The 54,767-nt window shown below is 67.7% G+C and carries 62 protein-coding genes (1 of these 62 running past the window's edge); 11 read left to right on the top strand and 51 right to left on the bottom strand.

Going from position 1 to position 54,767, the window contains the following annotated elements:
- Window positions 1–218: 218 nt before the first annotated feature.
- The 26 genes from rplO to ACWGIC_RS25400 form a co-directional block, all read right to left on the bottom strand.
- Window positions 219–665 carry a 50S ribosomal protein L15 gene (rplO, locus tag ACWGIC_RS25275; RefSeq protein WP_009072329.1) on the bottom strand — a complete coding sequence of 149 codons (447 nt, stop codon included), beginning with the start codon at window positions 663–665 and terminating at the stop codon, window positions 219–221.
- The gene (gene rpmD, locus ACWGIC_RS25280) at window positions 662–847 is read right to left on the bottom strand and encodes a 50S ribosomal protein L30 (RefSeq protein ID WP_004558875.1); all 186 of its coding nucleotides are present in this window, start codon (window positions 845–847) and stop codon (window positions 662–664) included. Before rpmD ends, rplO begins: the two co-directional genes overlap by 4 nt.
- Window position 848: 1 nt before the next feature.
- On the bottom strand, window positions 849–1,490 hold the full coding sequence (gene rpsE / locus ACWGIC_RS25285; protein ID WP_009072328.1) for a 30S ribosomal protein S5: 642 nt from the start codon (window positions 1,488–1,490) through the stop codon (window positions 849–851).
- Between the two features lie 31 nt (window positions 1,491–1,521).
- A complete protein-coding gene (gene rplR, locus ACWGIC_RS25290; RefSeq protein WP_037816260.1) occupies window positions 1,522–1,923 on the bottom strand; it encodes a 50S ribosomal protein L18 in 402 nt (133 codons plus the stop codon).
- Window positions 1,923–2,462, bottom strand: a complete 540-nt coding sequence (rplF, locus tag ACWGIC_RS25295) for a 50S ribosomal protein L6 (RefSeq protein WP_452078429.1) — start codon at window positions 2,460–2,462, stop codon at window positions 1,923–1,925. The genes rplR and rplF overlap by 1 nt, the downstream gene beginning before the upstream one ends.
- Before the next feature lie 16 nt (window positions 2,463–2,478).
- Window positions 2,479–2,877, bottom strand: a complete 399-nt coding sequence (gene rpsH, locus ACWGIC_RS25300; protein WP_020662789.1) for a 30S ribosomal protein S8 — start codon at window positions 2,875–2,877, stop codon at window positions 2,479–2,481.
- A gap of 106 nt (window positions 2,878–2,983) precedes the next feature.
- Window positions 2,984–3,169, bottom strand: coding sequence for a type Z 30S ribosomal protein S14 (locus ACWGIC_RS25305; RefSeq protein WP_020662790.1), 186 nt, complete (start codon window positions 3,167–3,169; stop codon window positions 2,984–2,986).
- Between the two features lie 4 nt (window positions 3,170–3,173).
- Complete coding sequence (gene rplE / locus ACWGIC_RS25310) at window positions 3,174–3,737, bottom strand: 50S ribosomal protein L5 (RefSeq protein WP_037816262.1); 564 nt, start codon at window positions 3,735–3,737, stop codon at window positions 3,174–3,176.
- A gap of 1 nt (window position 3,738) precedes the next feature.
- The gene (gene rplX / locus ACWGIC_RS25315; protein WP_009072317.1) at window positions 3,739–4,053 is read right to left on the bottom strand and encodes a 50S ribosomal protein L24; all 315 of its coding nucleotides are present in this window, start codon (window positions 4,051–4,053) and stop codon (window positions 3,739–3,741) included.
- A complete protein-coding gene (gene rplN, locus ACWGIC_RS25320; RefSeq protein ID WP_004558867.1) occupies window positions 4,053–4,421 on the bottom strand; it encodes a 50S ribosomal protein L14 in 369 nt (122 codons plus the stop codon). The genes rplX and rplN overlap by 1 nt, the downstream gene beginning before the upstream one ends.
- Before the next feature lie 91 nt (window positions 4,422–4,512).
- The gene (gene rpsQ, locus ACWGIC_RS25325) at window positions 4,513–4,791 is read right to left on the bottom strand and encodes a 30S ribosomal protein S17 (RefSeq protein ID WP_037816263.1); all 279 of its coding nucleotides are present in this window, start codon (window positions 4,789–4,791) and stop codon (window positions 4,513–4,515) included.
- Window positions 4,788–5,033 carry a 50S ribosomal protein L29 gene (gene rpmC / locus ACWGIC_RS25330; RefSeq protein WP_009072314.1) on the bottom strand — a complete coding sequence of 82 codons (246 nt, stop codon included), beginning with the start codon at window positions 5,031–5,033 and terminating at the stop codon, window positions 4,788–4,790. The genes rpsQ and rpmC overlap by 4 nt, the downstream gene beginning before the upstream one ends.
- A complete protein-coding gene (gene rplP / locus ACWGIC_RS25335; protein ID WP_009072313.1) occupies window positions 5,033–5,449 on the bottom strand; it encodes a 50S ribosomal protein L16 in 417 nt (138 codons plus the stop codon). Before rplP ends, rpmC begins: the two co-directional genes overlap by 1 nt.
- A 3-nt stretch (window positions 5,450–5,452) precedes the next feature.
- The gene (gene rpsC / locus ACWGIC_RS25340; RefSeq protein WP_452078430.1) at window positions 5,453–6,295 is read right to left on the bottom strand and encodes a 30S ribosomal protein S3; all 843 of its coding nucleotides are present in this window, start codon (window positions 6,293–6,295) and stop codon (window positions 5,453–5,455) included.
- Window positions 6,295–6,708 carry a 50S ribosomal protein L22 gene (gene rplV / locus ACWGIC_RS25345; RefSeq protein WP_116204580.1) on the bottom strand — a complete coding sequence of 138 codons (414 nt, stop codon included), beginning with the start codon at window positions 6,706–6,708 and terminating at the stop codon, window positions 6,295–6,297. The genes rpsC and rplV overlap by 1 nt, the downstream gene beginning before the upstream one ends.
- A gap of 28 nt (window positions 6,709–6,736) precedes the next feature.
- Entirely contained in the window at window positions 6,737–7,018 is a 282-nt protein-coding gene (rpsS, locus tag ACWGIC_RS25350; RefSeq protein ID WP_003102083.1) for a 30S ribosomal protein S19, read from the bottom strand.
- Window positions 7,019–7,036: 18 nt separating this feature from the next.
- Window positions 7,037–7,870 carry a 50S ribosomal protein L2 gene (gene rplB, locus ACWGIC_RS25355; protein WP_009072306.1) on the bottom strand — a complete coding sequence of 278 codons (834 nt, stop codon included), beginning with the start codon at window positions 7,868–7,870 and terminating at the stop codon, window positions 7,037–7,039.
- 15 nt (window positions 7,871–7,885) lie between these two features.
- Window positions 7,886–8,197: a 50S ribosomal protein L23 gene (rplW, locus tag ACWGIC_RS25360; RefSeq protein ID WP_009072304.1), complete on the bottom strand. Its 312-nt coding sequence runs from the start codon at window positions 8,195–8,197 to the stop codon at window positions 7,886–7,888.
- Window positions 8,194–8,883 (bottom strand): 50S ribosomal protein L4, encoded by a 690-nt coding sequence (rplD, locus tag ACWGIC_RS25365; protein WP_037816268.1) that lies wholly within the window; start codon window positions 8,881–8,883, stop codon window positions 8,194–8,196. The genes rplW and rplD overlap by 4 nt, the downstream gene beginning before the upstream one ends.
- Before the next feature lie 2 nt (window positions 8,884–8,885).
- Window positions 8,886–9,536 carry a 50S ribosomal protein L3 gene (gene rplC / locus ACWGIC_RS25370; RefSeq protein ID WP_452078431.1) on the bottom strand — a complete coding sequence of 217 codons (651 nt, stop codon included), beginning with the start codon at window positions 9,534–9,536 and terminating at the stop codon, window positions 8,886–8,888.
- A gap of 30 nt (window positions 9,537–9,566) precedes the next feature.
- Window positions 9,567–9,872, bottom strand: coding sequence for a 30S ribosomal protein S10 (gene rpsJ / locus ACWGIC_RS25375; RefSeq protein ID WP_003102098.1), 306 nt, complete (start codon window positions 9,870–9,872; stop codon window positions 9,567–9,569).
- A gap of 402 nt (window positions 9,873–10,274) precedes the next feature.
- Complete coding sequence (gene tuf / locus ACWGIC_RS25380) at window positions 10,275–11,468, bottom strand: elongation factor Tu (protein WP_452078432.1); 1,194 nt, start codon at window positions 11,466–11,468, stop codon at window positions 10,275–10,277.
- 127 nt (window positions 11,469–11,595) lie between these two features.
- Window positions 11,596–13,695: an elongation factor G gene (fusA, locus tag ACWGIC_RS25385; protein ID WP_452078433.1), complete on the bottom strand. Its 2,100-nt coding sequence runs from the start codon at window positions 13,693–13,695 to the stop codon at window positions 11,596–11,598.
- A gap of 63 nt (window positions 13,696–13,758) precedes the next feature.
- Window positions 13,759–14,229 (bottom strand): 30S ribosomal protein S7, encoded by a 471-nt coding sequence (gene rpsG / locus ACWGIC_RS25390; protein ID WP_009072291.1) that lies wholly within the window; start codon window positions 14,227–14,229, stop codon window positions 13,759–13,761.
- Window positions 14,229–14,603 carry a 30S ribosomal protein S12 gene (rpsL, locus tag ACWGIC_RS25395; RefSeq protein WP_003102113.1) on the bottom strand — a complete coding sequence of 125 codons (375 nt, stop codon included), beginning with the start codon at window positions 14,601–14,603 and terminating at the stop codon, window positions 14,229–14,231. The genes rpsG and rpsL overlap by 1 nt, the downstream gene beginning before the upstream one ends.
- 724 nt (window positions 14,604–15,327) lie before the next feature.
- Window positions 15,328–15,480, bottom strand: coding sequence for a hypothetical protein (locus ACWGIC_RS25400; protein ID WP_101436018.1), 153 nt, complete (start codon window positions 15,478–15,480; stop codon window positions 15,328–15,330).
- Window positions 15,481–15,563: 83 nt separating this feature from the next.
- Between ACWGIC_RS25400 and ACWGIC_RS25405 the strand changes: the two genes are divergently transcribed.
- On the top strand, window positions 15,564–16,043 hold the full coding sequence (locus tag ACWGIC_RS25405; protein WP_452078434.1) for a GNAT family N-acetyltransferase: 480 nt from the start codon (window positions 15,564–15,566) through the stop codon (window positions 16,041–16,043).
- On the opposite strand, the gene ACWGIC_RS25410 is transcribed toward ACWGIC_RS25405, so the two are convergent.
- The 5 genes from ACWGIC_RS25410 to ACWGIC_RS25430 form a co-directional block, all read right to left on the bottom strand.
- Complete coding sequence (locus tag ACWGIC_RS25410; RefSeq protein ID WP_452078435.1) at window positions 16,036–16,521, bottom strand: MmpS family transport accessory protein; 486 nt, start codon at window positions 16,519–16,521, stop codon at window positions 16,036–16,038. The genes ACWGIC_RS25405 and ACWGIC_RS25410 overlap by 8 nt on opposite strands.
- Before the next feature lie 65 nt (window positions 16,522–16,586).
- On the bottom strand, window positions 16,587–16,820 hold the full coding sequence (locus tag ACWGIC_RS25415; protein WP_452078436.1) for a hypothetical protein: 234 nt from the start codon (window positions 16,818–16,820) through the stop codon (window positions 16,587–16,589).
- An 18-nt stretch (window positions 16,821–16,838) separates the two neighbouring features.
- On the bottom strand, window positions 16,839–17,252 hold the full coding sequence (locus ACWGIC_RS25420; RefSeq protein WP_452078437.1) for a hypothetical protein: 414 nt from the start codon (window positions 17,250–17,252) through the stop codon (window positions 16,839–16,841).
- 41 nt (window positions 17,253–17,293) lie between these two features.
- Window positions 17,294–19,054, bottom strand: a complete 1,761-nt coding sequence (locus ACWGIC_RS25425) for a hypothetical protein (protein ID WP_452078438.1) — start codon at window positions 19,052–19,054, stop codon at window positions 17,294–17,296.
- A gap of 99 nt (window positions 19,055–19,153) precedes the next feature.
- The gene (locus tag ACWGIC_RS25430; protein ID WP_452078439.1) at window positions 19,154–21,016 is read right to left on the bottom strand and encodes a hypothetical protein; all 1,863 of its coding nucleotides are present in this window, start codon (window positions 21,014–21,016) and stop codon (window positions 19,154–19,156) included.
- A gap of 571 nt (window positions 21,017–21,587) precedes the next feature.
- Here ACWGIC_RS25430 and ACWGIC_RS25435 point away from each other — a divergent pair.
- From ACWGIC_RS25435 to ACWGIC_RS25450, 4 genes are all read left to right on the top strand, one after another.
- Complete coding sequence (locus tag ACWGIC_RS25435) at window positions 21,588–23,123, top strand: hypothetical protein (RefSeq protein WP_452078440.1); 1,536 nt, start codon at window positions 21,588–21,590, stop codon at window positions 23,121–23,123.
- 121 nt (window positions 23,124–23,244) lie between these two features.
- Window positions 23,245–23,826, top strand: a complete 582-nt coding sequence (locus tag ACWGIC_RS25440; protein WP_452078441.1) for a YbaB/EbfC family nucleoid-associated protein — start codon at window positions 23,245–23,247, stop codon at window positions 23,824–23,826.
- Window positions 23,823–24,143: a hypothetical protein gene (locus tag ACWGIC_RS25445; RefSeq protein WP_452078442.1), complete on the top strand. Its 321-nt coding sequence runs from the start codon at window positions 23,823–23,825 to the stop codon at window positions 24,141–24,143. The genes ACWGIC_RS25440 and ACWGIC_RS25445 overlap by 4 nt, the downstream gene beginning before the upstream one ends.
- Before the next feature lie 13 nt (window positions 24,144–24,156).
- Entirely contained in the window at window positions 24,157–25,305 is a 1,149-nt protein-coding gene (locus ACWGIC_RS25450) for a hypothetical protein (RefSeq protein ID WP_452078443.1), read from the top strand.
- A gap of 40 nt (window positions 25,306–25,345) precedes the next feature.
- On the opposite strand, the gene ACWGIC_RS25455 is transcribed toward ACWGIC_RS25450, so the two are convergent.
- A complete protein-coding gene (locus ACWGIC_RS25455; RefSeq protein ID WP_452078444.1) occupies window positions 25,346–25,984 on the bottom strand; it encodes a double zinc ribbon domain-containing protein in 639 nt (212 codons plus the stop codon).
- 194 nt (window positions 25,985–26,178) lie between these two features.
- Here ACWGIC_RS25455 and ACWGIC_RS25460 point away from each other — a divergent pair, with 194 nt between their 5' ends.
- Genes ACWGIC_RS25460 through ACWGIC_RS25475 form a run of 4 tightly spaced genes read left to right on the top strand, consistent with a single transcriptional unit; the run spans window position 26,179 to window position 28,981 of the window.
- Window positions 26,179–26,757: a YbaB/EbfC family nucleoid-associated protein gene (locus ACWGIC_RS25460; RefSeq protein ID WP_452078445.1), complete on the top strand. Its 579-nt coding sequence runs from the start codon at window positions 26,179–26,181 to the stop codon at window positions 26,755–26,757.
- The gene (locus ACWGIC_RS25465; RefSeq protein ID WP_452078446.1) at window positions 26,757–27,092 is read left to right on the top strand and encodes a hypothetical protein; all 336 of its coding nucleotides are present in this window, start codon (window positions 26,757–26,759) and stop codon (window positions 27,090–27,092) included. Before ACWGIC_RS25460 ends, ACWGIC_RS25465 begins: the two co-directional genes overlap by 1 nt.
- 8 nt (window positions 27,093–27,100) lie before the next feature.
- The gene (locus ACWGIC_RS25470) at window positions 27,101–28,162 is read left to right on the top strand and encodes a hypothetical protein (RefSeq protein WP_452078447.1); all 1,062 of its coding nucleotides are present in this window, start codon (window positions 27,101–27,103) and stop codon (window positions 28,160–28,162) included.
- Window positions 28,163–28,165: 3 nt separating this feature from the next.
- Window positions 28,166–28,981, top strand: a complete 816-nt coding sequence (locus tag ACWGIC_RS25475; protein WP_452078448.1) for a hypothetical protein — start codon at window positions 28,166–28,168, stop codon at window positions 28,979–28,981.
- Window positions 28,982–29,042: 61 nt separating this feature from the next.
- Here the strand turns inward: ACWGIC_RS25475 and ACWGIC_RS25480 are convergent, their stop codons facing one another.
- Window positions 29,043–32,954, bottom strand: coding sequence for a DNA-directed RNA polymerase subunit beta' (locus tag ACWGIC_RS25480; protein WP_452078449.1), 3,912 nt, complete (start codon window positions 32,952–32,954; stop codon window positions 29,043–29,045).
- 89 nt (window positions 32,955–33,043) lie between these two features.
- Window positions 33,044–36,547: a DNA-directed RNA polymerase subunit beta gene (gene rpoB, locus ACWGIC_RS25485; RefSeq protein ID WP_452078450.1), complete on the bottom strand. Its 3,504-nt coding sequence runs from the start codon at window positions 36,545–36,547 to the stop codon at window positions 33,044–33,046.
- Window positions 36,548–37,245: 698 nt separating this feature from the next.
- Here rpoB and aroQ point away from each other — a divergent pair.
- On the top strand, window positions 37,246–37,701 hold the full coding sequence (gene aroQ / locus ACWGIC_RS25490; protein ID WP_452078451.1) for a gamma subclass chorismate mutase AroQ: 456 nt from the start codon (window positions 37,246–37,248) through the stop codon (window positions 37,699–37,701).
- 270 nt (window positions 37,702–37,971) lie between these two features.
- Here aroQ and ACWGIC_RS25495 read toward each other — a convergent pair whose 3' ends face one another.
- The 13 genes from ACWGIC_RS25495 to rplJ all read right to left on the bottom strand — a co-directional run bounded on the left by ACWGIC_RS25495 (window position 37,972) and on the right by rplJ (window position 51,005).
- The gene (locus ACWGIC_RS25495) at window positions 37,972–39,057 is read right to left on the bottom strand and encodes a hypothetical protein (protein WP_452078452.1); all 1,086 of its coding nucleotides are present in this window, start codon (window positions 39,055–39,057) and stop codon (window positions 37,972–37,974) included.
- Between the two features lie 26 nt (window positions 39,058–39,083).
- Window positions 39,084–39,692 (bottom strand): hypothetical protein, encoded by a 609-nt coding sequence (locus ACWGIC_RS25500; protein WP_452078453.1) that lies wholly within the window; start codon window positions 39,690–39,692, stop codon window positions 39,084–39,086.
- 36 nt (window positions 39,693–39,728) lie between these two features.
- Entirely contained in the window at window positions 39,729–40,991 is a 1,263-nt protein-coding gene (locus ACWGIC_RS25505) for an MCE family protein (protein ID WP_452078454.1), read from the bottom strand.
- Complete coding sequence (locus ACWGIC_RS25510; protein WP_452078455.1) at window positions 40,991–42,226, bottom strand: MCE family protein; 1,236 nt, start codon at window positions 42,224–42,226, stop codon at window positions 40,991–40,993. The genes ACWGIC_RS25505 and ACWGIC_RS25510 overlap by 1 nt, the downstream gene beginning before the upstream one ends.
- Before the next feature lies 1 nt (window position 42,227).
- Window positions 42,228–43,409 carry an MCE family protein gene (locus ACWGIC_RS25515; protein WP_452078456.1) on the bottom strand — a complete coding sequence of 394 codons (1,182 nt, stop codon included), beginning with the start codon at window positions 43,407–43,409 and terminating at the stop codon, window positions 42,228–42,230.
- The gene (locus tag ACWGIC_RS25520) at window positions 43,406–44,392 is read right to left on the bottom strand and encodes an MCE family protein (RefSeq protein WP_452078457.1); all 987 of its coding nucleotides are present in this window, start codon (window positions 44,390–44,392) and stop codon (window positions 43,406–43,408) included. The genes ACWGIC_RS25515 and ACWGIC_RS25520 overlap by 4 nt, the downstream gene beginning before the upstream one ends.
- Entirely contained in the window at window positions 44,389–45,417 is a 1,029-nt protein-coding gene (locus tag ACWGIC_RS25525; protein ID WP_452078458.1) for an MCE family protein, read from the bottom strand. Before ACWGIC_RS25525 ends, ACWGIC_RS25520 begins: the two co-directional genes overlap by 4 nt.
- Window positions 45,414–46,745 (bottom strand): MCE family protein, encoded by a 1,332-nt coding sequence (locus ACWGIC_RS25530; RefSeq protein ID WP_452078459.1) that lies wholly within the window; start codon window positions 46,743–46,745, stop codon window positions 45,414–45,416. The genes ACWGIC_RS25525 and ACWGIC_RS25530 overlap by 4 nt, the downstream gene beginning before the upstream one ends.
- Window positions 46,742–47,578: an MlaE family ABC transporter permease gene (locus ACWGIC_RS25535; RefSeq protein ID WP_037360186.1), complete on the bottom strand. Its 837-nt coding sequence runs from the start codon at window positions 47,576–47,578 to the stop codon at window positions 46,742–46,744. Before ACWGIC_RS25535 ends, ACWGIC_RS25530 begins: the two co-directional genes overlap by 4 nt.
- Window positions 47,579–47,580: 2 nt before the next feature.
- Window positions 47,581–48,333, bottom strand: coding sequence for an MlaE family ABC transporter permease (locus ACWGIC_RS25540; RefSeq protein ID WP_051165981.1), 753 nt, complete (start codon window positions 48,331–48,333; stop codon window positions 47,581–47,583).
- A gap of 32 nt (window positions 48,334–48,365) precedes the next feature.
- Window positions 48,366–49,550, bottom strand: a complete 1,185-nt coding sequence (locus ACWGIC_RS25545) for an ABC transporter ATP-binding protein (protein WP_452078460.1) — start codon at window positions 49,548–49,550, stop codon at window positions 48,366–48,368.
- Between the two features lie 458 nt (window positions 49,551–50,008).
- Window positions 50,009–50,401 carry a 50S ribosomal protein L7/L12 gene (gene rplL, locus ACWGIC_RS25550; RefSeq protein WP_452078461.1) on the bottom strand — a complete coding sequence of 131 codons (393 nt, stop codon included), beginning with the start codon at window positions 50,399–50,401 and terminating at the stop codon, window positions 50,009–50,011.
- 49 nt (window positions 50,402–50,450) lie between these two features.
- Window positions 50,451–51,005 (bottom strand): 50S ribosomal protein L10, encoded by a 555-nt coding sequence (gene rplJ / locus ACWGIC_RS25555; RefSeq protein ID WP_452078462.1) that lies wholly within the window; start codon window positions 51,003–51,005, stop codon window positions 50,451–50,453.
- A gap of 319 nt (window positions 51,006–51,324) precedes the next feature.
- On the opposite strand from rplJ, the gene ACWGIC_RS25560 reads away from it, so the two are divergent.
- Window positions 51,325–52,311, top strand: a complete 987-nt coding sequence (locus ACWGIC_RS25560; protein WP_452078463.1) for a hypothetical protein — start codon at window positions 51,325–51,327, stop codon at window positions 52,309–52,311.
- A 6-nt stretch (window positions 52,312–52,317) separates the two neighbouring features.
- Here the strand turns inward: ACWGIC_RS25560 and ACWGIC_RS25565 are convergent, their stop codons facing one another.
- The 4 genes from ACWGIC_RS25565 to nusG form a co-directional block, all read right to left on the bottom strand.
- Window positions 52,318–53,127, bottom strand: a complete 810-nt coding sequence (locus ACWGIC_RS25565; RefSeq protein WP_452078464.1) for an alpha/beta fold hydrolase — start codon at window positions 53,125–53,127, stop codon at window positions 52,318–52,320.
- A 69-nt stretch (window positions 53,128–53,196) separates the two neighbouring features.
- On the bottom strand, window positions 53,197–53,916 hold the full coding sequence (gene rplA, locus ACWGIC_RS25570) for a 50S ribosomal protein L1 (RefSeq protein WP_037816302.1): 720 nt from the start codon (window positions 53,914–53,916) through the stop codon (window positions 53,197–53,199).
- A 196-nt stretch (window positions 53,917–54,112) separates the two neighbouring features.
- Window positions 54,113–54,544 (bottom strand): 50S ribosomal protein L11, encoded by a 432-nt coding sequence (rplK, locus tag ACWGIC_RS25575; protein ID WP_037360170.1) that lies wholly within the window; start codon window positions 54,542–54,544, stop codon window positions 54,113–54,115.
- Between the two features lie 82 nt (window positions 54,545–54,626).
- Window positions 54,627–54,767, bottom strand: the end of a protein-coding gene (nusG, locus tag ACWGIC_RS25580; RefSeq protein ID WP_452078465.1) for a transcription termination/antitermination protein NusG. 696 nt of this gene lie beyond the right edge of the window; 141 of the gene's 837 nt are visible here — the last part of the coding sequence; its start codon lies beyond the right edge, outside the window; it ends in the stop codon at window positions 54,627–54,629.

Consider the following 54,767-nt stretch of genomic DNA (forward strand, 5'->3'; position numbering starts at 1 on the left):
CCTATCCGACCCCTACCGGGGGTTGGGGGGTTGTTTGACAAGCATTGTTCCCCTCCTCTAAACGCACCCCCGAACCGTCAGCACACTTGGCTTCGGGGTGCCCCACGCCAACCCCACAGCAATGTCGCCGCCAGGCGACGAGCCGAAACCCATCCCACACAACAAAAACGGGCCCGTCCGGCAAAAGCCGGACGGGCCCGTTCTAAAACAAACGCGGATCAGCTAACGGTGGCCGAACCACCAGCAGCCTCGATCTTCTCCTTGGCAGAACCGGAGAACGCGTGCGCGGTCAGCTCGAGCTTGACCCCGTTCAGGTCCCCGTTGCCGAGAACCTTCACAAGCTTGCCCTTGCGAACGAGACCGTTCGCGGCCAGCTCCTCCGGCCCGACCTTGCCACCGTCGGCGAAGACGCGGGCGATGTCGCCCACGTTCACCGGCTGGTACTCGGTGCGGAACCGGTTCTTGAACCCACGCAGCTTCGGCAGCCGCATGTGGATGGGCATCTGCCCACCCTCGAACCCGGCGGGCACGTTCTTCCGGGCCTTGGTGCCCTTCGTGCCGCGACCCGCCGTCTTGCCCTTCGAACCCTCACCACGGCCGACGCGGATCTTGTCGCGCTTGGCGCCAGGAGCCGGACGAAGGTGGTGGATCTTGATGGCGGTCATGCCTGGACCTCCTCGACCTCCACCAGGTGGCGGACGGTGTGGATCAGGCCGCGCACCTGGGGGGTGTCCTCACGCACGACGCTCTGGCGGATCTTGCGCAGCCCGAGGGTGCGCAGCGACTCGCGGTGAGCGTGCTTCGTGCCGATCTTGCTCTTGACCTGAGTGACCTTGAGCTGAGCCATGTCAGACCCCCTGGCCGGCACGCTGGCGCAGCATCCGGGCCGGGGCGACGTCCTCGAGCGGCAGACCGCGGCGAGCGGCCACCTCCTCCGGACGCTGCAGACCCTTCAGGGCCGCCACCGTCGCGTGCACGATGTTGATGGCGTTGTCGGAGCCGAGCGACTTCGACAGCACGTCGTGGACGCCCGCGCACTCCAGCACCGCGCGCACCGGGCCGCCGGCGATGACACCGGTACCAGCGGAGGCGGGACGGAGCAGCACGACACCGGCGGCTTCCTCACCCTGGATCGGGTGCGGAATGGTGCCGGCGACGCGCGGAACGCGGAAGAAGTTCTTCTTCGCTTCCTCGACGCCCTTGGCGATGGCCGCGGGAACTTCCTTGGCCTTGCCGTAGCCGACGCCGACCTGACCGTCGCCGTCGCCGACGACCACCAGAGCGGTGAAGCTGAAGCGACGACCGCCCTTGACGACCTTGGCGACGCGGTTGATCGTCACGACCTTCTCAAGGTGCGGGGTCTTGTCCTGGGCCGCCCCGCCACGGCCGCCGTCGCGCCGGTCGCGACGGTCCCGACGGTCACCGCGGTCGTTGCCGCCCTGACCCGGTCCGCCCTGGCCGCCGCCGAATTGCCGTGTACGTCCCGGCATCAGGCTTTCCTTCCATTCACGAGCATGTGCATCAGAACTTCAACCCCGCCTCGCGGGCGGCGTCGGCGAGCGCGGCGATGCGGCCGTGGTAGGCGTTGCCGCCACGGTCGAACACCACGGCTTCGATGCCGGCGTCCTTGGCGCGCGAAGCGACCAGTTCGCCGACCTTGGCCGCCTTGGCCTTCTTGTCGCCCTCGAAGGACCGCAGGTCCGACTCGAGGGTGGACGCCGACGCCAGCGTGTGGCCGGCGAGGTCGTCGATCACCTGCACGGTGATGTGCCGCGAGGACCGCTTGACGACCATGCGCGGACGCACCGGCGTCCCGCTGATCTTCTTGCGGAGGCGGAAGTGCCGACGGGTCTTGGCGACGCGGCGGCGGGTCGAGATGTCCTTGCCGACCGGCTTGCGCTTCGTGGTAGTCGTGTCGCTCATCACTTACCCGTCTTTCCGACCTTGCGGCGGATCTTCTCACCCTCGTAGCGCAGGCCCTTGCCCTTGTACGGGTCCGGGCGGCGCAGCTTGCGGATGACCGCGGCGGTCTGGCCGACCTTCTGCTTGTCGATGCCGGACACCGAGAACCGGGTCGGCGACTCCACCTTGAAGGTGATGCCTTCCGGCGCCTCGATCTTGACCGGGTGGCTGTAGCCGAGCGCGAACTCGAGGTCCGATCCCTTGGCCTGCACGCGGTAACCGACGCCGTGGATTTCGAGCTTCTTCTCGTAGCCCTCGGTCACGCCCACCACGAGGTTGTTCACCAGCGTGCGGGTGAGACCGTGCAGAGCCCGGCTCGTGCGCTCGTCGTCCGGACGCTTCACCAGCAGCGTGCCGTCCTCGTCGCGCTCGACGAAGATCGGCTCGGCGACGGTGTGCTCCAGGGTGCCCTTCGGCCCCTTGACCTTGACGTTCTGGCCGTCGATGGTCACCTCGACCCCGGAGGGGACGGCGACCGGCAGCTTTCCGATGCGTGACATGTCTGTGCCCCCTTCCTTACCAGACGTAGGCGAGGACTTCGCCGCCCACGTTGTTGCGCTTGGCCTGCCGGTCGGTCTGCAGGCCGCCGGACGTCGAGATGATCGCGACGCCGAGGCCGCCGAGAACGGACGGCAGTTCGGTCGATTTTGCGTAGACCCGCAGACCCGGCTTGGAGACGCGGCGAAGGCCGGCGATGCTCCGCTCGCGGTTGGGGCCGTACTTCAGCTCGACGACCAGGTTCTTGTGCTTCTCGCCCGGCTCGTCGCGGTAGCTCGCGATGTAGCCCTCGCGCTTGAGGATCTCGGCGATGTTCGCCTTGATCTTCGAGTGCGGAAGCACGACCTCGTCGTGGTAAGCCGAGTTCGCGTTGCGCAGACGGGTCAAGAAGTCTGCGATGGGGTCGGTCATCGTCATGGTGACCTGTCAACCTTTCTCGCCTGGTTCCCCGCCTCGCCCGGCCGGAGCGGTCTCCGGCCGGGTCGGCGGGGCCTGTGGCGAACTGGGAATAGAGTTTCGAGCCTTACCAGCTGGACTTGTGGACACCGGGCAGTTCGCCCGCGTGCGCCATCTCCCGGAGGCAGATCCGGCACAGGCCGAACTTGCGGTAGACCGAGTGCGGACGCCCGCACCGGTTGCAACGGGTGTAGGCGCGCACCGCGAACTTCGGCTTCTTCGAAGCCTTGCTGACTAGCGCTTTCTTGGCCATCGGCTCAGTTCTCCTTGAACGGGAAACCGAGCTTGCGCAGCAACGCCCGGCCCTCGTCGTCGGTGGTGGCGGTCGTGACGACGGTGACGTCCATGCCGCGAGGGCGGTCGATGTCGTCCGGGTTGATCTCGTGGAACATCGACTGCTCGTTGAGACCGAACGTGTAGTTGCCGTTGCCGTCGAACTGCTTGGGCGAAAGCCCGCGGAAGTCGCGGATACGGGGCAGCGCGATGGTCAGCAGCCGGTCGAGGAACTCCCACATCCGGTCGCCGCGCAGCGTGACGCGCGCGCCGATCGGCTGGCCCTCGCGCAGCTTGAACTGCGCGATGGACTTGCGAGCCTTGCGGATCTCCGGCTTCTGCCCGGTGATCAGGGCGAGGTCGCGGACCGCGCCGTCGATCAGCTTGCTGTCCCGGGCGGCGTCCCCGACACCCATGTTCACGACGATCTTCACGACGCCGGGAATCTGGTGCACGTTGGGGATGGAGAACTCCTTCTGGAGCTCGCCCTTGATCTCTTCGCGGTACCGGGTCTTCAGACGCGGCACGATCTTCTCTGCGGTGGTCATGTCAGATGTCCTTGCCGTTCCGGCGCGAGACCCGGACCTTCTTGCCGTCCTCGCCGATGCGGTAGCCCACCCGGGTCGGCTTGCCGTCCGAGTCCACGACCATCACGTTCGAGACGTGGATGGGCGCTTCCTGGGTCACGATGCCGCCGGACTGCGCCCCGCGCTGGGTCTGGGTGATCCGGGTGTGCTTCTTGATCCGGTTGACACCCTCGACCAGAACGCGCTCGCGGTCCGGGTAGGCCTGGATGACCTTGCCCTTGGCGCCCTTGTCCTTGCCGGCGATGACGACGACCGTGTCGCCCTTCTTCACCTTCATCACAGCACCTCCGGCGCGAGCGAAATGATCTTCATGAACTTTCGGTCGCGCAGCTCGCGGCCCACCGGGCCGAAGATGCGGGTGCCCCGGGGCTCGTTGTCGTTCTTGATGAGCACGGCGGCGTTCTCGTCGAACCGGATGTAGGAACCGTCCGGACGACGGCGCTCCTTAACCGTGCGGACGATGACAGCCTTGACGACATCGCCCTTCTTCACCCCGGCAGCCGGGATGGCGTCCTTCACGGTGGCGACGATGATGTCGCCGATGCCGGCGTAGCGCCGCCCGGAGCCGCCGAGCACGCGGATGCAAAGGATTTCCTTTGCCCCGGTGTTGTCGGCAACCCGAAGCCGCGACTCCTGCTGGATCACGTCAACTCCTGTATGTCGCGCTGGTTCTCGCCCAGTAGTGAGATGTCACAGTGGCGAGCCTTGCGGAACCAAGGACTCCGTAGAGCCCTGCTTACTTGGCCTTCTCCACGACCTGCACCAGACGCCAGCGCTTGGTCGCCGACAGCGGCCGGGTCTCCATCAGGGTGACCCGGTCGCCCACGCCCGCCTCGTTGTTCTCGTCGTGCACCTTCACCTTGGAGGTGGTGCGGACGACCTTCGAGTAGCGCGGGTGCTTCTTGCGGTCCTCGAGCTCGACCACGATCGTCTTGTCCATCTTGTCCGAGACGACGTAACCCTCGCGGACCTTGCGGTAGTTCCGGGCGGTCTTCTCGGTGGCAGCCTCGCTCATGCGGCACCTTCACTTTCGGCGTCGGGAGCCACGGACAGGCCGAGCTCGCGCTCGCGCATGACCGTGTAGATCCGCGCGATGTCCGTGCGGACGGTGCGCAGCCGACGGTTGTTGTCCAGCTGCCCGGTCGCCATCTGGAAGCGGAGGTTGAACAGCTCCTCCTTGTATTCCTTCAGACGCAGCACGAGCTCTTCGGCGGTGAGCTCACGCAGCTCGGATGCCTGTGCGGCTCCGTTAGCCATCAGAACTCACCTTCCCGGGTCACGATGCGGCACTTCATGGGGAGCTTGTGGATCGCGCGGCGGAGCGCCTCGCGGGCGGTCTCCTCGTTCGGGAAGCTGATCTCGAACATCACGCGACCCGGCTTCACGTTGGCGATCCACCACTCGGGCGAACCCTTACCGGAACCCATGCGGGTTTCCGCCGGCTTCTTGGTCAGCGGACGGTCCGGGTAGATCGTGGTCCACACCTTGCCGCCACGCTTGATGTGACGGGTCATGGCGATACGAGCGGACTCGATCTGCCGGTTCGTCACGTAGCTGTGCTCAAGCGCCTGGATGCCGTACTCGCCGAAGTTGACCTTGGTACCGCCCTTGGCGGCGCCGTGGCGCTTCGGGGAGTGCTGCTTGCGGTGCTTGACCCTGCGCGGGATGAGCACGTCTCAGCCCTCCGTCTTTTCTGCGGTCTCGGTGGCCGGGGCCGCCTCGGTCGCGTTGTCGCTCTTCGCAGCGGCAGCGGCGCGTCCGGCCTCGGTCGAGGTCGGGGTCGTGCCCGAAGCGCCGGAACGGCGCGGACGGGACGGCCGGTCGCCACGGTCGCGGCGGGGGGCCCGCTCGGCAGCCGCGGCGGCGTCGCGCGCCTCGCGGGCCTTCAGGCCGCCGACCAGCTCGCCCTTGTAGATCCACACCTTCACGCCGATGCGGCCGAACGTCGTCTTGGCCTCGAAGAAGCCGTAGTCGATGTCGGCGCGCAGCGTGTGCAGCGGGACCCGGCCGTCGCGGTAGTGCTCGGAACGGGACATCTCGGCACCGCCGAGACGACCGCCGCACTGCACGCGAATGCCCTTGACCTGCGGCGAGCGCATGGAGGTCTGGATCGCCTTGCGCATCGCGCGGCGGAACGCCACGCGGTTGCTCAGCTGCTCCGCGACACCCTGGGCGACCAGCTGCGCGTCGGCCTCGGGGTTCTTCACCTCGAGGATGTTCAGCTGGACCTGCTTCTTGGTCAGCTTCTCCAGCGCGCCGCGGATCCGGTCGGCCTCCGCGCCGCGGCGGCCGATGACGATGCCCGGCCGGGCGGTGTGGATGTCGACGCGAACCCGGTCACGGGTGCGCTCGATCTCGACCTTGGAGATGCCGGCGCGCTCCATGCCGGTGGAGAGCAGCTTGCGGATCTTGACGTCCTCGGCCACGTACTCCGCGTACTGCTTGTCGGCGTACCAGCGCGACTTCCAGTCAGTGGTGATACCCAGGCGGAAGCCGTGCGGGTTGATCTTCTGGCCCACTACCGGCCACCTGCCTTCTTGTTGCTCTTCTTCTCCGCAGGCCGCGACTCGACCACCACGGTGATGTGGCTGGTGCGCTTGCGGATCCGGTACGCACGGCCCTGGGCCCGCGGACGGATGCGCTTGAGGGTCGGGCCCTCGTCGGCGGTCGCGGACTTGATCCAGAGCGTCTCCGGGTCCAGCTGGAGGTTGTTCTCGGCGTTGGCCGCCGCGCTGGCGATGACCTTCGCGAGCTGCTCGCTCGCAGCCTGCGGCGCGAACCGGAGCACGGCCAAGGCCTCGCTGACGCTACGACCCTTGACGAGCTCGATCACCCGGCGCACCTTCATCGGCGCGTCCCGGACGAAACGAGCCCGCGCGACGGCCGTGGGCAGCTCTTCTGCCGTGGCCGTGGCGTTTGACTGGGCGTTCATCTGCTTCCCTTAACTTTCTCTGGCCCGCTCAGCGGCGGCGCGACTTGCGGTCGTCCTTGATGTGGCCCTTGAAGGTCCGCGTCGGGGCGAACTCGCCCAGCTTGTGACCCACCATCGCCTCGGTGACGAACACCGGGACGTGCTTGCGGCCGTCGTGCACCGCGATCGTGTGACCCAGGAAATCCGGGATGATCGTGGAGCGCCGCGACCAAGTCTTGATCACGGTCTTCTTGCCCGATTCGTTGAGAGCGTCCACCTTCTTGAGCAGGTGGTCGTCCACGAACGGGCCCTTCTTAAGGCTGCGTGGCATGTGCTTCTACCTCCCTGCTCAGCGCTTCTTGCCGGTACGCCGGCGGCGGACGATCAATTTGTCGGACGGCTTGCTCTTGCGAGTGCGGCCTTCGGGCTTGCCGTTCGGGTTCACCGGGTGACGGCCACCGGAGGTCTTGCCCTCGCCACCGCCGTGCGGGTGGTCGACCGGGTTCATCACGACACCACGGACAGTCGGGCGCTTGCCGCGCCAGCGGTTGCGGCCCGCCTTGCCCCAGTTGATGTTCGAGTGCTCCGAGTTGCCGACCTCGCCGACGGTCGCGCGGTTGCGCACGTCCACGTTGCGGATCTCGCCCGAGGGGAGACGCAGCTGGGCGTAAGGACCGTCCTTGGCGACGAGCTGCACGCGGGCGCCGGCGGACCGGGCCATCTTCGCGCCGCCGCCGGGGCGGAGCTCGATCGCGTGGATCACGGTGCCGACCGGGATGTTGCGCAGCGGCAGGTTGTTGCCCGGCTTGATGTCGGCGCGCGGGCCGTTCTCGACGGTGTCGCCCTGCTTCAGCTTGTCCGGCGCGATGATGTAGCGCTTCTCGCCGTCGGCGTAGTGCAGCAGCGCGATGCGCGCGGTGCGGTTCGGGTCGTACTCGATGTGCGCGACCTTGGCCGGCACGCCGTCCTTGTCGTGACGACGGAAGTCGATCACGCGGTAGGCGCGCTTGTGGCCACCGCCCTTGTGCCGGGTGGTGATCTTGCCCGAAGCGTTGCGGCCGCCGGTCTTGCTCAGCGGACGCAGGAGCGACTTCTCCGGCGTGGACCGGGTGATCTCGGCGAAGTCCGAGACGCTCGAACCGCGACGACCCGGGGTCGTCGGCTTGTACTTGCGGATGCCCATACTCAGCTCAGTCCTTTACGCGGTGGGTCCGCCGAAGATCTCGATCGCCTTGCTTTCCGGCGAAAGAGTCACGATGGCGCGCTTGGTGTCCTTGCGCTTGCCGAAGCCGGTACGAGTCCGCTTCCGCTTGCCCTGGCGGTTGGCCGTGTTGACGCTGACGACCTTCACGCCGAACACCTTCTCGACCGCGATCTTGATCTGGGTCTTGTTGGCGTCCGGTCGGACGATGAACGTGTACTTGTGGTCCTCGAGCAGCCCGTAGGACTTCTCGGAGATCACCGGCGCGAGCAGGATGTCGCGGGGGTCCGGGATGGCGACCGAGCTCACTTCTCGTCACTCCCTTCCGAAACCTCGCTCGAACGCGCGAGGGCCTTGACGACCTTCCCGCGGACGGGACCTGCCACGAACGCGTCGTAGGCGGCCTTGGTGAACACGACGTCGTCGTTGACCAGGACGTCGTAGGTGTTGAGCTGGTCAGCCCAGATCAGGTGCACGTACGGCAGGTTGCGCGCGGACACCCAGGCGAGCTCCTCGTCGCGGTGCAGGACCACGAGAACGCGCTTGGCCTGGGTCGCGGCCGCGATCGCCGACTTGGCGGTCTTGGTCGACGGCTTCTCGCCGGTGACCAGTTCCGTCACGACGTGCAGCTGGCCGGCGCGCGCCCGGTCGGAGAGGGCGCCACGCAGAGCGGCGGCCTTCATCTTCTTCGGGGTGCGCTGGGTGTAGTCGCGCGGCGTGGGGCCGTGCACGACGCCACCGCCGGCGAACTGCGGCGCGCGGGTCGAACCCTGGCGGGCGCGACCGGTGCCCTTCTGCCGGTACGGCTTCTTGCCGCCACCGGAGACCTCACCGCGGGTCTTCGTGTCGTGCGTGCCCTGGCGCGCGGCGGCCAGCTGGCCCACCACGACCTGGTGCATCAGCGCGACGTTGGCCTGCACGTCGAAGATCTCCCCGGGGAGCTCGACGGTGCCGTCGGCTTTACCGGCCGGGGTCTTCAGCTCGACGCTCGTCATCGTCAGTTACCACCCTTCGCGGCGCTGCGCACGAACAGCAGGCCGCCCTTGGGACCGGGCACCGCGCCCTTGATCAGCAGCAGGCCGTCCTCGGCACGCACCGCGTGCACGGTCAGGCCCTGCGTGGTGACCCGGTCGCTACCCATCCGGCCCGCCATCCGCAGGCCCTTGAACACGCGGCCCGGCGTGGCGCAGCCGCCGATGGAACCCGGCTTGCGGTGCACAGCCTGCGCACCGTGGCTCGCGCCCTGGCCCTTGAAGCCGTGGCGCTTCATGACACCCGCGTAGCCCTTGCCCTTGCTGGTACCGGTCACGTCGACCGTGGTGCCGGCCTCGAACACCTCGGCGGTGATCTCCTGGCCGACCTCGTAGGTCTCGGCGTCGTTGGTGCGCAGCTCGGCGAGGTGCCGGCGCGGGGTCACGCCCGCCTTGTCGAAGTGGCCGGTGCGCGGCTTGTTCACCTTGCGCGGGTCGACCGCGCCGAACGCCAGCTGCACGGCCGCGTAGCCGTCTTTGTCGGTGGTCCGGACCTGGGTCACCACGTTCGGACCGGCCTTGACGACAGTGACCGGGACGACCCGGTTCTGTTCGTCGAAGACCTGGGTCATGCCGAGCTTGGTGCCCAGGATGCCCTTCATTTGCCTGTCAGACATGAGTTCTTATCTCCGCCGCTCGCCCAACGCTTACTGGATGTTGACGTCGACGCTCGCCGGGAGGTCGATGCGCATGAGCGCGTCGACCGTCTTCGGCGTCGGGTCGAGGATGTCGATCAGACGCTTGTGCGTGCGCATCTCGAAGTGCTCGCGCGAGTCCTTGTACTTGTGCGGCGAGCGGATGACGCAGTAAACGTTCTTCTCGGTAGGCAGCGGCACCGGCCCGACAACACGGGCGCCGGTGCGCGTGACCGTTTCCACGATCTTGCGCGCCGAGGTGTCGATCGCCTCGTGGTCGTAGGCCTTGAGCCGGATGCGGATCTTCTGTCCCGCCATGGTGGCTGCGTTCCTTGTCGTCTCGTGCCGCTTTGTCTCGTCAACCTGGGCCGGAACCCGGGTTTCAGCAGTTCAACGGCCCTGTCCCCGGTCCACGCGGTCGGGCGTGTCGCGCCCGCCGCACAGACGGATCCCTAAGGATCGTCGTCTTGCCTGGTCTTCCTCTACGTGAGGAGGCCGCGGGCCGACACAGGGTCGTCCCTACTGGCCTTTGCCCGCTAGCCTCACCCGAAGGAAGAGCTCCACGGACCGTGGCCGCTCATACCAGGGCGGCCGGAACCCAGTCGATTGAAAACCGATAAGGATTCGGCCGCCCCAGGACGAGCAACCTGAATAGTGTCGCACACGTGAGTTGACGCCCTGAACTCGGGGGTGTATTGACCCGAATTCAGGGCGCCGACGTCACTTGTTGATCTTGGTAACCTGGCCCGCGCCGACGGTCCGGCCACCCTCGCGGATGGCGAAGCGCAGACCCTCGTCCATGGCGACCGGCTGGATCAGCACAACGCTGATGTCCGTGTTGTCGCCCGGCATGACCATCTCGGTGCCCTCGGGGAGGGTCACGACGCCGGTCACGTCCGTGGTGCGGAAGTAGAACTGCGGGCGGTAGTTGTTGAAGAACGGGGTGTGCCGGCCGCCCTCGTCCTTGGACAGGATGTAGACCCGGCCCTCGAACTCGGTGTGCGGGGTGGTGGTGCCCGGCTTCACGACGACCTGGCCGCGCTCGACGTCCTCGCGCTTGATGCCGCGCAGCAGGAGGCCGACGTTGTCGCCCGCCTGGCCCGAGTCGAGCAGCTTGCGGAACATCTCGACACCGGTGACGGTGGTCTTGGTCGACTTCTCGCGGATACCCACGATCTCGACCTCTTCGTTCACGTTGACCTGGCCGCGCTCCACACGACCGGTCACGACGGTGCCGCGGCCGGTGATGGTGAAGACGTCCTCGATCGGCATCAGGAACGGCTTCTCGAGCTCACGCACCGGGTCCGGCACGTTGTCGTCGACGGCGTGCATGAGGTCGAGGACCGCCTGGCCCCACTTCTCGTCGCCCTCGAGGGCCTTGAGGCCGGAGACGCGCACGACCGGCGCGTCGTCGCCCGGGAACTCCTGCGAGGACAGCAGCTCGCGGACCTCCAGCTCGACGAGCTCGAGGATCTCCTCGTCGTCGACCATGTCGGCCTTGTTCAGCGCCACGACGATGTAGGGCACGCCGACCTGACGGGCCAGCAGCACGTGCTCGCGGGTCTGCGGCATCGGGCCGTCGGTCGCCGCGACCACCAGGATCGCGCCGTCCATCTGCGCGGCACCGGTGATCATGTTCTTGATGTAGTCAGCGTGACCGGGGGCGTCCACGTGCGCGTAGTGACGCTTCTCGGTCTGGTACTCGACGTGCGAGATGTTGATCGTAATACCGCGCTGCTTCTCTTCCGGCGCGTTGTCGATCTGGTCGAACGCACGGGCCTCGTTCAGCTCCGGGTACGCGTCGTGCAGAACCTTGGTGATCGCCGCGGTCAGCGTGGTCTTGCCGTGGTCGACGTGACCGATGGTGCCGATGTTGACGTGCGGCTTGCTCCGCTCGAACTTCGCCTTCGCCACTGGAATGTCCTCCTGGACTGGATTTGCTTTGTGCTCGCGGGGCAGCGTGGCTGCCGCCCCGCGAATGTTCCTTCGTCGTTGCTGCGGACGTTCAGGAGAGTCCCTTAATGCCCGCGAGCGGAGGGGATTACTCCCCCGTCGCCTTCGCGATGATTTCCTTCGCGACGTTCGCGGGAACCTCGGCGTAGGAGTCGAACACCATGGAGTAGTTCGCCCGGCCCTGGGTACGGGACCGCAGGTCGCCGACGTAGCCGAACATCTCCGACAGCGGGACCAGTGCCTTCACGACACGGGTACCGGCGCGCTCCTCCATGGCCTGGATCTGGCCACGGCGGGAGTTGAGGTCGCCGATCACGTCGCCCATGTAGTCCTCGGGAGTCGTGACCTCGACGGCCATCATCGGCTCGAGGATGACCGGGCCGGCCTTCTTCGCGGCTTCCTTCATCGCCATGGAACCGGCGATCTTGAACGCCATTTCAGAAGAGTCGACCTCGTGGTACGCGCCATCCAACAAGGTGAACTTCAACCCGACGAGCGGGTAGCCGGCCAGCACGCCGTACTGCATCGCGTCCTGGGCGCCCGCGTCGACCGACGGGATGTACTCCCGCGGCACGCGGCCACCGGTCACCTTGTTGTCGAACTCGTAGAGAGCACCGTCGGTGCGCTCGAGCGGCTCCAGCTTCACGATGACCTTCGCGAACTGGCCGGAACCACCGGTCTGCTTCTTGTGGACGTAGTCGAGCTTGTCCACGGTCTTCTTGATGGTCTCGCGGTAGGCGACCTGCGGCTTGCCGATGTTCGCCTCGACCTTGTAGTCGGACTTCATCCGGTTGACCAGCACCTCGAGGTGCAGCTCGCCCATGCCGGCGATGATCGTCTGGCCGGTGTCCTCGTCCAGGTTGACCTGGAACGTGGGGTCTTCCTCGGCCAGCTTCTGGATCGCCAGGGAGAGCTTCTCCTGGTCGGCCTTGGTCTTCGGCTCGATGGCCACCTTGATGACCGGGTCCGGGAAGGTCATGGACTCGAGCACGACCGGGTTCTGCGCGTCGGCGAGGGTGTCACCAGTGGTGGTGTCCTTCAGGCCGATGACCGCGTAGATGTGGCCGGCCAGGGCCTCGTCGACCGGGTTCTCCTTGTTGGAGTGCATCTGGAAGATCTTCCCGATGCGCTCCTTGCGCTCCTTGGTCGCGTTGACGACCTGCGCCCCGGCGGCGACCTTGCCCGAGTAGACCCGGATGTAGGTCAGCTTGCCGAAGAACGGGTGCGCGGCGATCTTGAACGCGAGCGCGGAGAACGGCTCCTCGGTCGTCGCGTGCCGGGTGACCGGGGTCTCGCCGTCGGGCAGCAGACCCTCGACCGGCGGCACGTCCAGCGGCGACGGCAGGTAGTCGATGACCGCGTCCAGCATCGGCTGCACGCCCTTGTTCTTGAACGCGGAGCCGGCGAGCACCGGGAACGCCTCGCGGGTGACGACCAGCTTGCGGATGCCGCCCTTGATCTCGTCCTGGGTCAGCTCTTCGCCCTCGAGGAACTTCTCCATCAGCGCGTCGTCGGTCTCGGCGACGGCCTCGATCAGCTTCTCGCGGTACTCGGCCGCGCGGTCGGCCAGCTCGGCCGGGATGTCCTCGACGGAGTAGTCGTCGCCCTTCTGCACCTCGCCGCGCCAGACCAGGGCCTTCATCCGGACCAGGTCGATGACGCCCTCGAAGTCGTTCTCCGCGCCGATCGGCAGCTGGATGGCCAGCGGCCGGACGCCGAGACGGTCCGAGATGGTCTGCAGGGTGTAGTAGAAGTCCGCACCCAGCTTGTCCATCTTGTTGACGAAGCAGATGCGCGGGACGTCGTACTTGTCCGCCTGCCGCCAGACCTGCTCGGACTGCGGCTCGACGCCTTCCTTGCCGTCGAAGACGGCGACCGCGCCGTCGAGCACCCGCAGGTTGCGCTCCACCTCGACGGTGAAGTCGACGTGCCCGGGGGTGTCGATCAGGTTGATCTGGTAGTCGTTCCAGAAGGTGGTGGTAGCAGCCGAGGTGATGGTGATGCCCCGCTTCTGCTCCTCCTCCATCCAGTCCATCGTGGCGGCGCCGTCGTGGACTTCGCCGAGCTTGTAGTTGATCCCGGTGTAGAACAGGATCCGCTCGGTGGTGGTGGTCTTACCGGCGTCGATGTGCGCCATGATGCCGATGTTGCGGACCTTGTTGAGGTCGGTCAGCACTTCACGTGCCACGAGAATGTTCCCCTGTCTCGAACGTGGGGCCCGGCATGGCTTCTATCGGCAGCCGGGCGGTCATCACCAGCGGTAGTGCGCGAAGGCCTTGTTCGACTCGGCCATCTTGTGCGTGTCTTCGCGACGCTTGACGCTGGCGCCAAGGCCGTTGCTCGCGTCCAGCAGCTCGTTCTGCAGCCGCTCGATCATCGTCTTCTCGCGGCGCTGCTGCGAGAAGGAGACCAGCCAGCGCAGCGCCAGCGTGGTGGAGCGGCCGGGCTTGACCTCGATCGGCACCTGGTAGGTGGCGCCACCGACACGGCGGCTCTTCACCTCGATGGTGGGCTTCACGTTGTCGAGCGCGCGCTTCAGCGTGACGACCGGGTCGGTGCCGGTCTTCTCGCGAGCGCCTTCCAGCGCGCCGTAGACGATGCGCTCGGCCAGGGACCGCTTGCCGTCCTTCAGCACCTTGTTCACCAGCTGGGTGACCAGCGGGGAGGCGTAGACGGGGTCGGAGATCAGCGGCCGCTTCGGCGCCGGACCCTTGCGAGGCATTAGCTCTTCTCCTTCTTCGCGCCGTACCGGCTGCGCGCCTGCTTCCGGTTCTTCACACCCTGGGTGTCGAGCGAACCGCGGATGATCTTGTACCGAACACCCGGCAGGTCCTTCACACGACCGCCGCGCACGAGCACCATCGAGTGCTCCTGGAGGTTGTGACCCTCACCGGGGATGTATGCGGTGACCTCGATGCCGCTGGTCAGCTTCACACGAGCAACCTTGCGCAGGGCCGAGTTCGGCTTCTTCGGGGTCGTGGTGTACACGCGGGTGCACACGCCACGACGCTGCGGGCTCCCCTTGAGGGCCGCGGTCTTCTGCTTGGCAGCCTTGTCCTGGCGGCCCTTGCGGACCAGCTGCTGGATCGTGGGCAATGGACCAGCTTCCTGTCGTGATCTTGCTTCTTCGTGTCTTCACCGGTCCCCGCGGTCGGGCGTGTCGGCCCGCGTCACGGTCTCGCGACCGGTAACTTCCCGGAGGGATTTTCCGTCGGAACCCCACGTGGCGAGGCTGGTGAACCGGGTGCAAAAGCACCCCGCTCATGCCCAACGGCACGCGGAGCGGCCCGACGCCTGCCGGGCACGGTCTCCAAAGATACCCGTCCACTCGCGGAGCGGTCCGGGCGGGGGGTCGCTACGGTCGCCGACCGGTCATCGTAACCCCAGATCGGGGCCTTGGAACGGCGCCGCGCGGGACTTCCCGGCATGCAGAACGCCGGGCGCCGGAACGCTATTCCCGGACGGGTTCCCGCGGTCAGAGCGCACTCGGGTTCGCATTCCGGGACGCGGCGACCAACCTATGGACCCCCGCTTCTCCGAGCCGCCCGGCCTCCCGCGCCCCAATGCCACATTGGGTGCGCCCCACGCACCGAACGCCGCATTGGGTGCGTCAGATGCACCCAATGCCACATTGGGGCGCTCGCGGGAGACGCGGCGGGACTCGCGGCGGCGTTAAGAACGCGAGAGAAATTCTTCAGCGGCAAGGAGAAGAGCCGCTGGATGTTCCACAATGGAGTACGTCCCGGGGGTGATGATCGCCTCACCGGGGCGACCGCGAAACCCGGCCCGGCGGCGTGCACCCGCCGGGCCGGGCCGCGGGTCAGTCCTCGTCCGGCTTCGCGTGGTCGGGCTTGCCCGGGTTGGGGTCGCGCGACAGATCGATCAGCGGGTGCACTCCAGCCCCCTCCGGCGCGGCGTGGCTGCCGCCGGTCTTCTTGTCCCCCGGCTGGTCGACGTTCTCGCTGCCGTCCATGTCGCCTCCTCGTTCGGTTCCCCTGCCGTTCTGCACGGTACCTGCCGGGGAAATCGGTGGACGGACTCCCCAAGATGAGGGACGTGGACTGGAAAATCAGCGAAATCCCGGCCGAACACCCCGAAGCAGCGGCGATCCTGCGCGAGTACATGGACGAGGTGGCGTCGCGGTATTACGGCCGCCCGGCCACCAGCGACGAGGTGGACGCCGCCTTGGCCGACGAGCCGAGCGACGGCCTTGCCGCGCCGACCGGAGCGTTCCTGATGGCCTACCGGGGCGGGAAACCCGCCGGGTGCGCCGGCGTCCGGATGGTCGAGCCGGGGCTGAGCGCGCTGACGAAGGTGTACATCCGCCCGGAGCATCGCGGACACGGCGGCGGCAAGCTGGTCGTCACGGCGGCCGAAGAAGCGGCGAAGCGGCTGGGCTCGGCCCGGATGCGGCTCGACACCCGGAACGACCTGGTCGAGGCCCGCGCGCTGTACGCGTCTCTGGGCTACGCGGAGGTCGAGGCGTTCAACGACGACCAGTACGCCGAGCACTGGTTCTCCAAAGACCTCAGCTGAGCCGTCCGGCGCAGCTGGCGACCTCGCCGTCCGCGGCTTTCGCGGACCGCGCCAGCACGCCGTTCACCGACACCCGGCATTCGACCGGGCCGCTCGACTGGCCCATCAGCTGCACGGTCGGCGCGACGGCCGATTTCGACCAGGTCAGGGTCTTTCGCCAGGGCAAGGGCACGGACAGTTCTTGGTGCACCAGGCCGAGACCGTTGTCGTCGTAAACCACGGTGGCGGTGCCGGAGCCGGAGAGTTCGTAGGTGATCTGCCAGCTGGACGGTGTGGGCGCAACCGGCGCGGTGGACGTCGTCGGGGCCAGGGTGCGGGTCAGAGTGCGGTCTGGGGCGCGCTGCGGCACCGAGGTGGCCGGCGCGGAGAAGGTGGCCGGGGCTGGCGTCGGATCGTCGTCGAGGATCACTACTGCCGCGGCGACGGCAGCCACTGCGATCCCGGCGATCGCGAGGCGGCCGATCAGCTGTCTGTCCATGTTCCTTCTTTCCGGGGACCGCCGGTGGTTCCCGGGGACGAGGGGAACCACCGGCGGGATCGGGGTCAGCCGGGCAGGATCCGGCCGGGGACGCCGTTCAGCGACTGGATCAGGCCCAGCACGGGGACTCCGAGCGGGGCGAACGTCCAGATGTTGTTCAGGTGCGACGTGTCCGGTTCGTCGACGACGGTGACACCGGGCTGGTCCTGCGTGGCAGCCAGCGCGGGCGCGGCGGCGCCGAGCAGCGCGGCTCCGGCGAGCGCGGTGGCGGCGACGGCTCGGACGACTGTGTTTTTCATCGATTTCTCCTTCAGTGCTCAGGAAACAGCGGTGACGAGGTTGAAGACCGGCGCGAGGAGCTGGGCCGGGGCTTGGGTGGTCGGGCCGAGGAGGCTGCCCGCGTCGAGGCCGGGAATGACCCAGACCGACGGGACGCCGCCGGTCGGTGCGCCGGGGACGCCGGGCAGGCTCGGCAGGGAGGGCAGGCCGCCGGTCGGGAGCGACGGCAGACCGCCGGTCGGCAAGGAAGGCAGACCGGCGGTCGGCAAGGCAGGCAAGCCCGGCGCAACCGCCTGGCCAGCAGCAGGTGAGCCCGGAGCGGCAGCCTGGCCAGCGGGCTGAGCGGCGGCGAGCGTGTCCGGGGTGGCGGCATCAGCCACTCCCCCGGCGAATCCGGCGAACGCCCCGGCCGCGGCGAGCGGCAGCAGGATCCGGGCGGCAGTGCGTTTCATCAGGGTTTCCTTTCTTCGGGGTTCTTCGGGGAACTGGGTGGTCAGCGGAGCGCGCCGCTGATCGGGACGATGGTTCCGTCGGGGATCCACTGCCCGGCGTAGTCGCGCGCGGCCTGCATGCCGGGCGCGTGCGGTTCGTTCGGGTACATCGGCATCGCGTTGACCTGTGCGGCCGCGAACAGCTGCACCTCGCCGTTCACCGCCGTCCACTGTGGACCGAGCCAGGACCGGAATCCGCCTAGCGACGGGCTTTCCCCGCCGAAGCTGTTGCCGACGGCCACCGCGTAGCTGACCGCAAGCTGGTCGCGCGGGTCGAAGCGCAGCGGCAGGGCCGCGCTGGCCACGGTGTTCACGATGGGTCCGTTGAGCAGCCACGGCGCGAGGTACAGGCCGAACTGGTGGGTCGGTTTGAGCCGCTGCGATTCGGCGGCGCGGCTCATCGCGAGGTACCCGCCGCTCCAGCCGGAGACGACCACCAGCGCGGTGTCCGCCGCCGCGTCCGGGCGCACCGGCAGACCGACGCGAGCGGCGGTTTCGCGCACGAGCTGCGCGGCCTGCACCCCACGCGGCGACCGGTCCTCGACCAACGTGAGCGCTGACGGCTTCCGAGAGGCGAGGAATTCGACCAGCTTCACCAGCGAACCGCGGTCCTCCGGTGCCAACGCCTCCGACGGACAGCTGGTCAACACCTCGCGTTTCTCCGCCACCAGACCGCCGAGTGCGGCTTCCGCGCATTCCGGCGCGTCGGCGTCCGAGACCGCTGGGCCCGCCTCGGTGCCCGCGTCGACGTCGACCGTGGTGGTCGCGTCACCCTTGTGCACCACGAGAGTGCTGCGTCCGGGAGGAAGTTCGACCTCGGCCCAGCTGCCTTCCGCACCGGCCCGCGCCGCCGCGGTAGTCACGATCCCGCCCTCGACGCCAGCGGACAGATCCGTGCCCGCGCTCGCCGGGAAGTGCACGAGATTGCGCCCTGGCCGTTGCGGGCTGACCAGCACCGGCACGGTCGCGCCGCCGACGGTCGCGTCCGCCAGCAGCGGTACTCCGGGCACGGGAAGCGGTGCTGGTTGCGGCACCGCGGCAAGCGCACTCCACGCGACGAACCCGAGCGCGACACCAGCGACTCCGTAGCGGTAGCCGCGAATGGAAGCGTTGCGGGACAACAGGACCGCCGCTACGACGGTGACTGCCGCGGGCAGCAGGACCACCACGATCAGCGAGAGGCCGAAGAGCGTTTCGTACAGCCGTCGGTCGAAGGCGACTCCAGAGACGCCGAGTTGCACGACGCCCGCGAGCGTCAACAGTCCGGCAAGGCTGACCGACAGCGGACCGACGCGCAACGGCGTCGACCGCCACTGCTCCACCGGAACCCAGGCCGACAGCAGCGTCACCCCGAACCACAGCGCGGCCGCGGCGACGTACACGGTGTCGATGGCGAAGGAAATCCCTGAGCCGTCGACGGAGGTTTCCAGCACCACGAGCACGACCAGCGCGAGCGAGGCCCAGCGACCCGCCGAGGGCCACCGCAGCAGCACCGGCACCGCCAACGCGAGCACGATGTGGACGATCAGCGCGACGAGGTTGACGTCAACCGTCGCTGCCGACACCGCGGCCAGCACCGCCGATCCCACACCTAGCGCGCCAGTGGTGAGCCACAGCTTACGCGGCAGCGGACCGACGAGCGGGCGGAGAATCCCAGTACCGGCAAGGAATGCCGTCGCCAGCAGCAGTATCAGCCGCAGCACCAGCGCGGCACTGTCCACACCGGACGATCCGGTGGCGGCCGGAGTGACGTGGTGATCCATAACTACCTTCCGGACTTGTTCGCTGGCCGGTCCGTGAAGGGCCCCTTGAGGGAATCTGATTCCCTCAAGGAGTCCTTCACGGACGTGTTCAGCGAGGAGTTACTTCACGTGCTGGTCGGCGACCACGAACAGCTCGGAGTGCGGTTTGGCGTTGCCGAAGTCCCCGTGCGGCCACGACTTCCGGTTGAAGTTGATGCCCACCTGTCCGGTGAACTCGTCGCGGAAGTTCCCGTCGACCGCGACCTTCCCGTCCGGCGACAGGTTCAGCAGGTTGACCTTGTGGTCACCGTCCAAACCGGACCGGGCGACGAAGTAGTTCGACACCGCGATGTGCTGCGGCTGCGTGGTTTCGTGGTAGAAACCGTCCTGGCCGAGGGCGAAGTTGTCGTACGCGCCCCAGTGCGGGCCGGCCCCGGGCACGCCCGGGTTGATCGGCGCGGAGCCGACGACGGTCGGCAGGTCTCCCCCGCCGCCCTGCTGCGCCTTCTCCTTGGTGTCGACGCGGCCCTTGATGTCCTCGACCTTGTCGCCGGCCGCGACCAGCTTCTGGATGTCGAGCACGTACACGCCGCCGGTGGTGCCGGGGTCGTCCGGGCCGAGCGCGCCCTTCTGCCTGCCCTGCACCGCGTGGTACAGGAACCGGTCGTCCGGGCTGGTCTGCAGCCAGCCGCCGTTGGAGCTGGCCCCGTTGGAGTCGTTCTGCGAGTAGATCGGCTTGCCCGCGGTGCCGTCGTCGAACACCTCGATCCAGTGCGGCTCCTTCGCCGTGATGTCCGGCGTGTAGAAGATCGCCCCGCCCTGCATCGTTTCGGCGAACGCGCCCTTGTGGCCGGGCAGGTTCGTCACCGTGGTCTCCATGACCGCACGGCTTTCCGAGTGCAGCGGGTCCGCCGGGTTCGCCCGCGGGCCGTCCTGCAGGTAGGACACCGCCTTCAGCTTCGGGTGATTGCGGTCGGAGATGTCCCAGGTGCGGATCGTCGGACGGCGAAGGTACGGCGACGGCTGCTTCACCGGGTCGAGAATGATGTTGCGCGGTTCGGCGTAGTCACTGGTGACGAGGGTGTTGAGATCCTCGCGCGCCTGGATGCCGTGCGGGTTCGCGCAGGACGGTTTGCCCAGCTGAGGCAGGTTGTCGCACAGCTTCGCGTTGTCGCCCTGCGGTGTCGCCGCGGGATTCTGGGACAGCACCTGCGCGTTCTGGTCGAAGTGCACGACCTCGCCCGGGCTGCCCGCGAAACCGTTGCCGATCTGCGTGGAACCGTCCTGGTACGCGTACGGACCGGGCACGACCGGGCCGCCCATGTACGTGCCGTACGCGGTGCCGTCCTTCAGCACCCAATACGCGTCGGGCACGGAACCGCCGAGCGTCTGCGTCGGCAGGCTGATGCCCTTGAGCTTCAACTGGGGCAACGCACTCACGTCGAACGCGTACGTCGCCGCGGCGAACAACGCGCCGGCGTAGATCGTGTCGCCCTTATGCCACACGTACTGCATGTGGTGCGGTTCGTTCTCGACGAGCGGTCCGACGGTCGCGGTGTTCACCACCTTGCCGTACGTCGACGAGCCCTGCGTCGCGTCGATCACCGCGAGGAAATCGGGGCCGGGCAAGGCATTCTTGACTTTGCCGAGACCGCCGCCGAGCGAACCTGGCAGGTTTTTGACGTCCTTCACCGCGGTGTCGGCGATGTTCTCGTCGCCCGCCCAGACCAGCAGCCACTTCTTCGGCGTGCCGTCGGCGGAACGCGCTTGCGCGGCAAGGTCTTTGCCGACCAGGTGGTTCTGCACCCAGTACTGCTTGCCGTCGGACGCGGTTTTGGCGTCGGTGACCACTTGGACGTCGGCGTAAGCGCTGGTGGCAGACCCGGTGTAGGTCACCGCACCGATCGCGAGCGCGACCGCGCCGGCGACGGTCAGCGCTTTCCGCCATCGGGGCGGGGCGCCCGAGGAGGAGCTGAATCGCATTGTGTCTCCCTGTTCGTATTCCCGTGAAGCGCCCGCGAAGGCACTTCTTTCCCCGTTCTTCGGGCAGCGCGAAAACACCCGCGAACAGGGAAAGCGTTCATCCCCTCGGGCCGAAGAAACCCGTTGCGGGGCAAGAGAAATCAACCAGCCGGACGCGGCCGGGAGAAAAGGTCAGGAATCCCTACACAGCGCGCTGGCCTGCTGGCGCAGATCCACGTGCAGACGCCACACCAGGGCAACCGGAAAGGACATGCGCGAAATACTCTGGCGAACCGCACGCACTGTCAATGCGGTGATCAATCGTGAGAACGTCGACCGAAGGGGTGAATATCCCACGAACTGGGCCGGCTTGCCCGCCCCGCTCCGCCCGCCCGGCGAAAGCGGCGGCGCTGACCTGCGATGCTCCGTTCGGCCCAAACTATGTACGGCGGTTCGGCGTCCGGGACGAGGCTGTTCGCCCGTTATGTTCGTTACCTTTTCGTGACCGAATGCCGGGAACTTCCGCCCGCCAGGCAACGACGGCACCACTGCCCGACGGCGCGAAGCGGACCGAAACGGCATAATCCGCTCAATGGCAGAGCCGTTTCCCTGGTACATCGTTCTCGGCTACCTGACCTCGTTCGTCCTGCTCTGGATCGCGGGCCGGACCGAGGGCGGCGGCACGGTCACCTCGGCGATCAGCAACATCGCCTGCGGCCTCGTTTTCCTCGGCACCACGCTGACCTGGTTCACCGTCAGCATGGACGTCCGCGCGCCGGTGGCGGTGTGGATCGCGCTTCCGGTGGCGTTCGTCGCCTTCGTGCTCTGGCAGTCCTGGCGGCAACGAGATTCGCTCCGCCGTCTCGGCACCACGAACGAAGCGACCTTCGGGGTGCTGCCGAAGCGAGGCCGCACGGTGCCGTTCGACCAGCAGGACAGCTTGTCGCTGCGGCGAGTCCTCGAACTCGAGCACCAGGGCCATCGGCTGCTCGGCGTCGAATACCCGCTCTCCGCGCCGGATTCGGTCACCGACCGGGTCACCGACCGCGTCGGCGGCATCTACTCGATGGTCGAACTGCGGATCCCCGCCGGCCCGACCCTGCTGATCACGCCGAAGGTCGGGGCGTTCGAACCGGAGTACACCACCCCGTTCGAGGATGCCCGGATCACCCGGATTCAAGTCGGCACCCCGAAGCCGTCGCCGAAGCAGTCCGCCCAGCCTCGGGAGTTCCTCGCCGGGGAGCTGCAGAAGTTCGCCGCGGATCCCGAATTCGACCGGCGTTTCGAGGTCAGCACCGACGATCCGGAGTTCGCCGCCGCAGTGCTCACCGCGGAAGTGCGCGAACTGATTCTCAGCGACCTGTGGTTCCGGGTCCACGAGGTCGTGTTCGACCGGGACGCCCTCTGGACCGCGGAAGCGGACGGCCTGAACGAGGACCGGTTGCTCGGCAACGCCCGCCACCTCGCGATCTTCGCCGCTGCCGTGGCGCCGAACCTCTGGTCCGGCACCGAGTTCGCCCGCGTGGCCGCCCGCGCCGAAACCGGCTACGACCTGTGGTTCGGGCAGCGCCGCGGATTCGTGCGGAACCGGGTGAACCGCTACCGCGAATCGATGGACCGGCAACCGCTCGCCCCGACCACGGTGCTGACTCGCTCGCTGCTCGCGGGGGCGCTGGTGGTGGGCGGCTTGCTGCCGATCGCCAACGGTGTGGCCGCGGCGGCCGGTCTCGCCGCCGAGGTCCAGCTCACCGTCGTCGACTCCACCGCTGGCGACGCCGGCCGCTCCTGCGGGCTCAACCGCACCCAGATCTGCGACAGCCAGTCCCCCGCGGTCCGCGGGACCTATCCAGACGGCGGGAAAACCCACGAGGTCGTCACCACCTGGCACGTCGGCCAGCTGCCTGAGCGCGGCGACGTCGTCCCGGTGCGGATCGGGCCGATCTGGTGGCACCCGGTGTTCCAGAACAACGACGCCGTCGCGCTGACCATCCTGGCCGCACTCGCCCCGGTCGCACTGGGACTGTTGTTCTTCAAGATGATCTTCCGGCCGAAAGCGCCGCGGCGGGTCCGCATCCTGCGCGAGAGCCGGCGATCCCGGCAGATCGACGTCGGGCCACCCCCGTCCTGACCATGCCGGATTGCTGACCTGCGGCGATCACCCGCCCCGGATTCCGCACTCTTGAAGCACGAAGCCGACAGAAGCGGCATAATCCCGCACATCAGCGAGGTGCAGGGAAGGTGTGACCGCCGTGTCCGAAGAGATGGACCGACTCGTCGCGGAGTTCGAGAAGTTCCAGACGAAGCTCAAGCAGGCCGAGGCGCAGTTCGCGAAGGTCGGCGACATGCAGGAGGAACTGAACGCGCTCGAAGCGCAGGTGATGTCGCCGGACCGGACGGTCACCGTGGTCGCGGGCCCGAGCGGCTCGGTCAAGGACCTCCGGCTCTCCCCGGACGCGCTGCGCCAGCAGCCGGACCAGCTGGCGTCCACGATCCTGGCGACGCTGCACCAGGCCGTCGCCGAATCCGCGCGCAAGCAGGCCGGGATCGTCGACGAGCACGTGGGCACGGCCTTCGGCCTCAACGTGTCCGAGCAGGTTCTCGAGGCACAAGCCGCGGGCATGGGAACCACAGTGGAGGAATTGGAGTCCAACCTCCCGGAGGCGCAGCCGCAGCGGCCGGCGACGCCGACTCGCGACGAGGAGGACTTCGCGAACAACAACCTGCTTCGCACTGAGCAGCAACCGGCTCAGGCTCCCCCGCCGCCGCCCGCCGCTTCGGCGGGCGACCAGTTCCTCAAGAACTTGTTCAACGACGAGGAGGACCACCGATGACCCACAGCGTCGTCACGACCGCCATCACGAAGTACTCGACCGGACTCGACCACTACAAGAGCGAGGCGGGCAAGTTCGGCAACCTCGTGGGCCAGGCCGACGTGGGCGACAAGTCGTGGGGCCTGATCGGGCTGGTCGCGAAGCAGACCTACACCGGCAAGCTCGAAGAACTCAAGCAACTGCTCGAGGCCATGAAGAGCGGCGTCGAGGTGTTTCAGGACAAGCTCGGCAAAGCCGCGGAGATCTACGACGGGCACGAGAAGGACACCGTCATGACCTTCGGAAAGTTCGACGCGAAGATCGACGGACCGCTCTGAGCAAGGGGAACTCATGGGACAGGACAGCGTCGCCGACGGCGTAAAGATCAAGCACGAAGACGGGTTCGGCCACGACGCGCTCGAAGCGGCCAAGAAGACGCCGTTCGTCGGCAAGGGCGTCAACACGATCTCCGGCGCCATCGACAACTACGGCGACGCCAAGAGCTTCGGCGACTTCGCCTCGGCCAGCGGACAGCTGGTCCAGGACGGCGCCGGCTTCGTCGCGGGCGCGGCGGTGGACCTGGCGAGCTTCGCGCTCGACCCGGTGGGCTGGCTGGTCAGCAACGGCCTGAACATGCTGATCGAGCTGATCCAGCCGCTGCAGGACGCCCTGCACTTCGTCACCGGCGACGGTCCTGCCCTCAAAGAAGCCTCCGGCAACTTCGTCGAGATCGGCAAGGGTTTCGTCACCCTCGCCGACAACTTCGTCAAGGAAGGCGACGAAGCGCTCAAGGACTGGCAGGGCGAAGGCGGCGACGCCGCGAAGAAGGCGTTGGCGCAGTTCTCCGAGGGCATCAAGGGCATCGGCTCCAGCGCGGGCGCGGTCGCCGAGACGCTGCAGATGTGGTCGATGGTCATGACCGTCATCGAAGAGGTCGTCAAAGCCCTCATCTCCGAGCTGGTCAGCTGGCTGATCTACCTGTGGCTGCCCGCACTCGCCGCCTCCGTGGTCAGCCTCGGCTCGTCGGTCGCCGCCGCGATGACGGCCTCGGTCGCCCGCGTGGCCAGCACGGTCAGCCGGGTCACCAGCCACCTCGGCAAACTCGGCCAGCTGATCGAGAAGTTCCTGACGTTCCTGGCCAAGTGGGCCGACGAGATGATCAAGCAGGGCTCGAAGCTCACCCCGTCCGGAGCCCGGATCACCCCCGGCACGGAGAAGGCGCTCGCCGGCGCGGTCGCCAACGCCACCGGGACGAAGGGAAGCGCCTTCGGCACCGCGGCGGTCGACGCGCTGAAGAACGCGCCGGGCGAGGCCGTCAAGCAGGTCATCGGCGTGAACCCGGCCGACCTGAGCAAGGGTTCGTCCTACGTCGGCAAGGGTGCTTTCGACTTCGTCGACAAGACGATCAGCAACACCCGGGACATCACGAAGTCCGAGGGCGCGAGCGACGCGGCCGGGGATCACACGGAGAAGGAAACCAAGGAAAACCTGGACATGTAAGGGAACGGGCGCGGCTGGCACTCGGCCGCGCCCGCCGCGGTCAGAGCCGGTGCCCGCAATCCGCGCAGAACACCGCGCCCGCCTTGGATTCCTTGCCACACTCTCCACAATGGACAGTCGGGGCCAGTGAACTCCCGCACCCGGTGCAGAACTTCCCGCCGTTCACCTTCAGCCCGCAATCCGGGCACGTGAGCTTCGCCCGGGTGTCCAGATCCAGGTCGCTGGTCCAGTTCTTCTCGCGCGCCTTGTCCCAGATCTGGTCCCGCTGCGCCGCCGCCTGCGCTCGCGAGACCTCCTCAGCCACGCTCGGCGAACAGCGCAGGCACTGGCCGATTTCCTCGTTCCAGCACTGCTCCGCGCACATCCAGTCGCTACAGCCCCGGCACTGGCGGAAGCGCGGGGTGATCTCCTCGACGGCCGCGGTCAGCGCGCGGTCCTTCGCCGACGAGTTCGTCGCCCGGTCGTACTTCCACTGGTCTGCGGAGCTGCTCAACTGCTGCAGCGTCCCGCCGAAAAACGAGCCGACTGCGCGCAGCATGCTGCGCCCAGTCTCCATCGCGTCCCGCTGGAACGCCGACCGGTACCCGTTTCCGCAGCGCTCGCAACGGAACTCGAACTGGTACCCCTGCGCGTTGGAGAGATCCGAGAAGTTGTCCGTGAACGGCACGACATCAGCCACGCGCGCGAAAGTAAGCCAGCGGAGGGCCAGGCGCGACCGTACAAGTACCGTCTCCGGACCCGTTACGCACCGCGACCGTGACCGCGCGCCGCTTAGCAGGGCTTTTTTACGGTTTTGCCGTGTTTAGCCGGATACCGTCCGTAAAATGCCGGATTGGGCCATAACGGCAGGCAACCGAACACAGGGGAGGCGGCATGTCCGACGAGTTCGACCGGTTGGTCGCGGAGTTCGACAGGTTCCAATCGAAGCTGCGGCGAGTGGACGACCAGTTCTCCAGCATCGCCCAGATGCAGGAGGAGCTGAGCGCGCTCGAAGCGACCGCGACGTCGCCCGACCGGTCGGTCACCGTGGTCGCCGGTCCAGGCGGGTCGATCAAGGACATCCAGGTCACCGATGCCGCGCTGCGCCACGGCGGGACGGAATTGTCCGGGATGGTGATGGCGACCCTGCAGCAGGCGGTCGCCGAGTCCGCGCGGCAGCAGGCCGTGCTGGTGGACCAGCACACGGGCAACTCGATGCGGCTCACCGACCAGGTGCTGGAAACCCAGGCCGAATTGCTGGGCACCGACGTCGAGGAATTGCGTGCCGTGATGGAACGGGGCGCGCCCGCGCCGCAGCGGAGCGTCGAGGAAGAACAGCACGAGGACTATTCCGAGCGCGAGCTGCTGGCCGACCCCGAGGAGAAGACCCCTCCCCCGCCGCCGCCGTCCTCGGCCGGGTCCGCCGGGGACGACTTCCTGAAGAACCTGTTCGACGACGAGGACCACCGCTGATGGCCGGCTACCAGGTGCAGACGGCGAAGCTCTACGACTACTCCCGCCAGCTGGCGGGCAACAAGACCGCGGTCGCCGGGGTCAAGGGCAAGGTGGCGCAGGCCGACGTCGGCGACGAGTCCTGGGGCGTCGTCGGCATCTTCGTCAAGCACATGTACACAGACATGGTCGGTGACCTGAAAGACCTGCTGACCGCGATGGAAACCGGCCTGCAGTCCGCCTCCGACAAGATCAACCGCGCTGGCCAGTTCTACGACCAGACCGAAGAGGATCACTGCCGCAGCTGGAAAGACGTCATGGGCAAGATCGACAACCTCGGCAGCGGACAGAAGTAGGGGGCGCGATGTCTGATCCGTTGGGCAAGATCGAGATCAAGCCGGAGGACGGCACCGGCAAGAAGATCGCCAACGCGCTGCCGGTCGTGGGTGGCGCGGTGAAGATCTACGACGCGGGCACCAGCGACGCGATCAAGGCCGGAGACACCGCGACCGGATTAAGCGGGGTGGTTTCCGAGACGACCAACTTCGTCCAGTCGTGCGCGGAAACCGCGATGAGCATCAGCACCGACCCGATCGGCTGGCTGGTCGGCCAGGGACTGAACTTCCTGCTGGCCGTCTGCGACCCGCTCCAGGACGCGATCCACTTCGTCAGCGGCGACGGCCCGGCGCTGTCCAAAGCGGCCGAGAACTTCACGGCGATCGGACGCGGGCTGGAGCAGTTCGCGCACCAGTTCAGCGAGCAGGCGAAGAGCTCGCTCTCGCAGTGGGAAGGCGGCGCGGCCGAAACCGCGGCGGAGAAGCTGGCCAAGTTCTCGACCGGGATCACCGGCACCGCCGACCAAGCCGGCGACATCGCGACGATGCTGCAGGTCTGCAGCATGGCGATGACCGTCATCGAGGACTTCATCAAGGCGTTGCTGACCGAGCTGATCACCTGGCTGATCATGATCTGGATCCCGGCGCTGGCCGCCGCGGTCCCGTCGTTCGGAGCATCCACCGCGGCGGCGGGCACGGCGACCGGGGTACGCGCGGCGTCTACCGCGGGCAAGGCGACGAAGCAGGTCAGCAAACTGCAGAAACTGCTCGACATGATCAAAGACTTGATCGCCCGGTTCCAGACGTTCTTCAAAGCGGCCAAGGACGAGGTGGCCAAGATGGCCGTGGAAGGCGGCAAGACCACCGCCAATCGGGCCAAGGACGGTTTCGGGAAAACCGTCGGCGGGAAGCTGCTGGACGAGGCACGGTCGCAGATCGGGCTTCGAAGCCACAACAAGAACGACCCCGACCTGCCGGTCAAGCCAGGGAAACCGTTGGGACACCTGGAGAACGCGCGCAAGGCCGTCGAGTACGCGGCGACCGGGGACGGAACTTCGGAAGACGAGACCAAAAAAGATCTGGAGTTCTGAGCCGTGGATCTCGCCCTCGCAGAGCACGACGCTTGGTACTGGCTCAGGCCGATCCTCGGACTCCTGGTCATGGTCGTGCTCCCGAGTTATCTCGGCTTCCGCTGGCATCGGAAGAAGAAACGGGCGAGACAAGCCCGGCAGGCCGCATTGCACGCGGTGCCCGAGGAATTGGGCGGATCCATGGTCGCCGATCTGCAATACGGGCGGCCCCGGTCCGCGCAGCGCCGGAAGCCTCTTGGCGAGCTGTACCGGCCGAAGACCATCTCGGAGGGCATGAGCTTCCCCAGCAGTCCTCCGACCGTCGAGTTCGCGGCTGACCTGCCGCGGCGGGACCGGCAGTTCCGGGTCAGCGAGTACTGGTGCACGCTCCGGGTCGGAGCCAACAGCAGCAGAAGGATCTACGAGTACACCATCGAAACCAAGGTCGGGCCAACGCCGAGCATGAAGATCGCCAAGGCGTACCCGACCGAACCGGTGCGGATGTTCGGGCGGACCATGGCGTATCTCAACTACCAGCAAAGGCTGTTCGAAGCGGAGGCGCGAACCTCGCCCTCGGCCGCCCGCTGGGAGCGATTTACGTCGTCCGAGAACGAGTTCACCGGATACGCCAGCGATCAGGACCTCTCGGCCCAGGTCACCGTCCCGGAGACCATGGACTGGCTGCGCGGCAACCATGAACTGCTTCCGGACCTCATCGGCCTCGAGCACGGGTGGTGCTACGCGGTGTACCGGGACGAGATCGACCCGGCGACCCTGGTCGCCAGAATCGACCTGATCGCCGACTTCCTCGACCGGATCAACGTGCCCGCCGCGGTCTGACCCCTCATACAGCGAAACGCCCCCGGCCGAAGCCGGGGGCGTTTCGTTCAAGCGGAGCGGATCAGCGGAAGTCGCGACCGAAGTCGTAGTCGTCCAGCGGAACCGCGGCGCCGGTGCCCGAACCGAACACGTCCGGGGTGTAGTAACCGTCGTCGTAGGACGGGATCGCGTACGCCGCGACCCGCGCCTCCTCGGTCGGCTGCACCTGGATGTTCCGGTACTTGTTGATGCCCGTACCGGCCGGGATGAGCTTACCGATGATGACGTTCTCCTTGAGGCCCACGAGCTTGTCCGAACGGCCGTTGATGGCCGCGTCGGTCAGGACTCGCGTGGTCTCCTGGAACGAAGCCGCCGACAGCCACGAGTCCGTGGTCAGCGACGCCTTCGTGATGCCCATCAGCACCGGACGGCCCGAAGCCGGCTCGCCGCCCTCGGCGACCGCGGCCCGGTTCGTCGCCTCGAACTTCGTCCGCTCGGGCAGTTCGCCCGGCAGGAAGTCCGTGGCGCCGGAGTCGATGATCGTCACGCGGCGCAGCATCTGCCGCACGATGACCTCGATGTGCTTGTCGTGGATCGACACACCCTGCGCCCGGTACACCTTCTGGACCTCGTCCGTGAGGTGCATCTGCGCTTCGCGCGGGCCCATGACGCGCAGGACCTCGTGCGGGTCCGGCGTGCCCTCGAGCAGCTGCTGGCCGACGTTGACGTGGTCGCCGTCGCCCAGCGGGCCGTTCGGGGTGTTCGCGAGCCGCTGCCGCTTGGACAGCTTGTCGAAGACGATCTCCTCCGACCCGTCGTCCGGGATCAGGGTGATCTTCCAGAACCGCTCGCTCTCCTCGATCCGCACGCGGCCGTCGACGTCCGCGATCGGAGCCTTGCCCTTCGGCACGCGGGCCTCGAAAAGCTCGGTGACACGGGGCAGACCGGTCGTGATGTCGTCACCGGCGACACCACCCTGGTGGAACGTACGCATCGTCAGCTGCGTACCCGGCTCACCGATCGACTGGGCGGCGACGATGCCGACGGCCTCGCCGACGTCGACGAGCTGGCCCGTCGCCATCGAACGGCCGTAGCAGGTCGCGCAGACGCCGACCGCCGACTCGCAGGTCAGCACCGAGCGGACCTTGACCTTCGAGATGCCGCTGGACAGCAGCTTCTCGATGGCCGGGTCGCCGATGTCGTCGCCCGCGTTCAGTACGACGTTGCCCTTGGGGTCCACCGCGTCCGTCGCGAGGTTCCGCGCGTACACGGAGGTCTCGACGTGCTGGTCGCGCACGACCTTGCCGTCGCCGAGGTCCTCGCCGATCGGCATCATGATGCCGCGCGTGGTGCCGCAGTCGACCTCGCGGACGATGACGTCCTGCGAAACGTCCACCAGACGACGGGTCAGGTAACCCGAGTCGGCGGTACGGAGCGCCGTGTCCGCCAGACCCTTCCGGGCACCGTGCGTGGCGATGAAGTACTCCGCCACCGACAGGCCTTCACGGAAGTTCGCCTTGATCGGACGCGGGATGTACTCACCCTTCGGGTTCGACACCAGACCACGCATACCGGCCAGCGAACGGACCTGCGTCATGTTGCCCGCCGCGCCCGACTTCACGATCATGGCGATCGGGTTGTCGTCCGGCAGCGCCGTCTCCATGATCTTGTGGACCTCTTCGGTCGCCTGCGTCCACACCTTGACGAGCTCGTTGTTGCGCTCGGCGTGGGACAGCTGACCGCGCTGGTAGCGCTTCTCGACCTGGTCGGCCTTGCCCTCGTACTCGTCGAGAATGGCCTTCTTGCCGACCGGGGTCAGCACGTCCGAGATCGCGACCGTGACGCCCGAGCGGGTCGCCCAGTAGAAACCGGCGTCCTTGAGCTTGTCCAGCGTCTGCGCGACCTGCGTCATCGAGTACCGCTCGGCGAGGTCGTTCACGATAGCCGCCTGCCGCTTCTTCGGCATCGGCTCGTTGATGAACGGGTAGTCCGCCGGCAGCAGGTCGTTGAACAGCACGCGGCCCAGCGTCGTCTCGGCCAGCCACGGCTTGCCCGGCTCCCAGCCCTTTTCCGCGAGCGCCGCCTCGTCGGCCTTCGCCGGCTGACGGTCGGTGACGCGGATCTTGACCGGGGCGTGCAGGCTCAGCGCCTTGCGGTCGAACGCCATGATCGCCTCGGCGGGCGACGAGTACGCGTTGCCCGCGCCCTCGGCGTTCTCGTTCAGCCGGGTCAGGTGGAACAGACCGGTGACCATGTCCAGACGCGGCATGGCGAGCGGACGGCCCGACGCCGGCGACAGGATGTTGTTCGCCGACAGCATCAGGATCCGGGCCTCGGCCTGCGCCTCGGCCGACAGCGGCAGGTGCACCGCCATCTGGTCGCCGTCGAAGTCCGCGTTGAACGCTTCACAGACCAGCGGGTGCAGCTGGATGGCCTTGCCCTCGACCAGCTGCGGTTCGAAGGCCTGGATGCCCAGCCGGTGCAGGGTCGGCGCACGGTTCAGCATCACCGGGTGGCCGGTGATGACCTCTTCGAGCACGTCCCACACCTGCGGCCGCGAGCGCTCCACCATCCGCTTGGCGGACTTGATGTTCTGCGCGTGGTTCAGGTCGACCAGCCGCTTCATGACGAACGGCTTGAACAGCTCGAGCGCCATGTCCTTCGGCAGACCGCACTGGTGCAGCTTCAGCTGCGGACCGACGATGATGACCGAACGGCCCGAGTAGTCGACACGCTTGCCCAGCAGGTTCTGGCGGAACCGGCCCTGCTTGCCCTTCAGCAGGTCGGACAGCGACTTCAGCGGCCGGTTGCCCGGGCCGGTGACCGGACGCCCGCGGCGGCCGTTGTCGAACAGCGCGTCGACGGCCTCCTGCAGCATCCGCTTCTCGTTGTTGACGATGATCTCGGGCGCGCCGAGGTCGATCAGCCGCTTGAGCCGGTTGTTCCGGTTGATCACGCGGCGGTACAGGTCGTTCAGGTCCGACGTGGCGAAGCGGCCACCGTCGAGCTGCACCATCGGGCGCAGGTCCGGCGGGATGACCGGGACGGCGTCGAGCACCATGCCGCGCGGGTCGTTGCCGGTCGCCTGGAACGCGGCGACGACCTTGAGCCGCTTCAGCGCACGGAGCTTCTTCTGCCCCTTGCCGTTGCGGATGGTGTCGCGCAGGTTGTCGGCCTCCGCGGCGACGTCGAACTCGGTCGCCAGCTTCTGGATCGCCTCGGCGCCCATGCCGCCGGTGAAGTACTCGCCGTACCGGTCGATCAGCTCGCGGTAGAGCAGCTCGTCGGCGATCAGCTGACGCGGCTCGAGCTTCGTGAAGGTCGTCCAGACCTCCTCGAGACGGTCCAGCTCGCGACCGGCGCGGTCGCGGATCTGGCGCATCTCGCGCTCGCCGCCCTCCTTGACCTTGCGGCGCACGTCGGACTTCGCGCCCTCCGCCTCCAGCTCGGCCAGGTCGGCTTCCAGCTTCTGCGCGCGGGCCTCGATGTCGGCGTCGCGCTTCGTCTCGAGGTTCTTGCGCTCGACGCCGATCTCGTTCTCGAGGGTCGGCAGGTCGTTGTGCCGCAGCTCGGTGTTCACGCCGGTGATCACGTAGGCCGCGAAGTAGATGATCTTCTCGAGGTCCTTGGGAGCCAGGTCCAGCAGGTAGCCCAAGCGCGACGGAACGCCCTTGAAGTACCAGATGTGGGTGACCGGCGCGGCCAGCTCGATGTGGCCCATCCGCTCACGGCGCACCTTGGCGCGAGTGACCTCGACGCCGCAGCGCTCGCAGATGATGCCCTTGAACCGGACGCGCTTGTACTTGCCGCAGTAGCACTCCCAGTCCCGGGTCGGGCCGAAGATCTTCTCGCAGAAGAGCCCGTCCTTCTCCGGCTTGAGGGTCCGGTAGTTGATGGTCTCCGGCTTCTTGACCTCGCCGAAGGACCACTGACGGATGTCGTCGGCGGTGGCGAGGCCAATCCGGAGCTCATCGAAGAAGTTGACGTCCAGCACGTCTAAGTCCCCTTGGGGTTGTTTCGGCTAGAGAGGGGTCGGCGGTGGAGCCGGGATCCGCGGGAGGCAGATCCCGGCTCGACACCGAATCAGTGCACGACGTCGTCCACCGAGGGCGACTCGTTGCGGGACAGGTTGATGCCGAGGTTCGCCGCCGCGCGCTCGAGGTCCTCGTCGTCGGAGTCGCGCATCTCGATCGCCGCGCCGTCGCTGGAGAGCACCTCGACGTTGAGGCACAGCGACTGGAGCTCCTTGAGGAGCACCTTGAACGACTCCGGGATGCCCGGCTCGGGGATGTTCTCCCCCTTCACGATCGCCTCGTACACCTTGACGCGGCCGACCACGTCGTCCGACTTGATCGTGAGCAGTTCCTGCAGCGTGTAAGCCGCGCCGTAGGCCTGCATCGCCCAGCACTCCATCTCGCCGAAGCGCTGGCCGCCGAACTGCGCCTTACCGCCCAGCGGCTGCTGGGTGATCATCGAGTACGGACCGGTGGAGCGGGCGTGGATCTTGTCGTCGACCAGGTGGTGCAGCTTCAGGATGTACATGTAGCCGACCGACACCGGGTACGGGTACGGCTCGCCGGAGCGGCCGTCGAACAGCGTGGCCTTGCCGTTCTCCTTGACCATGCGCTCGCCGTCGCGGTTCGGCTTGGTCGCCCCGAGGAGGCCAGTGAGCTCCTCCTCCTTCGCGCCGTCGAACACCGGGGTCGCGGTGTTCGTGTTCGGCGCGACGTCGTAGAGCTCCGGCGACAGGTTCTTCGCCCAGTCCGGGTTGCCCTCGATCGTCCAGCCCTGCGAGGCCAGCCAGCCGAGGTGCAGTTCGAGGATCTGGCCGATGTTCATCCGTCGCGGAACACCGTGGGTGTTCAGGATGATGTCGACCGGGGTGCCGTCCTCCATGAACGGCATGTCCTCGACCGGCAGGATCTTGCCGATGACACCCTTGTTGCCGTGCCGGCCGGCGAGCTTGTCGCCCGGCTGGATCTTGCGCTTCTGGGCCACGTAGACGCGGACCAGTTCGTTGACGCCCGGGGGCAGCTCGTCGTCGTCCTCGCGGGAGAACACCCGGATGCCGATGACCTTGCCGGTCTCGCCGTGCGGCACCTTCAGCGAGGTGTCGCGGACCTCGCGCGCCTTCTCGCCGAAGATCGCGCGGAGCAGGCGCTCCTCCGGGGTCAGCTCGGTCTCGCCCTTCGGCGTGACCTTGCCGACCAGGATGTCGCCGTCGCGGACCTCGGCGCCGATGCGGATGATGCCGCGCTCGTCGAGGTCGGCCAGCACCTCCTCGGAGACGTTCGGGATGTCCCGGGTGATCTCCTCGGCGCCCAGCTTGGTGTCGCGGGCGTCGATCTCGTGCTCCTCGATGTGGATCGACGTCAGCACGTCGTCCTGCACCAGGCGCTCGGAGAGGATGATCGCGTCCTCGTAGTTGTGGCCCTCCCACGGCATGACCGCGACGAGGAGGTTCTTGCCGAGCGCCATCTCACCGTTCTCGGTGGACGGGCCGTCGGCGATGACCTGGCCCTGCTCGACCCGGTCGCCCTCGTTGACGATCGGCCGGTGGTTGAAGCACGTGCCGTGGTTGGAGCGGCGGAACTTGTACAGTCCGTAGCTCTTCCGCGTGCCGTCGTCGTGCATGATCGTGATGATGTCCGCGGACAGCTCCTCGACCACGCCCGCCTGCTCGGCGACCAGGACGTCCCCGGCGTCGACCGCGGCGCGCAGCTCCACGCCGGTGCCCACGTACGGAGCCTGGTTGCGCAGCAGCGGCACCGCCTGGCGCTGCATGTTCGCGCCCATCAGCGCGCGGTTCGCGTCGTCGTGCTCCAGGAACGGGATCATCGCGGTGGCGACGGAGACCATCTGCCGCGGCGACACGTCCATGTAGTCGATCTCGAGCGGGTCGATCAGCTCGACCTCGCCGCCCTTGCGGCGGCCGAGGACCTTGGACTCGACGAAGTGGCCGTCGTCGGTCAGCGGCGCGTTGGCCTGCGCCTTGACGTAACGGTCTTCCTCGTCCGCGGTCAGGTAGTCGACCTGGTCGGTGACCTGGCCCTCGACGACCTTGCGGTACGGCGTCTCGATGAAGCCGAACGGGTTGACCCGCGCGTACGAGCACAGCGAGCCGATCAGGCCGATGTTCGGGCCTTCCGGCGTCTCGATCGGGCACATCCGGCCGTAGTGCGACGGGTGGACGTCGCGGACCTCCATGCCGGCGCGCTCACGGGACAGACCGCCCGGGCCGAGGGCCGAAAGACGACGCTTGTGCGTCAGGCCCGACAGCGGGTTGTTCTGGTCCATGAACTGCGACAGCTGCGAGGTGCCGAAGAACTCCTTGATCGCCGCGCCGATCGGGCGGATGTTGATCAGGGTCTGCGGCGTGATCGCCTCGACGTCCTGCGTGGTCATGCGCTCGCGCACGACGCGCTCGGTGCGGGAGAGGCCGACCCGGATCTGGTTCTGGATCAGCTCGCCGACGGTGCGCAGGCGGCGGTTGCCGAAGTGGTCGATGTCGTCGGTCTCGACCGGCACCTCGACACCGGCGGAGCTCGTCATCTTGTCCTCGCCGGCGTGCAGCCGGACCAGGTACTCGATGGCCGAGACGATGTCCTCTTCGGTCAGCGTGCCGGTCTCGTACGGGGTGTCGAGGCCCAGCTTCTTGTTGACCTTGTAGCGGCCGACCTTGGCCAGGTCGTAGCGCTTCGGCTTGAAGAACAGGTTCTCCAGCAGCGTCTGCGCGCTCTCCTTCGTGGGCGGTTCGCCCGGGCGCAGCTTGCGGTAGATGTCGAGCAGCGCCTCGTCGGTGCCCGCGGTGTGGTCCTTCTCGAGGGTGGCCAGCAGCGTCTCGGAGAACGAGAAGCGCTCGCGGATCGCCTCGGTGGACCAGCCGAGCGCCTTCAGCAGCACGGTGACCGGCTGGCGGCGCTTGCGGTCGATGCGGACGCCGACGGTGTCGCGCTTGTCCACGTCGAACTCGAGCCACGCGCCGCGGCTCGGGATCACGCGCACGCTGAAGACGTCCTTGTCGGTCGTCTTGTCGACACTGCTGTCGAAGTACACGCCCGGAGAACGCACCAGCTGGGACACGACGACCCGCTCGGTGCCGTTGATGATGAAGGTGCCCTTGTCGGTCATCACCGGGAAGTCGCCCAGGAAGACCGTCTGGCTCTTGATCTCGCCGGTGTTGTTGTTGACGAACTCGGCGGTGACGAACAGCGGGGCCGCGTACGTCATGTCCTTGTCCTTGCACTCCTCGATCGAGGCCTTGACCTCGTCGAAGCGCGGAGCGGAGAAGGACAGGGACATCGAGCCCGAGAAGTCCTCGATCGGAGAGATCTCGTTGAGGACCTCTTCCAGACCGCCGACCGGGTTCTCTTCGCCTTCGTTGACGCGGCGCTCGAACCACGCCTCGTTGCCGGTGAACCACTGGAACGACTGGATCTGGACGTCAAGCAGGTTCGGGGTGGAGAGTGGCTCGCGGATCTTCGCGAAGGAGACCCGCTTGGGCGCTCCGGGGATTCCCGTGGCCTGCGCGCGGGATTCAGCCGAGGTGGTCGCAGCAGTGGCCTGGTTCGCGGGAGAGACTGCCAAGATGCGTCCTTCCGGGGACAATGAGCGGTGAGCAGCCGCGATGGCAACAGCTGTCGCGGACTGTCAGGGGTGCCGTGTGCCCACTATCCTAACTACCGGCTCCGGGCAGCCTGAAAGAGGGCAGCGCAAAGAAGCAGTCTAGCCCCGATGGCGCGGTCTGTCCAGGGGGCGCTCCCGACGGGGCCCAGCCTGCATCGCGTCACCTTGGGGCAGTGCGTCTCCCTGAGCCTCACTGCGTCCTTCCGGCTCCCGGTTCGCCCGGGTTTTCGCGCCCCTCCCGCAAGGTTCGCGTTCCCCGGCCGTGACCGTTGGCAGTAAGCGTGAACCCACGCGGCTTTGGAGTCAAGATGCCGCGCGGCTCTCCCGCCGGTTGGCGCAGCGTCGAACCCGGACAGCGCAGGGTGACCGTTCCGGCGCGCCTCCTCGTTACCGCCGGGTACCCGTCGGCCGCCGCCCAGGTCGGCCGGGCGGCGGTGCAGGTCGGCGGCCCGCGGGCGGTTCCGGCGGCGGTTTCCGCCCCGGTGCGGCGGGCGCGGGATGGATCACATTCCGCGAGCGGTCGCGCGCCGAGCGTCAGGCCGGAATTAGGGGACCTTCGGGCAGCTCGGACCCCGATTCCGGGCGCGCCGGGGCGGTTTGGCAGCGGCCGGGTCCCGGTGATCAACTGGGCGGGGCCGAACTCCTGGAGGTGCGCGACGATGCCGGAACCCGACGGCTCGCTTCCCGCGCTGATCCTGCGCAGGCTGGCGATCAGCGAGCAGGTCGCCGCCGCGAAATTCGGGGCCGGGCGGCCGGTCGACGACCCCGTCCGCGAGCAGCGGGAGCTCTCCCGGGTCCGAGCGCTGGCCCGCGAGATCGGCCTTGACCCGGATCTCGCCGCCGGGGTGCTTTCCGACCAGATCGCGGCGAGCAAGCAGGTGCAGCACCGGCTCTTCGCGCATTGGGCCGAGCATCCTGAGGACCGGCCCGTCGGCGGGGCGGATCTGTCTGTGTTGCGCGCCGAATTGGACGGTCTCACGGTCGCGCTGCTGGACCGGCTGGCCGCGCCCGGGCCCGAACCCCTGGAGCTGCCGGAGATCGCGGACGAGGAGAAGCAGGAGCCGCTTCGGACGGCCTTCCGGACGCTGGCGCGGCGGCGGGAGCAAGGCTCGTGAGTGTTTATGCCGGTGAGGACGTACCGTGTCCGGCTGCCTACGGGTTCAAGCGCCCCAATGTGGCATTGGGTGCGTCACACGCACCCAATGCCACATTGGGGTGCACTACCGCCTCGCGACGCGTACATGCCGGAGAGGTTCACGCCTCGTGAGTGCCTATGCCGGTTAGAACCGGGACGAACACTCACGACAGCCTTCCGCCCCTGACCCGGCAACGGCCCGCCCCCGGAACTCCCGGGAACGGGCCGTGACGTCCGCTGTGGACAGCGCTTACTTCGACGGCGGGGCCGAAGCGGGCGCAGACGACGCGGGAGCACCAGCGGCCGGAGCGGCGGCCTTGTAGGTGTCCATGTCGGTGATCTTCCAGGTGTTGCCCTGCAGCTGCGCGTCCACGTGCATCTGCGCGGTTCCGGCGGCGGTCTGCTTGGTGTCCGCGCGCGTCGACGTCTGGTCGATGAGCAGCATCACCCGGGCGAGGTCGCCGTTCAGCCGGATCACCGCGCTGCGGGTGACCTTGCAGGTCACGACCACCTTCTGCTCCGGAGCGAGCTTCTTGACCTGGCCCATCAGCGCGTTGTAGCTCGTCTTGACCTGGTCGGTCGCGAGCAGCTGGTTAGCCGCGTCCTCGGTCTTCTTGATGTTGTTGAAGTCGTAGGAGAACAGCGTCTCGATCGCCTTCGAGACCTGGTCCTTGACCTGCGCGGTCTTCGCGACGTCGAGCACCGCGCGGTTGCTCGTCGAATCGGCCGCGTCCGAGCCCTTGACCTGGAAGATGACCGCGGCGGCGACCAGCGCCAGTCCGGCCACCAGCAGCAGCGCGACCCGCACGGTGTTGCGGCTGACCGCCGCCCGCTGGGCCGGGACCGCAGCGACAGCGTCCTCGTCGTCGCGTGCCTTGGTCTCGGCTTCCTCGACGTCCGAGGGCTTCTCCGCGCCGGTGTCCCGCTTCTTCCGCCGCGGGCTCGGCTTGGCCGGTGCCTCCTCGACCGTCTCGCCGGTGAGCGCGTCGACCTCCTCAGCCGGAGCTTCCTTGGCGGGAGCTTCCTCGGCGACCCCGGAAACCTCGGCTTCCGGCTCAGCGGCTTCGACGGCGTCCTCTTCGACCGCGGTCTCCGCGACTTCAGCAGACTCAGTCTCAGGCTCGGTCTCGGCCGGACGCACCAGCCCGCCGCGAGGGATCCGCAGCTCCTGCGTCGCCTCGGCCGGATCCGCGTCGGGAAGCGGCCGCGGCCGGGGGCGCGGTTTGGGCGAGGCCGCCGGCGCCGCCGGGTCCGACGGCTTGCGCAGCCCGGCGACCTTCGGCCGGCGGGCCGGTGGCGTGCTGCTGCGCGGTGGCTGGCGACGGGAGGGGGGCACTGCGGAACTCCGATCTGCGGGTGAAGCTACTGGCCGGCGGCGACGAGCGGCACTTGGTCGATCCCGGACAGCTTCCACGAGCCGTCGACCCGGGTCATCTGGACCTCGAGCCGCAGCGCCTTGGTGGCGTTCTTGCCGCCCGCCGAGGTGTCCGTGCTGATCGCGGCCAGGAAGCTGGCCTTGCCGTCGTGGTCGTTCAGCTCCTCGACCGCGATGTCCTGGATCGTGGTGGTGACCTTGACCTTCTGGTCGGTCAGCGCCTTCGAGTAGTTCGGCTGGGCCTGCGCGATCTGCTTGGCCATGTCGTCGCTGGAGACTTCCTTCTGCTTCTGGAAGTACGCGTCCAGGTTCTGGTAGTCGACCTGGGTGTAGGCCAGCACCGCGGCGGTGCCGTCCTTGAGCACGTCGTCGCGTGCCGAAGCCAGGTCCCGGTCGCCGTCCATCTCCGCGACCAGCCACATGATCCCGAACACGATCGCCACCACCAGCGCGGCGAGAGCGAACGCCCCGGACCCGAACAGCCAGACGCGCGGCGATCCGGGAAGCGTCCACTTTTCCTGCGCCGCCCCGGCCGAAGCCGGTTCGGGCGTATCAGCGGTCACCTCTTCCTCGGCGACCGCGTGCTCGGCACTCATAACACTCCAGAGTAGGTAACAGTCATCAAATCCCGGTCAGCCGAGCCCCAGCAGCGAGCCCATGCTGTTCAGCGACACCCCGGGGCTGCCGACGACGCCCGGCACCTGAGCGTCGCGCTGCTCCTGCAGCTGCTGCGCCGGCCGGTTCTGGTTCGCCGCGATGTCCTGCTGCGACGGCTGCACCGGCACGCCGTTGTACGGCGCGTTCTGGGAACCCCGGACGTTGATCGGGCTGCCCTTCGGCTCGGCGCAGTAGGCCTTGTCGTCCTCCGGTCGCGGCGAGGTGTCCGAACCCGGACGGTACTGGCTGTAGGGCAGATAGCCCTTCGTGCACGACGGCGGGTTGAACAGATTGAGCACCAGGCCGAGGTGCGCGGTCCCGTCGCCGGGGGCCACCGACGGCGCGGCGGCTGCCAGCGCCGGATAGGTCACCAGGCCCTGTTCGAGCCCGTCTAGCCGGGTCACGGTCAGGTTGGCCGTGGTCAGCAGGTTCGCAGTCAGCGCGCCGAGGCCGGGACCGGTCTCCTTGACCACCTGGCTGATCTGGGTCGCCACCTGCGGGGTGACGCCGATCAGCTTGCGCAGGTCGCCGTCGGAGTTCTTGAGCGTCCCGCTGAGCTGGTTGAGGCTCTTGGAGAAGGACGCGAAGTTCGACGCCTCGTCGTTCTGCGTGTCCAGCACCTTGCCGCCGGCCTGCAGCAGCTGCACGGTCTGCGGCAGGTACTGCTGCGCGGTGGTGGTGAAGCTGCGCGCGGTGTCCATCAGCGTCTGCAGGTCGCCGCCGGTGCCGCGGAAGGCGTCGTAGGACTCGTCGACGACCTTGCGCAGCGCGTCGGTGGGCACCGAGGCGGACAGCGAGTCGAGGTCGCCGAGCAGCCGGTCGGTGCTGACCGGGGTGGTCGTGCGCGCGGCCGGGATCACCGAACCGCTCGCCAGGTACGGACCCTGGTCCTTCTTCGGCCGCAGGTCCACGTACTGCTCGCCGACCGCGGACCGGTTGGCGATGACCGCGTCGAGGTCGGACGGCACGCGCGGGGCCGACGGGTCGATGTTCAGGTCGGCTTCGAGCCCGGTCTGGGTCAGCCGCAGCTGCCCGACGCGGCCGACGTTGAAGCCGCGGTAGGTCACCTCGGCGTTGGTGAAGATCCCGCCGGATTCGTTGAGCTGCAGCTTCACCGTGTACCCGCTGCTGCCGAACACCGTGCCGAGGCCGGCGAACCGGATCAGCGCGTACACGATGGCCACGACCGAGATGATCGCGAAGGCCACCAGCTGGATTTTCGTCCTGCGCAGCAACATCAGCCAGCACCTCCGGAAAGCACCCCGAACAGGCCGGACAGCCCGCTCTGCGCCGGCTGCCCGCCACCCTGACCGCCGGTCGAGGACGGAGCCTGCTGCTGCCCCTGCCCCGCGGGCTGGCTGCCCGGGAACGACAGCGGCGGCGGCTGGTTCGCGGGCGTGCCCTCGACGCCGCCGGTCAGCCCGGGTGCCGGGATGAGGCCGTTGAGCCCGTTCTGCCTGCTGCGACCGAGGTTGTCGATGACGTCCTTGAGGTTCAGGTCGACCTTGGCGAACAGGTTGAAGTAGTCGCCCTTGACGTCGTTGTAGGCCTGGTCGGTGAACGGGTAGGTCAGCAGGATCTCCAGCGCCTTCGGCAGGTCGCTGCCCGCCTCGCCGAGCTTCTGCAGCGTCGGCGTGAGCGCCTTGAGGTCGGCCACCAGGTCCGCCTTGCTCTTGTTCACCGTGTCGGTCGCGACGCCGGAGAGGTTGTTGAGCGCGTTCAGCATGGTCACCAGCTGCCCGCGCTGCTGCTCCAGCACGCCGAGCCCGGGCCCGAGGTTGTCGACCGCCCCGACCAGCTTGTCCTTCTGGTCCCGCAGGGTCATGGACAGCCGGTTGAGCCCGTCGAGCGCGCGGGTGATGTTGGCCGACTGGTTGTCGAGGTTGGTGACCAGCTCGTTCGCGTTGGCCAGCAGCGCCTTGATGTCCGGCTCGCGGCCGGCGGTGGCGTTGTTGAGTTCCTTGGTGATCGTGTTGAGCTGCTCCACGCCACCGCCGTTGAGCAGCAGGGACAGCGCGCCGAGCACCTCCTCGACCTGGACGTCGCGGCCGGTGCGCGCGAGCGGGATGGTCGCCCCGTTCGCCAGCTGCCCGGTCGCTTCGGTGCCGCCCGGCGACGCCAGTTCGACGTACTTCTCGCCGAGCAGGCTCGACTGCTTCACGTTGGCCATCGCGTTGGCCGGCAGCTTGACGTCGCCGTTGACCTCGACGGTCACCTCGGCGTGCCAGCCGTCCGGCGTCAGCCCGATCGCTTTGACCTGCCCGACCGGCACCTCGTTGACCTTCACCCCGGACTGCGGGACGAGGTCGAGCACGTCCTTGAACTGGATCTTCAGCGTGTACGGGTGGCTGCCGAGGTCGGCCCCGCCGGGCAGCGGGACGTCGTAGACGCCGTTGAACGCGCAGCCGCTGAGCACGAGCGCGGTCACCGTGGTGAGCGCCCCGCCCGCGGCGAACTTCGTCAGTCGCTTCACGTCAGCTCCCCTGCGTCCCGTAGACCTGGCCCTGCAGCGGGAGCGGCAGCGGCGGCAGCTGGCCGTTCTGCATCGCCTGGAGCACCTGCGCGGTGGACGGCAGCGGAACCACGCCGTCGACCACCTTGGCGATGCCGTCGCAGGCGTTGCCGAGCAGCTGCTTGGTCACCGATGTCTGCTTGAGCAGGCTGCAGACCATCACCAGCGGCGGGGCGGTCAGCTCGTTGAGGTTCGGCCGCGCGTCGAGCGTGCCCGCCGAGCCGTTGTAGACGCCGACGATGTTGGACAGCGCGACCGGCGCGACGTCGAGGATCTCGGCGAGCGAGCTGCGCTGGTCCACCAGCACCTTGGTCACGCTGGCCAGTTTGTCCACATTGGACTTCAACCGGCCGCGGTTGCGTTCGATGAAGCCCTGCACCGACTGCAGCGTGGTGCCGAGCTGCTGCACGGTCTGGGCGAGATTGTCCTTCTCCCCGGCCAGGAATCCGCTCACGTCGGCGAGCTGGCTCTCGAACTGGCGCACCTGGCCGTCGCTGTTGGCGAGCGACTGGGAGAACTTGCCGAGGTTCTGCACCGTCTGGAAGAGGTCGTCCTTGTTGCCCGCCAGCGTGCCCGACGCCTGCCCGAGCTTGGTGATCGTGTCGTGCAGCGCCTTGCCGTTGCCGTCGAGGTTGTTCGCCGCGGTGTTCAGCAGGTCCGACAGCGAGCCGTTCTTGTTGGCCCCGTTCGGTCCCAGCGTCTCGCTGACCTTCGCCAGGCTGGCCGCGAGCTGGTCGACCTCCAGCGGCACCTCGGTGCGGTCGAGGCCGATCGTCGCGCCGTCGGAGATCCGCGGGCCGCCGGTGTAGGCCGGGGCGAGCTGGATGTAGCGGTCGCTGACCAGCGACGGGGCCACGATCAGCGCCTTCGCGTCGGCGGGCACCGCCACCGAACGGTCGTATTCGAGGTCGACCCGGACCTGGTTGCCCATCGGCTGGATCTTGGTCACCGTGCCCATGTCCACGCCGAGCATCCGGACGCTGTTGCCCTCGTAAAGGCCGACGGCGCCGGAGAAGTACGCGGTCAGGTGGTTGCGGCCGGCGTCCTTGAGGGTCCACCAGAGCGCGCCCGCGACCACGAGCGCGAGCACGATCGCGATCGTCATGCCGCGCATGAGCGACTGGCCGAAGCGGGTGTCGGTCATTTGGAGTTGCACCCCTCCGGATTGAGCGGGCCGACCGAAGGAAGCACCAGGCCGCAGATGTAGTTGTCGAACCAGTGCCCGGTGCCGATCGTGTTGTTGAAGACCCGGATGAACGGGGCGAACTTCTGGATCCCCTGCGCCAGCGAGTCCTGGTTGCGCTGCAGCATCGAGGTGAGCTGGTCGAGCTGGGTGAGCACCGGGTTCAGCTGGCCGTCGTTGTCGTCGACGAGGCCCTGCAGCTGCGCCGACAGCTGCTTCGAACCGTCGAGCAGCGTCTTGATCGCCTGCTCGCGTTTGCCGATCTCGTCCAGCAGCTGGTTGCCGTCGGTGATCAGCTTCTGCACCTCGGCGTCGCGGTCGACCAGGGTCTGCGACACCTGGCGGGTGTTGGCCAGCAGGTTCGCCAGCTGCGAATCGCGTTTGGCGATCGTGTCCGACAGCTTCGAAAGCCCGGACAGCGCGCCCTTCACGTCCTGCGGGGTGTTCGAGAACGTCTGGGTTATCGCCTCGAAGCTCTTCGACAGCTGGTTCGTGTCGATCTCGTCGACCGTCTGCGAGAGCCCGCGGAACGCGTCGAGCACGTCGTAGGGCGACATCGTGCGGTCGCGCGGGATCGGCGCGCCGGGGTCGAGGTTGCCGTTGCCCTGCGGGTCGAGCGCGAGGTACTTCTGGCCGAGCAGCGTCTTGATCTTGATCGCCGCCGTGGTCTTGTCACCCATCCAGGCGTCCTTGACCTTGAACGACACCTTGACCGACGCGCCGTCCAGCTTGATGTCGGACACCTTGCCGACCTTCACGCCGGCGATCCGCACGTCGTTGTCCTTCTGCAGCCCGGCCGCTTCGGAGAAGTCCGCGCTGTAGGTCGTGCCGCCGCCGATCACCGGCAGGTCCTCGGAGTTCATCGCGGCGACGAGGCCGAGCGCCATGACCGCGATGCCGACCAGCGCGATCGGGATCGGGTTGCGTTTCTGGAAAGACTTCATCCCTTGCACCTGTCCCGGTTCGTCGGCAAGAGCGTGAAGTTCGTGTTCGGCAGCAGCGGCGGCGCGCCGACCGTCCCCGTCATCTCGCACGCGTAGAAGTTGAACCACGAGCCGTAGTCGGCGGTGCGGGTGAGCGCGCTGACCTTCTTCGGCATGAACTGGATGAAGTGCTCGACGAGCGGTTCGTTCTGGTTCAGGTTCGTGGTGAGCTTGCCGAGAGCGGCGATGTCGTCCTTCAGCGGAGCCCGCGCGTCGGTCAGCAGACCGGCGGTCGTGGTGGCCAGATTGCCCAGCCCCTCGATCGCGTCGCCGATCGGCTTGCGGTCCGCGGCGAGGCCGGAGACCAGCTGCTGCAGCTTCACGATCAGGTCGTTGAGCTGCGGGGTGTGCTGGTTGACCGTGTCGAGAACCGAGTTGAGGTTGTCGATGACCTCGCCGATCACCTGGTCCTTGTTCGCGATCGTGGTGGCCAGCGAGGCGGTGTGCGACAGCAGGCTTTCCACCGTGCCGCCCTCGCCCTGCAGCACCTGGATGACCTCGTACGACAGCTTGTTCACGTCGGCCGGGTTCAGCGCGGTGAACAGCGGTTTGAAGCCGTTGAAGAGCTCGGTCAGGTCCAGCGCGGGCGTGGTGCGCTCGAGCGGGATGGTGCCGCCCGGCTTGAGCGTCGCCCCGCTGGTGTCGTCGCCCTGGCCGAGCGAGAGGTAGCGCTGGCCGACCAGGTTGCGGAACTTGATCTGCGCGGTGACGCCGGCGGGCAGCTTGCGTCCGGCGTCGACCTCGAAGTCCACCTGCGCCTGGCGCTTGTCGACGATCTTCACGTCCTTGACCTGGCCGACGCGGACGCCCGCGATGCGCACGTCGTCGTTCGGCAGCACGAGCGTGGCGTCGGTGAACCGCGCGGAGTAGGCGCTGGTGCTGGTGGTGTTGATGTTCGCGATGCTGATGCCGAGCACCGTGGTGAACAGCACTGTGACCACCACGAAGATCGTGAGCTTGATCAGCGGTGCGGCGAGTCCCCTCACTTGACCGTCACCTCCGTGCCCCGGTAGAGCGGGCCGACGAGCAGCGAACCCCAGCCGGGGAACTGGCCCTGCGAAATCCCCATCTCCGGGCTGACCAGCGCGGCGAGGAAGTTGTTCTCCGCCGCGGTGTTGACCGGGTTGCCGCCCGACGTTCCGCCGCCGTTGATCCCGGCCGCGTCCGCCTTGAAGTTGGCCGGGTTCAGGCCCTCGCCCACGGTCTTGGACCCCGGGCCCTGTTTGGTGCCGTCCTTGAACGGGCCGTCCGGCGGCTGCTGCGGGAACGGGTCCGGTGCGGGGTTGAGGTCGTAACAGCGCGGACCGCGCTTGTCCTCGAACCGCGGTTCCTCGCCCGGCTTGTACGGCCCGCGGTTCACCACGATCTCAATGGTGGCGTTCAGGCCGGGTTTGCCGTTGTACTTGCCCAGCGCCGCGTCCGCGGCCGGGACGACCTTCGCCATCTGCTTCATCACGCACGGGTATTCCGGCGAGTACTTGGCGAGCAGTTCGGCGGTCGGCCGGGCGGTGCGGGCGAGGCTGATGAGGTTCTGCGAGTTCGCTTCCAGGAACGACTGCAGGTCCTGCGACGCCGTGGTGAGGTTGCCGTAGAGGCTCGACAGGTTCGCCTGCTCGGCCACCACGGTGCGCGTGGTCGTGCTCAGGTTGTCCAGGCTCTGCACCAGATCCGGCGTCGCGTTGCTCAGGTGGCCGGAGAACTCCGCGAGCGCCTTGAGGTTGTGCTGCAGCTCCGGCTCGTGCGGGTTCAGGTCGCCGATGTACTGGCCGAGCTGCGAGAGCGTTTCGCCGAGCGGTTTGCCGCGGCCCTGCAGCGCGGTCGAGATCGCGGTGAGCGTGCTGGACAGCTTCTGCGGCTGCACCGCCTGCAGCACCGGCATCAGGTGTTCGAGCGCCTGGTCCAGTTCGACCGCGCCGGAAGTGCGGTCCTGGGTGATCACGTCGCCCTGGGAAAGCGTCCTGCTCGACGGGTCCTGCGGAATCTGCAGCGACACATAGCGTTCGCCGAACAACGTCTTGGGAAGGAATCGCGCGGACACGTTCTCCGGAATCAGCTTCACCGACTCCGGATCCATCGCCAGGGTCAGTTCCGCGCCGTTCTCGGTCGCCTTGATGTCCTGCACCGAACCGACGATCAAACCGCGGACCTTCACGTCCGACTGCTTGAGCAGCTGGTTGCCGATGTGGCCCGCGTCGAGCTTCACGGTGACGAACTTGCTGAACGCCTTGTCGTACATCGCGATGCTGAGCGCGATCCCGCCGACGAGCACCGCCACCAGCAGCAGGCCGAGCAACCTGCGCCGTAGTGTGGTCATCCCGCAATCCTCACCGTGACGTCGGTTCCCCAGATCGCGAAACCGATGAAGAAGTTCACGACCGAAACCGTGACGATGGAAAGCCGCACCGCGCGGCCGACGGCCACGCCCACCCCGGCGGGCCCGCCGCTGGCCCGGTACCCGAAGTAGCAATGCGAAAGAATGATCAAAACGCTGAAGATCAGCACCTTGATGAACGAATAGAGCACGTCTTGCGGTGGTAGGAACAGGTCGAAGTAATGGTCGTAGGTACCCGCTGATTGTCCGTAGATATAGATAACGACCAGCCGCGAGGCGAGGTACGAGCTCAGCAGGCCGATCACGTACAGCGGGATCACCGCCACGAACCCGGCGATGATCCGCGTGGTCACCAGGTACGGAAGGCTCGGCACGCCCATCACCTCGAGCGCGTCGATCTCCTCGGAGATCCGCATCGCGCCGAGCTGCGCGGTGAAACCCGCGCCGACCGTCGCCGACAGCGCGAGCCCGGCCACCAGCGGCGCGATCTCGCGGGTGTTGAAGAACGCGGTGAGGAAGCCGGTGAACGCCGAGGTGCCGATCGAGTTCAGCGCCGAGTAGCCCTGCAGGCCGACGAGGACACCGGTGAACAGCGTCAGGCCGACCATCACGCCGACCGTGCCGCCGATGACCGCGAGCGAGCCGGAACCGAAGCTCACCTCGGCCAGCAGCCGCAGCACTTCCTTGGTGTAGCGGCGCAGCGTGCGCGGCGTCCACAGCAGAGCCCGGCCGTAGAACGACATCTGGTCGCCGAGCGTGTCCAGGGTCTCCAGCGGGCGGTTGGCGATCCGCTTCGCCCCCGAGAGGAACGTCATGGTCAGTCCAGCTTTCCGGGCACGAGCTGCAGGTAGATCAGCGTGATCACGAAGTTCACGACGAAAAGCAGCAGGAACGTGATGACCACCGACTGGTTCACCGCGTCGCCGACGCCCTTCGGGCCGCCGCTCGGGTGCAGGCCGCGATAAGCCGCCACGACCGCGGCGATGAAGCCGAAGATGAGCGCCTTGATCTCGCCGACCCAGAGGTCGGGCAGCTGCGCGAGCGCGGAGAAGCTGGATAGGTACGCACCGGGGGTGCCGCCCTGGAGCACGACGTTGAAGAAGTAGCCGCCGAGCACGCCGATGACGCTGACCATGCCGTTGAGCAGGAGCGCGACGAGCATCATGGCGAGCGTGCGGGGCACGATCAGGCGCTGGACCGCGGAGACGCCGAGCACCTCCATCGCGTCGATCTCCTCGCGGATGGTCCGCGCGCCGATGTCGGCGCAGACCGCGCTGCCGCCCGCGCCGGCCACCAGCAGCGCGGTGACCAGCGGGCTGGCCTGCTGCACGGTCGCCAGCACCGAACCGGCACCGGTGTAGGACTGCGCGCCGAGCTGGCGGGCGAGCGCGCCGAACTGCAGCGAAATGACCGCGCCGAACGGGATCGCGACGAGCGCGGTCGGCAGGATCGTCACGCTCGCGACGAACCAGGCCTGCTGGATGAACTCGCGGAACTGGAACGGGCGCTGGAAGATGCCGCGGATGATGTCGAGGCCGAGTGCGAACAGGTTCCCGGTCTCCCGCAGCATTCCGTAGCCGGGGATCTTGGCCGTGCTGGTGGTCACGCGCCACCCTGCCCGTGCCGGGGCGACCGGCGGTCCGCGCCCGGAATGCGCGCGACCTGGTCGGCGGGAAGCTGCCCCTGGTGCTGGTTGGGCACCGGACCCGGCGCGTTGACCGGCGGCAGCTGCTGGGTGGCCTCGGGGCCCTGCTGCTGGTGATGGTGGAACGCACCGGGGTTGGGCCGCACGTTGTAGTGCCGCTGCTGCTCCGGCGTCAGGGATTCGATGATCCCCTCCTGCGCGCTCGGCGGGAGCGTGTGCAGGATCCGCATGACGCGGTCCATCCGCCGCTTCGCCCCGGCCCGCTCCGGCACGCCCGGGCTGACCTGCATCTGCGGCACGACGCCGCGCACGTCCTCGTTGAGCACGTCGCCGTGGCCCGCCTCGGCCTCGGCCTGCTCGCGGGCCATCTGGGCGCTGTCCTTTTCCTCGGACATGCCGATCGGGCCGAGCTTGCGGCCGTTGAGGAACTGCTCGACCACCGGCTCGTCGCTGGTCAGCAGTACCTCGCGCGGGCCGAACATGACGAGTTCCTTGCGGAACAGCATGCCGAGGTTGTCCGGCACCGTGCGCGCAAGGTTGATGTTGTGCGACACGATCAGGAACGTCGCGTCGATCTGGGCGTTGACGTCGAGGAAGAGCTGCGAGATGTAGGTCGTGCGGACCGGGTCGAGACCGGAGTCCGGCTCGTCGACCAGGATGATCTCCGGGTCCAGCACGAGGGCGCGGGCGAGGCCGGCGCGCTTGCGCATCCCGCCGGAGATCTCGCCGGGGAGCTTCTTGTCCGCACCGGCCAGACCGGTGATCTCGAGCTTCTCGAGCACGATCCGGCGGATCTCGGTCTCGGACTTCTTCGTGTGCTCCCGCAGCGGGAAGGCCACGTTGTCGAAGAGGTTCATCGAGCCGAACAGCGCGCCGTCCTGGAACAGGACGCCGAAGAGCTTCCGGATCTCGTACAGCTTGTGCTCGGAGCAGGTGACGATGTCGACGCCGTTGATGACGCAGCGTCCGCGGTCCGGCTTGAGCAGGCCGATCATCGACTTCAGGAACACGGACTTGCCGGTTCCGGACGGGCCGAGCATCGCCGAGACCTCGCCGGGAGGCAGGGTCAGCGTCACGTCCCGCCAGATGGTCTGCTTTCCGAAGGACTTCGTCAGACCTTCGATGACCACCTCGGCACCCATCGCACCTCCAGGAGCTGTTCCGCGTCGTCGCGCACCGCCGCCCCGTCACCGCTGGCGGCGGCGGAGCTCGCGCGGCGAACTCCGCTTCAACCAGGTGCAACGAGCTGAGCGCGAACAGGTTACTCACCAGTTTTGTTCTCTGGCCAGCCCCCGTGCACACCTCACGCGACGGAGATCCAGTACGGCGACCGCTGGCAGCACGGTAGTGCACGTCACGTTCGGGCGCAGAGCCAGATGGCCGACCGCCGCTCACCCTGACGGGTTAACCGGCGGAAACGCGGCAGACAGGGGGTGACTCGGCACCGGCTTCCGGGCTTCCCGTTCGCCTGAACGAGGGGTGCTCGGCAAGACCCGGCGACTGTGTGTCTTTTTTTGCCGCGGACAGCAAAAGGGGCGGGCACCCGGATCGGATGCCCGCCCCTTTCGAGGTGGTGCTGCAGGCGCTTGCGCGCCCGGGATCACTTGATGGTGATCTTGGCGCCAGCGGCCTCGAGCTTCTCCTTGGCGGCCTCGGCGGCCTCCTTGTCGACCTTCTCCAGGAGCGCCTTCGGAGCGGCCTCGACCAGCTCCTTGGCCTCCTTCAGGCCCAGACCGGAGACGACCTCGCGGACGACCTTGATGACCTGGATCTTCTTGTCGCCGGCCGAGTCGAGGACGACGTCGAACTCGTCCTGCTCAGCAGCGGCCTCGGCGCCACCCGCGGCGGCACCCGGGGCAGCGGCGACGACGGCGGCCGGGGCGGCGGCGGTGACGTCGAAGACCTCTTCGAACTCCTTCACGAAGTCCGACAGCTCGAGGAGGGTCAGCTCCTTGAAGGCGTCGATCAGCTCGGCGGTGCTCAGCTTCGCCATGATGGCTTCCTCTCAGAAAAACGAACTAAAACGTTCGGGGTGGGGTGGTTCAGCTCTCGGCGGGTGCTTCGGCTGCTTCGGTACCGGTGGCGTTGCGCTGCTTCTCCTCCAGCGCGGCAGCCAGGCGGGCAACCTGGGACGCCGGCGCCTGGAACAGCGCGGCGGCCTGGGAAAGCTTCGCCTTGAACGCGCCCGCCGCCTTGGAGAGCAGCACCTCACGGCTGTCGAGATCAGCGATCTTGGAGATCTCGTCCACGGACAGCGCGCGGCCGTCCATGTAGCCGCCCTTGATGACAAGCGCGTTGTTGTCCTTCGCGAAGTCGCGAAGTGCCTTCGCGGCGTCGACTGCCTCGCCCTGCACGAAGGCGATCGCGGTCGGGCCCACGAACAGGTCCTCGACGCCCTCGAGACCGGCGTCCTCAGCGGCACGCTTGACGAGGGTGTTCTTCGCGACCCGGTACTTGGCACTGGTGCCGAGAGCGCGGCGCAGCTGGGACAGCTGAGTCACGGAGAGGCCGGTGTACTCGGTAACGACGGTGGCCGAGCTGCTGCGGAAGCTCTCCGCGATCTCGGCGACGGCCGCCACCTTGTCGGGCTTCGCCATGGTCGCCTCCTCTCTTGGCTAGTGTCACCACTGGCTTCGGCGGAGGCGCCCCCGAACGACAAAAACGCCCACGCGCAGCAGACGCGGGGCGTTGCCCAGCCGTGACGACTGGGGTGAAAGCCTCGTTCCTCCTGCGCAGGCCGTCCGCCGTACTGCGGAACCTTCGCTCCCCGGGAATCCGGAGAGAACCAGCGGTCTTTGGTAGAACCGTCGACCAGCATACGGGAGGGCTGCGCGGCGTTCGCGGGCGCCCCCTTGCTGAGCTGCGAGAACCGGGCCAGTCTCGGGAAATCGCGGCGGAGCGGGCATCATTGGTGACGTGGCGGAACAGCGTGATCACGGAAAGCCGGAAGAAACCCCCTCTCCCGGCCAGGGCGGATCCTCGGCGCAACCGCCCGCACTGCCGCAGCCCGGCGGGGCCGAGGTCGCCCCGCGGCCCCCGGCTCAGCCCGCGGCGAACGAGCCCCCATCAGCGGAGCCTCAGTTCGATCCCGAGCAACTGCGCCAGTTCCAGGAATTCCAGCGGTTCCAGGAGTACCTGCGGTTCACCCAGTCCCAGCAGGGCGCCGAACCGGCTCCGCCGCCCGACGCTGGCCTGGTCCCGGCGGGCAACCGGCAGCCGCAGCCGCTCGCCGGCGGCCAGCCGCCAGCCCCGCCGAACCAGCCGGGTGCGCTGACCGCGTACGAGGAACCGCCGCGCAACCGCCGTCCGGTGCCGCGGTGGGTGAAGCGGCTCGGCGGGAAGATCCTGGGCTGGGTGGTCGCCCTGGTCATCCTCGGCATCCTGATCAACTGGGGGTATCACCAGATTTTTCCCAGTGACGACGGGAAAACGTCCGCGGAGATCGCCGCCGAGGGCGGCGGGACCTACCACACGAACCAGATCCTCACGACGGCCTCGCCGTACGAATCGGTCCGCCGCGTCTACGACGGGATCGCGCAACACGGTGCCGGGCAGAAGAGCATGGTCGACCACGTCTGCGGCCTCTTCGACCAGGCCACCCAGCTGAAGTTCGCGACCGATCTCGGTTTCACCGACTGCGCTCTCGCGGTCCAAGGCCTGCACGACCGGCTCGACCGCGCGCCCGGTTCGGTCGACGCCTACGCCGAGTCGATCTCGAAGCGTTCCGGATGGCCGCCGGGCGAGGACGTGGTGATCAAGTCGTGCGACTTCGCCATCACCGGCGGTCCCGCGCTCGGGGACTTCACCGTCAAGCAGGTCGAAAAAGGACAGTGGCTGATCGTCGGCCACCAACGCGGCCCGGAGAAGTGCACTCCGCCGACGGCGACTTCTACCCCAGGCTGACCGTCGTCACGCAGGCGAACTGATCGGCATCCGGGTCTCCCCCGTGTCCGAGTACGCGAAGAAGTCCACCAACGCCGCCGCGAAAGCCGGGTGTGCCACCGCTTCCATGTGGTTCCCCGGCACCCGCACCAGCCGCGCACCAGCGATCCCCGCGGCGAGGCGTTCCGGCTGCGTCGCCAGTTCGTCCGACTCCCCGGCCAGGATCAGCGTCGCCGCCGACAGGTTCGTCAGCCGCATCGGTCCGTGCGGGGTCGCGTGCATGACCGCGGCCAGCGCTTCGACGTCCGCTCCCGCGCGGCGGGCCAGCCGGCGGAACGGGCGCGCCGCCGGGGGCACCTCCGACCGGTCTTCAGCCAGCAGCCCGGCCGCGATCTGGCTCCGGTTGATCACCCGGGCGTCCACCCCGCCGAAGTCCACGATCCCCGCGCCGACCCCGCCGACCGCGAGGCAGCGGACCCGCCGGTCACGGGTAGCCACCAGCAGCGAGACGATCGCGCCCATCGAATAGCCCGCCAGGCACACCTCGTCCAGGCCGAGTTCGTCGAACAGCGCGGTCAGGTCCGCGGCCATGATGTCCTCGCCGTAGGCCGCCGGATCGTGCGGCTTCTCCGATTCGCCGTGCCCGCGCGCGTCCAGCGCGATCACCGTGAAGCCCGCCTTGACCAGCGCGTCCACCACTCCGGGATTGACCCAGTTCACCTGGGAATCGGCGGCGAAACCGTGGTGCAGCACGACGGGCCGCCGGTGCCGTCCGTCGCCCTCCCAGACCGTGTAGCTCAGCTGGAGCCCGTCGGGGGCGCGGAACGTCGTTGGCATATGTCCATGAGACACGAAAAAAGGGTGGTCACGCACGAAGCGTGACCACCCTTTCGCGTGATGTGCGACTCAGACCGCCGCTTCCTCGGAAAGGAGGTTGCGGGTCCGCGCCGGGTCGACCGGGATGCCCGGGCCCATCGTGGTGGTGAAGGTGATCTTCTTGACGTAGCGGCCCTTCGCCGACGACGGCTTGGCGCGCAGGATCTCGTCCAGCGCGGCCGCGTAGTTCTCCACCAGCTTCTCGGTGTCGAACGACGCCTTGCCGATCACCAGGTGCAGGTTCGCCTGCTTGTCGACGCGGAAGTTGATCTTGCCGCCCTTGATGTCCTTCACGGCCTTCTCGACCGCGGGGGTCACCGTGCCGGTCTTCGGGTTCGGCATGAGGCCGCGCGGGCCGAGGATGCGGGCGATGCGGCCCACCTTGGCCATCTGGTCCGGCGTCGCGATCGCGGCGTCGAAGTCGAGCCAGCCACCCTGGATGCGCTCGATCAGTTCGTCGGTGCCGACCGCGTCCGCGCCGGCGGCTTCGGCCTCAGCGGCCTTGTCGCCGACGGCGAAAACGATGACGCGGGCGGTCTTACCGGTGCCGTGCGGCAGGTTCACGGTGCCGCGGACCATCTGGTCGGCCTTGCGCGGGTCGACCCCGAGACGCATCGCGACCTCGACGGTCGCGTCCATCTTCGTCTTGGAGGTCTCCTTCGCCAGCTTCACGGCCTCGAGCGGCGCGTACAGCCGCGCCTTGTCGATCAGCTCCGCGGCCTGGCGGTAGGCCTTGCTGTGCTTGGTCATGCTTCTGTCCTTAGGTAAGTCAGTGGATCAGTGTGGTTTTGCAGAGCCAGCACATGGCTCTCCCACTGTGTTTGATTGCCGCGACTTCGTCGCGGCGGAGAAATCGCCTTCATCCGGTTTCTTCCCTCCCGATGCGCTCGGCCCGGGGGCCGATCGCATCGCTCAGTCCAGAAACCGGAGCGATTTCTCGGGCGAGTCACTCGACGGTGATGCCCATGGAGCGAGCAGTGCCGGCGATGATCTTCGCGGCCTGGTCGATGTCGTGCGCGTTGAGGTCGGTCTCCTTGGTCTTCGCGATCTCGCGGACCTGGTCCCAGGTGACCTTGGCGACCTTGGTCTTGTGCGGCTCGCCGGAGCCCTTCTCCACGCCCGCGGCCTTGAGCAGCAGCTTGGCGGCCGGCGGCGTCTTCAGCTTGAAGTCGAACGACCGGTCTTCGTACACGGAGATCTCGACCGGGACGACGTCCCCGCGCTGCGACTCGGTCGCGGCGTTGTAGGCCTTGCAGAACTCCATGATGTTGACGCCGTGCTGACCCAGCGCCGGGCCGACCGGCGGCGCGGGGTTGGCCGCACCCGCCTTGATCTGCAGCTTGATGATCGCCGCAAGCTTCTTCTTCTTGGGTGGCATTACCTTGTGTCCTTCTTAACTGACGTGAGTCCCCCGCACACCTGCCAGTACGCGGGGACTGCCGACCGGGATGGCCCGGCCGTCAGATCTTGGAGACCTGGCTGAACGAGAGCTCGACCGGGGTCTCCCGGCCGAAGATCGACACCAGGACCTTCAGCTTCTGCCCGTCGACGTTGACCTCGGAGATCGTGGCGGGCAGCGTGGCGAACGGGCCGTCCATGAC

Source organism: Amycolatopsis sp. NPDC054798 (assembly GCF_053611505.1).

Bases quoted from the DNA above. Each gene is read 5' to 3' on its own strand.
- rplO (WP_009072329.1), bottom strand. From the start codon at position 665: ATGACCGCCATCAAGATCCACCACCTTCGTCCGGCTCCTGGCGCCAAG.
- rpmD (WP_004558875.1), bottom strand. From the start codon at position 847: ATGGCTCAGCTCAAGGTCACTCAGGTCAAGAGCAAGATCGGCACGAAG.
- rpsE (WP_009072328.1), bottom strand. From the start codon at position 1,490: ATGCCGGGACGTACACGGCAATTCGGCGGCGGCCAGGGCGGACCGGGT.
- rplR (WP_037816260.1), bottom strand. From the start codon at position 1,923: ATGAGCGACACGACTACCACGAAGCGCAAGCCGGTCGGCAAGGACATC.
- rplF (WP_452078429.1), bottom strand. From the start codon at position 2,462: ATGTCACGCATCGGAAAGCTGCCGGTCGCCGTCCCCTCCGGGGTCGAG.
- rpsH (WP_020662789.1), bottom strand. From the start codon at position 2,877: ATGACGATGACCGACCCCATCGCAGACTTCTTGACCCGTCTGCGCAAC.
- ACWGIC_RS25305 (WP_020662790.1), bottom strand. From the start codon at position 3,169: ATGGCCAAGAAAGCGCTAGTCAGCAAGGCTTCGAAGAAGCCGAAGTTC.
- rplE (WP_037816262.1), bottom strand. From the start codon at position 3,737: ATGACCACCGCAGAGAAGATCGTGCCGCGTCTGAAGACCCGGTACCGC.
- rplX (WP_009072317.1), bottom strand. From the start codon at position 4,053: ATGAAGGTGAAGAAGGGCGACACGGTCGTCGTCATCGCCGGCAAGGAC.
- rpsQ (WP_037816263.1), bottom strand. From the start codon at position 4,791: ATGAGCGAGGCTGCCACCGAGAAGACCGCCCGGAACTACCGCAAGGTC.
- rpmC (WP_009072314.1), bottom strand. From the start codon at position 5,033: ATGGCTAACGGAGCCGCACAGGCATCCGAGCTGCGTGAGCTCACCGCC.
- rplV (WP_116204580.1), bottom strand. From the start codon at position 6,708: ATGAACGCCCAGTCAAACGCCACGGCCACGGCAGAAGAGCTGCCCACG.
- rpsS (WP_003102083.1), bottom strand. From the start codon at position 7,018: ATGCCACGCAGCCTTAAGAAGGGCCCGTTCGTGGACGACCACCTGCTC.
- rplB (WP_009072306.1), bottom strand. From the start codon at position 7,870: ATGGGCATCCGCAAGTACAAGCCGACGACCCCGGGTCGTCGCGGTTCG.
- rplD (WP_037816268.1), bottom strand. From the start codon at position 8,883: ATGACGAGCGTCGAGCTGAAGACCCCGGCCGGTAAAGCCGACGGCACC.
- rplC (WP_452078431.1), bottom strand. From the start codon at position 9,536: ATGTCTGACAGGCAAATGAAGGGCATCCTGGGCACCAAGCTCGGCATG.
- rpsJ (WP_003102098.1), bottom strand. From the start codon at position 9,872: ATGGCGGGACAGAAGATCCGCATCCGGCTCAAGGCCTACGACCACGAG.
- rpsG (WP_009072291.1), bottom strand. From the start codon at position 14,229: ATGCCTCGCAAGGGTCCGGCGCCGAAGCGGCCGCTGATCTCCGACCCC.
- ACWGIC_RS25400 (WP_101436018.1), bottom strand. From the start codon at position 15,480: ATGGACGGCAGCGAGAACGTCGACCAGCCGGGGGACAAGAAGACCGGC.
- ACWGIC_RS25410 (WP_452078435.1), bottom strand. From the start codon at position 16,521: ATGGACAGACAGCTGATCGGCCGCCTCGCGATCGCCGGGATCGCAGTG.
- ACWGIC_RS25415 (WP_452078436.1), bottom strand. From the start codon at position 16,820: ATGAAAAACACAGTCGTCCGAGCCGTCGCCGCCACCGCGCTCGCCGGA.
- ACWGIC_RS25420 (WP_452078437.1), bottom strand. From the start codon at position 17,252: ATGAAACGCACTGCCGCCCGGATCCTGCTGCCGCTCGCCGCGGCCGGG.
- ACWGIC_RS25425 (WP_452078438.1), bottom strand. From the start codon at position 19,054: ATGGATCACCACGTCACTCCGGCCGCCACCGGATCGTCCGGTGTGGAC.
- ACWGIC_RS25430 (WP_452078439.1), bottom strand. From the start codon at position 21,016: ATGCGATTCAGCTCCTCCTCGGGCGCCCCGCCCCGATGGCGGAAAGCG.
- ACWGIC_RS25435 (WP_452078440.1), top strand. From the start codon at position 21,588: ATGGCAGAGCCGTTTCCCTGGTACATCGTTCTCGGCTACCTGACCTCG.
- ACWGIC_RS25445 (WP_452078442.1), top strand. From the start codon at position 23,823: ATGACCCACAGCGTCGTCACGACCGCCATCACGAAGTACTCGACCGGA.
- ACWGIC_RS25450 (WP_452078443.1), top strand. From the start codon at position 24,157: ATGGGACAGGACAGCGTCGCCGACGGCGTAAAGATCAAGCACGAAGAC.
- ACWGIC_RS25460 (WP_452078445.1), top strand. From the start codon at position 26,179: ATGTCCGACGAGTTCGACCGGTTGGTCGCGGAGTTCGACAGGTTCCAA.
- ACWGIC_RS25465 (WP_452078446.1), top strand. From the start codon at position 26,757: ATGGCCGGCTACCAGGTGCAGACGGCGAAGCTCTACGACTACTCCCGC.
- ACWGIC_RS25470 (WP_452078447.1), top strand. From the start codon at position 27,101: ATGTCTGATCCGTTGGGCAAGATCGAGATCAAGCCGGAGGACGGCACC.
- aroQ (WP_452078451.1), top strand. From the start codon at position 37,246: ATGCCGGAACCCGACGGCTCGCTTCCCGCGCTGATCCTGCGCAGGCTG.
- ACWGIC_RS25500 (WP_452078453.1), bottom strand. From the start codon at position 39,692: ATGAGTGCCGAGCACGCGGTCGCCGAGGAAGAGGTGACCGCTGATACG.
- ACWGIC_RS25505 (WP_452078454.1), bottom strand. From the start codon at position 40,991: ATGTTGCTGCGCAGGACGAAAATCCAGCTGGTGGCCTTCGCGATCATC.
- ACWGIC_RS25515 (WP_452078456.1), bottom strand. From the start codon at position 43,409: ATGACCGACACCCGCTTCGGCCAGTCGCTCATGCGCGGCATGACGATC.
- ACWGIC_RS25520 (WP_452078457.1), bottom strand. From the start codon at position 44,392: ATGAAGTCTTTCCAGAAACGCAACCCGATCCCGATCGCGCTGGTCGGC.
- ACWGIC_RS25530 (WP_452078459.1), bottom strand. From the start codon at position 46,745: ATGACCACACTACGGCGCAGGTTGCTCGGCCTGCTGCTGGTGGCGGTG.
- ACWGIC_RS25535 (WP_037360186.1), bottom strand. From the start codon at position 47,578: ATGACGTTCCTCTCGGGGGCGAAGCGGATCGCCAACCGCCCGCTGGAG.
- ACWGIC_RS25540 (WP_051165981.1), bottom strand. From the start codon at position 48,333: ATGCTGCGGGAGACCGGGAACCTGTTCGCACTCGGCCTCGACATCATC.
- ACWGIC_RS25545 (WP_452078460.1), bottom strand. From the start codon at position 49,550: ATGGGTGCCGAGGTGGTCATCGAAGGTCTGACGAAGTCCTTCGGAAAG.
- rplL (WP_452078461.1), bottom strand. From the start codon at position 50,401: ATGGCGAAGCTGAGCACCGCCGAGCTGATCGACGCCTTCAAGGAGCTG.
- rplJ (WP_452078462.1), bottom strand. From the start codon at position 51,005: ATGGCGAAGCCCGACAAGGTGGCGGCCGTCGCCGAGATCGCGGAGAGC.
- ACWGIC_RS25565 (WP_452078464.1), bottom strand. From the start codon at position 53,127: ATGCCAACGACGTTCCGCGCCCCCGACGGGCTCCAGCTGAGCTACACG.
- rplA (WP_037816302.1), bottom strand. From the start codon at position 53,916: ATGACCAAGCACAGCAAGGCCTACCGCCAGGCCGCGGAGCTGATCGAC.
- rplK (WP_037360170.1), bottom strand. From the start codon at position 54,544: ATGCCACCCAAGAAGAAGAAGCTTGCGGCGATCATCAAGCTGCAGATC.